The 51476-nt window shown below is 59.9% G+C and carries 50 protein-coding genes (1 of these 50 cut by a window edge); 20 read left to right on the top strand and 30 right to left on the bottom strand.

Features of this window, described 5'->3' with window-relative positions; translation table 11 throughout:
- Positions 1-214: hypothetical protein (locus tag CKO36_RS19375; protein WP_207161363.1), on the top strand; the 214-nt coding region annotated here is incomplete at its 5' end.
- 226 nt (positions 215-440) lie between these two features.
- Here the strand turns inward: CKO36_RS19375 and CKO36_RS02625 are convergent.
- The 3 genes from CKO36_RS02625 to CKO36_RS02615 all read right to left on the bottom strand — a co-directional run bounded on the left by CKO36_RS02625 (position 441) and on the right by CKO36_RS02615 (position 4146).
- On the bottom strand, positions 441-851 hold the full coding sequence (locus CKO36_RS02625; protein WP_200280140.1) for a GFA family protein: 411 nt from the start codon (positions 849-851) through the stop codon (positions 441-443).
- A gap of 683 nt (positions 852-1534) precedes the next feature.
- A complete protein-coding gene (ppsA, locus tag CKO36_RS02620) occupies positions 1535-3895 on the bottom strand; it encodes a phosphoenolpyruvate synthase (RefSeq protein ID WP_200280137.1) in 2361 nt (786 codons plus the stop codon).
- Entirely contained in the window at positions 3892-4146 is a 255-nt protein-coding gene (locus CKO36_RS02615) for a hypothetical protein (protein WP_200280134.1), read from the bottom strand. Before CKO36_RS02615 ends, ppsA begins: the two co-directional genes overlap by 4 nt.
- Between CKO36_RS02615 and CKO36_RS02610 the strand changes: the two genes are divergently transcribed.
- Positions 4136-5497, top strand: a complete 1362-nt coding sequence (locus tag CKO36_RS02610) for a TrpB-like pyridoxal phosphate-dependent enzyme (RefSeq protein ID WP_200280131.1) — start codon at positions 4136-4138, stop codon at positions 5495-5497. The two genes, CKO36_RS02615 and CKO36_RS02610, sit on opposite strands and share 11 nt — an antisense overlap.
- A gap of 68 nt (positions 5498-5565) precedes the next feature.
- Here CKO36_RS02610 and CKO36_RS02605 read toward each other — a convergent pair whose 3' ends face one another.
- Together CKO36_RS02605 and CKO36_RS02600 are read right to left on the bottom strand one after the other, a co-directional pair.
- Positions 5566-6453: a metal ABC transporter permease gene (locus tag CKO36_RS02605; RefSeq protein WP_200280128.1), complete on the bottom strand. Its 888-nt coding sequence runs from the start codon at positions 6451-6453 to the stop codon at positions 5566-5568.
- 14 nt (positions 6454-6467) lie between these two features.
- Positions 6468-7226, bottom strand: a complete 759-nt coding sequence (locus tag CKO36_RS02600) for a metal ABC transporter ATP-binding protein (RefSeq protein WP_200280125.1) — start codon at positions 7224-7226, stop codon at positions 6468-6470.
- Positions 7227-7412: 186 nt separating this feature from the next.
- On the opposite strand from CKO36_RS02600, the gene acnA reads away from it, so the two are divergent.
- On the top strand, positions 7413-10085 hold the full coding sequence (acnA, locus tag CKO36_RS02595; protein WP_200280122.1) for an aconitate hydratase AcnA: 2673 nt from the start codon (positions 7413-7415) through the stop codon (positions 10083-10085).
- Positions 10085-11482 (top strand): adenylosuccinate lyase, encoded by a 1398-nt coding sequence (gene purB, locus CKO36_RS02590; RefSeq protein WP_242469339.1) that lies wholly within the window; start codon positions 10085-10087, stop codon positions 11480-11482. Before acnA ends, purB begins: the two co-directional genes overlap by 1 nt.
- Before the next feature lie 85 nt (positions 11483-11567).
- Here purB and CKO36_RS02585 read toward each other — a convergent pair whose 3' ends face one another.
- Positions 11568-12155: an OmpA family protein gene (locus CKO36_RS02585; protein WP_242469338.1), complete on the bottom strand. Its 588-nt coding sequence runs from the start codon at positions 12153-12155 to the stop codon at positions 11568-11570.
- An 83-nt stretch (positions 12156-12238) separates the two neighbouring features.
- Entirely contained in the window at positions 12239-12841 is a 603-nt protein-coding gene (locus CKO36_RS02580) for an OmpA family protein (protein ID WP_200280119.1), read from the bottom strand.
- 382 nt (positions 12842-13223) lie between these two features.
- Between CKO36_RS02580 and CKO36_RS02575 the strand changes: the two genes are divergently transcribed.
- Positions 13224-14195, top strand: coding sequence for a GNAT family N-acetyltransferase (locus CKO36_RS02575; RefSeq protein ID WP_200280116.1), 972 nt, complete (start codon positions 13224-13226; stop codon positions 14193-14195).
- On the opposite strand, the gene treZ is transcribed toward CKO36_RS02575, so the two are convergent.
- On the bottom strand, positions 14098-16056 hold the full coding sequence (gene treZ / locus CKO36_RS02570) for a malto-oligosyltrehalose trehalohydrolase (protein WP_242469337.1): 1959 nt from the start codon (positions 16054-16056) through the stop codon (positions 14098-14100). The two genes, CKO36_RS02575 and treZ, sit on opposite strands and share 98 nt — an antisense overlap.
- Positions 16057-16070: 14 nt before the next feature.
- A complete protein-coding gene (locus tag CKO36_RS02565) occupies positions 16071-16586 on the bottom strand; it encodes a hypothetical protein (protein ID WP_200280113.1) in 516 nt (171 codons plus the stop codon).
- 172 nt (positions 16587-16758) lie between these two features.
- On the opposite strand from CKO36_RS02565, the gene CKO36_RS02560 reads away from it, so the two are divergent.
- Together CKO36_RS02560 and CKO36_RS02555 are read left to right on the top strand one after the other, a co-directional pair.
- Complete coding sequence (locus tag CKO36_RS02560) at positions 16759-17268, top strand: PH domain-containing protein (RefSeq protein ID WP_200280110.1); 510 nt, start codon at positions 16759-16761, stop codon at positions 17266-17268.
- A gap of 9 nt (positions 17269-17277) precedes the next feature.
- Positions 17278-18165 (top strand): amino acid ABC transporter substrate-binding protein, encoded by an 888-nt coding sequence (locus CKO36_RS02555; protein ID WP_200280106.1) that lies wholly within the window; start codon positions 17278-17280, stop codon positions 18163-18165.
- Positions 18166-18187: 22 nt separating this feature from the next.
- Here CKO36_RS02555 and CKO36_RS02550 read toward each other — a convergent pair whose 3' ends face one another.
- On the bottom strand, positions 18188-18451 hold the full coding sequence (locus CKO36_RS02550; protein ID WP_200280103.1) for an HP1242/YdcH family protein: 264 nt from the start codon (positions 18449-18451) through the stop codon (positions 18188-18190).
- A gap of 81 nt (positions 18452-18532) precedes the next feature.
- Complete coding sequence (locus CKO36_RS02545) at positions 18533-19051, bottom strand: OmpH/Skp family outer membrane protein (protein ID WP_200280100.1); 519 nt, start codon at positions 19049-19051, stop codon at positions 18533-18535.
- Positions 19052-19315: 264 nt separating this feature from the next.
- On the opposite strand from CKO36_RS02545, the gene CKO36_RS02540 reads away from it, so the two are divergent.
- Positions 19316-19684 (top strand): sulfur globule family protein, encoded by a 369-nt coding sequence (locus CKO36_RS02540; protein WP_200280097.1) that lies wholly within the window; start codon positions 19316-19318, stop codon positions 19682-19684.
- 80 nt (positions 19685-19764) lie between these two features.
- On the opposite strand, the gene CKO36_RS02535 is transcribed toward CKO36_RS02540, so the two are convergent.
- Entirely contained in the window at positions 19765-20973 is a 1209-nt protein-coding gene (locus CKO36_RS02535; RefSeq protein ID WP_200280093.1) for a type II secretion system F family protein, read from the bottom strand.
- A 5-nt stretch (positions 20974-20978) separates the two neighbouring features.
- Positions 20979-22712, bottom strand: a complete 1734-nt coding sequence (gene gspE, locus CKO36_RS02530; RefSeq protein WP_200280162.1) for a type II secretion system ATPase GspE — start codon at positions 22710-22712, stop codon at positions 20979-20981.
- 406 nt (positions 22713-23118) lie between these two features.
- On the opposite strand from gspE, the gene CKO36_RS02525 reads away from it, so the two are divergent.
- The gene (locus CKO36_RS02525; RefSeq protein WP_200280090.1) at positions 23119-23355 is read left to right on the top strand and encodes a hypothetical protein; all 237 of its coding nucleotides are present in this window, start codon (positions 23119-23121) and stop codon (positions 23353-23355) included.
- Between the two features lie 57 nt (positions 23356-23412).
- Here CKO36_RS02525 and CKO36_RS02520 read toward each other — a convergent pair whose 3' ends face one another.
- The 6 genes from CKO36_RS02520 to CKO36_RS02495 form a co-directional block, all read right to left on the bottom strand.
- Complete coding sequence (locus CKO36_RS02520; RefSeq protein ID WP_200280159.1) at positions 23413-25209, bottom strand: polysaccharide biosynthesis protein; 1797 nt, start codon at positions 25207-25209, stop codon at positions 23413-23415.
- A gap of 81 nt (positions 25210-25290) precedes the next feature.
- Positions 25291-26427, bottom strand: a complete 1137-nt coding sequence (locus tag CKO36_RS02515) for an MraY family glycosyltransferase (protein WP_338053404.1) — start codon at positions 26425-26427, stop codon at positions 25291-25293.
- A gap of 43 nt (positions 26428-26470) precedes the next feature.
- Positions 26471-27172: a sulfotransferase family 2 domain-containing protein gene (locus CKO36_RS02510; protein WP_200280087.1), complete on the bottom strand. Its 702-nt coding sequence runs from the start codon at positions 27170-27172 to the stop codon at positions 26471-26473.
- 29 nt (positions 27173-27201) lie between these two features.
- Complete coding sequence (locus CKO36_RS02505; protein WP_200280084.1) at positions 27202-27762, bottom strand: DJ-1 family glyoxalase III; 561 nt, start codon at positions 27760-27762, stop codon at positions 27202-27204.
- Between the two features lie 15 nt (positions 27763-27777).
- The gene (locus CKO36_RS02500) at positions 27778-29514 is read right to left on the bottom strand and encodes a S41 family peptidase (RefSeq protein WP_200280081.1); all 1737 of its coding nucleotides are present in this window, start codon (positions 29512-29514) and stop codon (positions 27778-27780) included.
- Between the two features lie 142 nt (positions 29515-29656).
- Positions 29657-30916, bottom strand: a complete 1260-nt coding sequence (locus CKO36_RS02495) for a murein hydrolase activator EnvC family protein (RefSeq protein WP_200280078.1) — start codon at positions 30914-30916, stop codon at positions 29657-29659.
- 110 nt (positions 30917-31026) lie between these two features.
- Here CKO36_RS02495 and CKO36_RS02490 point away from each other — a divergent pair, with 110 nt between their 5' ends.
- The 4 genes from CKO36_RS02490 to CKO36_RS02475 all read left to right on the top strand — a co-directional run bounded on the left by CKO36_RS02490 (position 31027) and on the right by CKO36_RS02475 (position 33469).
- Positions 31027-31353: an ArsR/SmtB family transcription factor gene (locus CKO36_RS02490; RefSeq protein ID WP_338053407.1), complete on the top strand. Its 327-nt coding sequence runs from the start codon at positions 31027-31029 to the stop codon at positions 31351-31353.
- Between the two features lie 126 nt (positions 31354-31479).
- Positions 31480-31908: a rhodanese-like domain-containing protein gene (locus tag CKO36_RS02485; protein WP_200280072.1), complete on the top strand. Its 429-nt coding sequence runs from the start codon at positions 31480-31482 to the stop codon at positions 31906-31908.
- Between the two features lie 13 nt (positions 31909-31921).
- Positions 31922-32419, top strand: coding sequence for a protein-export chaperone SecB (secB, locus tag CKO36_RS02480; RefSeq protein ID WP_200280069.1), 498 nt, complete (start codon positions 31922-31924; stop codon positions 32417-32419).
- A 54-nt stretch (positions 32420-32473) separates the two neighbouring features.
- The gene (locus tag CKO36_RS02475) at positions 32474-33469 is read left to right on the top strand and encodes an NAD(P)H-dependent glycerol-3-phosphate dehydrogenase (protein WP_200280066.1); all 996 of its coding nucleotides are present in this window, start codon (positions 32474-32476) and stop codon (positions 33467-33469) included.
- 108 nt (positions 33470-33577) lie between these two features.
- Here the strand turns inward: CKO36_RS02475 and CKO36_RS02470 are convergent, their stop codons facing one another.
- On the bottom strand, positions 33578-34039 hold the full coding sequence (locus CKO36_RS02470; RefSeq protein WP_200280063.1) for a TrmH family RNA methyltransferase: 462 nt from the start codon (positions 34037-34039) through the stop codon (positions 33578-33580).
- Positions 34040-34114: 75 nt separating this feature from the next.
- Between CKO36_RS02470 and CKO36_RS02465 the strand changes: the two genes are divergently transcribed.
- Positions 34115-34336: a hypothetical protein gene (locus tag CKO36_RS02465; RefSeq protein ID WP_200280060.1), complete on the top strand. Its 222-nt coding sequence runs from the start codon at positions 34115-34117 to the stop codon at positions 34334-34336.
- 46 nt (positions 34337-34382) lie between these two features.
- Here CKO36_RS02465 and CKO36_RS02460 read toward each other — a convergent pair whose 3' ends face one another.
- The 5 genes from CKO36_RS02460 to CKO36_RS02440 all read right to left on the bottom strand — a co-directional run bounded on the left by CKO36_RS02460 (position 34383) and on the right by CKO36_RS02440 (position 40385).
- Positions 34383-34793, bottom strand: a complete 411-nt coding sequence (locus CKO36_RS02460; protein WP_200280057.1) for a hypothetical protein — start codon at positions 34791-34793, stop codon at positions 34383-34385.
- Positions 34794-34855: 62 nt separating this feature from the next.
- Positions 34856-36274 carry a nitrogen regulation protein NR(I) gene (gene ntrC, locus CKO36_RS02455; RefSeq protein WP_200280053.1) on the bottom strand — a complete coding sequence of 473 codons (1419 nt, stop codon included), beginning with the start codon at positions 36272-36274 and terminating at the stop codon, positions 34856-34858.
- Positions 36271-37362 carry a nitrogen regulation protein NR(II) gene (gene glnL / locus CKO36_RS02450; RefSeq protein ID WP_200280050.1) on the bottom strand — a complete coding sequence of 364 codons (1092 nt, stop codon included), beginning with the start codon at positions 37360-37362 and terminating at the stop codon, positions 36271-36273. The genes ntrC and glnL overlap by 4 nt, the downstream gene beginning before the upstream one ends.
- 107 nt (positions 37363-37469) lie before the next feature.
- Positions 37470-38876, bottom strand: a complete 1407-nt coding sequence (gene glnA / locus CKO36_RS02445) for a glutamate--ammonia ligase (RefSeq protein WP_200280047.1) — start codon at positions 38874-38876, stop codon at positions 37470-37472.
- 318 nt (positions 38877-39194) lie between these two features.
- Positions 39195-40385: a cation diffusion facilitator family transporter gene (locus CKO36_RS02440; RefSeq protein WP_200280044.1), complete on the bottom strand. Its 1191-nt coding sequence runs from the start codon at positions 40383-40385 to the stop codon at positions 39195-39197.
- Positions 40386-40574: 189 nt separating this feature from the next.
- Between CKO36_RS02440 and glyQ the strand changes: the two genes are divergently transcribed.
- The 6 genes from glyQ to CKO36_RS02410 are packed head-to-tail and all read left to right on the top strand — an operon-like array spanning position 40575 to position 45562.
- Complete coding sequence (gene glyQ / locus CKO36_RS02435) at positions 40575-41519, top strand: glycine--tRNA ligase subunit alpha (protein ID WP_200280041.1); 945 nt, start codon at positions 40575-40577, stop codon at positions 41517-41519.
- Positions 41516-43588 (top strand): glycine--tRNA ligase subunit beta, encoded by a 2073-nt coding sequence (glyS, locus tag CKO36_RS02430; RefSeq protein ID WP_200280039.1) that lies wholly within the window; start codon positions 41516-41518, stop codon positions 43586-43588. Before glyQ ends, glyS begins: the two co-directional genes overlap by 4 nt.
- A 3-nt stretch (positions 43589-43591) precedes the next feature.
- Positions 43592-43957 (top strand): pyrophosphohydrolase domain-containing protein, encoded by a 366-nt coding sequence (locus CKO36_RS02425; RefSeq protein ID WP_200280037.1) that lies wholly within the window; start codon positions 43592-43594, stop codon positions 43955-43957.
- On the top strand, positions 43954-44502 hold the full coding sequence (gmhB, locus tag CKO36_RS02420) for a D-glycero-beta-D-manno-heptose 1,7-bisphosphate 7-phosphatase (RefSeq protein ID WP_200280035.1): 549 nt from the start codon (positions 43954-43956) through the stop codon (positions 44500-44502). The genes CKO36_RS02425 and gmhB overlap by 4 nt, the downstream gene beginning before the upstream one ends.
- A 4-nt stretch (positions 44503-44506) precedes the next feature.
- On the top strand, positions 44507-45238 hold the full coding sequence (locus tag CKO36_RS02415) for a lysophospholipid acyltransferase family protein (RefSeq protein WP_200280033.1): 732 nt from the start codon (positions 44507-44509) through the stop codon (positions 45236-45238).
- A gap of 18 nt (positions 45239-45256) precedes the next feature.
- On the top strand, positions 45257-45562 hold the full coding sequence (locus CKO36_RS02410; RefSeq protein WP_200280031.1) for a DUF1840 domain-containing protein: 306 nt from the start codon (positions 45257-45259) through the stop codon (positions 45560-45562).
- 35 nt (positions 45563-45597) lie between these two features.
- Here the strand turns inward: CKO36_RS02410 and flgL are convergent, their stop codons facing one another.
- The 5 genes from flgL to CKO36_RS02385 form a co-directional block, all read right to left on the bottom strand.
- Complete coding sequence (flgL, locus tag CKO36_RS02405; protein ID WP_200280029.1) at positions 45598-46842, bottom strand: flagellar hook-associated protein FlgL; 1245 nt, start codon at positions 46840-46842, stop codon at positions 45598-45600.
- Between the two features lie 55 nt (positions 46843-46897).
- The gene (gene flgK, locus CKO36_RS02400) at positions 46898-49066 is read right to left on the bottom strand and encodes a flagellar hook-associated protein FlgK (protein WP_200280027.1); all 2169 of its coding nucleotides are present in this window, start codon (positions 49064-49066) and stop codon (positions 46898-46900) included.
- A 19-nt stretch (positions 49067-49085) separates the two neighbouring features.
- Positions 49086-50036 carry a flagellar assembly peptidoglycan hydrolase FlgJ gene (flgJ, locus tag CKO36_RS02395; RefSeq protein ID WP_420826307.1) on the bottom strand — a complete coding sequence of 317 codons (951 nt, stop codon included), beginning with the start codon at positions 50034-50036 and terminating at the stop codon, positions 49086-49088.
- A gap of 71 nt (positions 50037-50107) precedes the next feature.
- Positions 50108-51274 carry a flagellar basal body P-ring protein FlgI gene (locus tag CKO36_RS02390; RefSeq protein ID WP_200280020.1) on the bottom strand — a complete coding sequence of 389 codons (1167 nt, stop codon included), beginning with the start codon at positions 51272-51274 and terminating at the stop codon, positions 50108-50110.
- Between the two features lie 30 nt (positions 51275-51304).
- A protein-coding gene (locus tag CKO36_RS02385) for a flagellar basal body L-ring protein FlgH (protein WP_242469343.1) crosses the window boundary here: on the bottom strand, positions 51305-51476 show its end. It continues 452 nt past the right edge of the window; the window shows 172 of its 624 coding nt (coding positions 453-624); its start codon lies off the right edge, out of view — the gene reads right to left on this strand; it ends in the stop codon at positions 51305-51307.

The following is a 51476-nucleotide window of genomic DNA, read 5'->3' as shown; positions in this document are numbered from 1 at the left end:
CATCGGCGCTGTCCTTGGGTTGGGTTGCACCTCCAAGACTACGCCTTTCCCGGACTCCTGCCGCCCCATGCCTCGCGCTGATCACCTACTGAAATTGTTGGTTTTGGACCGAGGGATGATCAAGGCCGAGAAAGAAGCTATCACAATTACAAAAAAAGCAATCATAGCATTAAAATCTATAAAAATTCCCAACATATTTCCCTCTTGCAAATAAATATTTTCACATAACGTGAAGCCAAGCCTAAACCGACCCTGGATTGGGTCCTTGCTTGTCAAGAAGTCTTCAACCAATAGTTCGTGAACACCAGCGACTTCTTCGGATGATAGCGTTTGAAGTCCGTTGTAATGCTGTATACGTTCGAGTTATCGTTTTAGCGCCCTAACGCGGAGTTGAGCTGCGCCGTTTTTTGCGTCGGCTGAAATAGCTTTGTTGTGTGGTTTTATGCTGATGATGGCAAAGTCTCTATCATAGGTAATTTATAAAAATCTTTATCCCAATTTGCTTTGCTCGAAATAAAAATGTGAGCGGTAGGTGTGATGTGGATATCACAATCAAGGCTTCCAGCGGGAACTACCAGAAGCTTCTCTTCAAATTGAATATTTGGAAGGGCGGATCCGCAAATTGAGCAAAATGATTTCGTGTGTTGAGTTGAAGGCAAAGTAAAATTTGTGATTTTATTCTGTCCTGATAACCATTTTAACTTTGCAGAAGAAGAAAAAAGATTAGCACCATGAGCCGAGCCAGTATCTTTTCGGCACCAGCTACAATGACAAAGATAGAAATTATCAAAATCGCCTTCTATTTCGAAATTGACTTCACCACATAGGCATGATCCTGACTTAATACTCATATGTGAAATTCCTCTAGATTACGGCTGATAAATCATTTGCACACAACGCCAGCCGTAACCGGCGCGTTTGTAGTGAGCGGAACGAACGAAAATTCGTCCGAGTTTATAGCATTGTGGTACGCCCGGCATGGGCATGAACTGATGGGGTGCAAGTTCCCTGTAGGAGAATCACCGCCTGGTTTCTAATCAGGCGGCAACGACTAGCGACAGGCAAGGGCTGAGCTGCGAGGCGAGGTCTGAAGGAAGCCTGGAGCACATCTGCGAGCCTACGAACAGAAACGTCATCGAAGGCCGGGCCGGGACGCGCTAGCCACAGATAGCGAAGCCCGGTGATCCAACCTGGGTACGGTAAATGGCGAGGTTGTGCAGAGAGCGTTCATGTCGCGGTAGTGCCCCGATCTGCAGGGTGAAATTAAAATAAAACCATTAAAATCAATGTTATTAGCGACGATCGTCCTGCAGGTCAGGGCACTACCAGGATGTGAACAACCATCTGTAGAAGATGGGCCGACTAGACAGAATTGCGGGCTGGTAATTTGTGCAGGTTGTCGATGCTATACAGAATTTTCTGGTAATTGCGAAGGCGCCGCTGCAACACGCAGGGATCGCGAAGAAGGTGAACGGTCATGGTCCGCATCACTCCTTCGCGACCCATCGGCGCTACGCGCTGCAGCAGGCTCAGCTCAGCTTTGTTCAGCCAAATAGAGCCAGGTATCAACCACGGTATCCGGATTCAGCGATACGCTGCTGATGTTCTGTTTGACCAGCCAGTCGGCCAGATCGGGATGATCTGAGGGGCCCTGACCGCAGATGCCGACGTATTTGCCCTGCGCACGGCAGGCGGTGATGGCCATTTCGAGCATTTTCTTCACTGCCGGGTCGCGCTCGTCGAAGGACTCTGCCACCAGGCTGGAGTCACGGTCGAGGCCCAGAGTGAGTTGGGTCATGTCGTTGGAGCCGATGGAGAAACCGTCAAAATACTGCAAAAATTCCTCAGCCAACACGGCGTTGGAGGGAATCTCGCACATCATGATCAGTTTGAGGTCATGCTCCCCGCGCTTGAGCCCTTGCGCCGCCAGGACTTCCGTGACGCCCTTGGCTTGGGCCAGGGTGCGCACGAAGGGGATCATGATCTGCACATTGGTTAGGCCCATGGTTTCGCGCACGATCCGCAAGGCCTCGCATTCCATGGCAAAGCAGTCCTGGAAGTCGGGTGACAGATAGCGCCCGGCGCCACGGAAGCCGATCATGGGGTTTTCTTCGTGCGGCTCGTAGCGCGGCCCGGCGATCAGGTTGGCGTATTCGTTCGATTTGAAATCCGACATGCGCACTATGACCGGATGAGGCGCAAAGGCGGCCGCCAGGGTGGCAATCCCTTCGACCAAGCGCATGACGAAAAACTCACGCGGCCCTGGATAAGCGGCGATGCGCGGGCCGATCTCGGCCTTGAGATCACTGGGCAGGGCCTCGTACTCCAGCAGTGCCTTGGGGTGGATGCCAATCATATTGTTGATGATGAACTCCAGCCGCGCCAGGCCGACTCCAGCGTTGGGCATGGCGGCAAAGGCGAAGGCACGTTCGGGGTTGCCGACGTTCATCATCACCTTGACCGGCACCTCGGGCATTTTCTCCAGTGCCACGGTCTTGTGCTCAAATTCCAGCACCCCCTGATAGACGTAGCCGGTGTCGCCTTCGGCGCAGGACACAGTGACCTCGGCGCCCTCGGCAATGCGGCTGGTGGCGTCGTTGCAGCCGACCACGGCCGGTACGCCCAGCTCGCGCGCGATGATGGCGGCATGGCAGGTGCGCCCGCCGCGGTTGGTGACAATAGCGGCCGCGCGCTTCATCACCGGCTCCCAGTCGGGATCGGTCATGTCGGCAACCAGCACATCTCCAGCTTGCACCTGATCCATCTGCGTCAGCGAAGTCACTACGCGAGCCTTGCCAGCGCCGATGCGGTTGCCAATACTGCGTCCGCTGGCGATCACTGAGCCGCTTTGCAGCAGCCGGTAGCGTTCCAAGACCCCGCCGGTGCGACTTTGCACCGTTTCCGGGCGCGCCTGCACCACATAGAGCTGGCCATCATGGCCGTCCTTGGCCCATTCGATGTCCATCGGGCGGCCATAGTGTTGCTCAATCAGCACCGCCTGGCGGGCGAGTGCCTCGACTTCCTCATCGGTGATACAGAAGCGCTGACAAAGTTCGGCGGGCACATCCTCGGTGCGCACTGGCGACTGGCTGCCGGATTCGGCATAAACCATACGCACAGCTTTGTCACCCACACCGCGCCGCAGCACCGCCGGGCGTCCAGCCGCCAGCGTTGGCTTGTGCACATAGAATTCATCCGGGTTCACGGCGCCCTGCACCACCATTTCGCCCAGGCCGTAGCTGGCGGTGATAAAGACGGCGTCGCGGAAGCCAGATTCGGTATCAAGGGTGAACATGACCCCGCTGGCCGCCAGATCCGAGCGCACCATGCGCTGAACGCCAGCGGACAGCGCCACCTCGGCATGGGTGAAGCCCTGATGCACTCGGTAAGAGATGGCACGGTCGTTGTACAGGGAGGCGAAGACCTCCTTGATGGCATGCTTGATGTTGTCGAGTCCCTGGACGTTCAGGAAGGTCTCCTGTTGGCCGGCAAAGGAGGCATCGGGCAGATCCTCCGCCGTGGCCGAGGAACGCACCGCCCAGGAGGCTTCCGCCGCATCGGCGGTCAGGGTGGCAAAGGCACTGTCAATGGCCGCTTCCAGCGCCGGTGGAAAGGGCTGCGCCATGATCCAGCCGCGAATGCGCGGGCCAGCTTCGCTCAGCGCGCTGATGTCTTCAACATCCAGGCTTTCCAGTTCGGCGGCGATTTTGGCATCCAGCCCATCGACAGCAAGAAAGTCGCGATACGCTTGAGCCGTAGTCGCAAAGCCACCTGGTACCTGCACTCCAACCTTGGTTAGGTGCTGAATCATTTCGCCCAGTGAGGCATTCTTGCCGCCCACGATGGGCACATCATCCATGCCCAAATCGCTCAACCAACGCACAGTTTCGGTCATTTACAGTCACCTCGTGCCCAGCCAAAGCTCCATTGCACTTCGGCCACGCGATAGCGGATCGCATCCTCATTGAGTCGGAATGCGAGCATCAAAATTTCAGCGGCGACCGCAAGCAACAGCGGTATGCCGCTCCCCGGAAACCGCAATATAGCGCAATATGGCAAACTATGACCGCGCTTGCGGCCTCCAAGCCCGCGCGCTTTTTTACTCGCCAAGTCCCACTGGAGACCCAGACCATCGATGAGTGACACTGTCAAATACCTGCTTGATGAAACTCGCCTGCCCAAGGCCTGGTACAACATCAATGCTGACCTGCCTGAGCCGCTGGCGCCGGTCCTGCATCCTGGTACCAAGCAGCCCATTACCCCGGATGATTTGGCGGTGATTTTCCCGCGTGCGGTCATTGAGCAGGAGATGAGCACCGAGCGAGAGATTGAAATCCCTCAGCCGGTACGCGATGTCTACCGCCAATGGCGCCCGTCGCCGCTGTTTCGCGCCCGCCGCCTGGAAAAAGCCCTGGATACCCCGGCACGCATCTACTACAAATACGAAGGCGTCAGTCCCGCCGGCAGCCACAAACCGAACACGGCCATCGCCCAAGCGTTTTACAATCAGCAGGAAGGGGTCAAGCGCATCACCACCGAGACTGGCGCCGGACAATGGGGCTCCTCGCTGGCATTGGCGGGAACTTTCTTCGGGTTGGAGATTGTCGTCTACATGGTGCGCGTCAGCTTCGACCATAAACCCTATCGCCGCGCTTACATGGAAAGCTTTGGTGCTCAGTGCATCGGCAGCCCCAGCAATACTACCGCTGCTGGCCGTGCCATTCTCGCCGAGCACCCGGACAGCACCGGCAGCTTGGGAATCGCCATCAGCGAGGCGGTGGAACTGGCTGCGCAACGGGATGACACCAAATACGCGCTTGGCAGCGTGCTGAATCATGTGTTGCTGCACCAGACGGTGACCGGAATTGAGGCCAAGGAACAGATGGCCATGGCCGATGATTATCCGGATCTGATTATCGGCTGTACTGGTGGTGGCAGTAATTTTGCCGGACTGGCGTTTCCCTTTTTGGAAGAACGACTGCGCCAGGGCCGTGACATTGAGTTCATCGCCGTGGAGCCATCGGCTTGTCCGACCCTGACCAAGGGAGCCTTTGCCTACGACTTCGGCGATACCGCGCAGCTGACGCCGCTGGTCAAAATGTACACACTTGGCTCAGGCTTTGTGCCACCGGGCTTCCATGCTGGCGGCCTGCGCTACCATGGCATGGCGCCGCAAATCAGCCACCTATCCAAGCTAGGGCTGCTCAAACCCCGTTCATATAATCAGCTCGAATGCTTCGCGGCTGGCATCCAGTTTGCCAAGGCCGAGGGCATACTGCCCGCTCCCGAGGCCAATCACGCCGTGCGCGGCGCCATTCACGAAGCTGAAAAGTGTCGCGAAGCTGGCGAATCCAAGGCGATTTTGTTTAATCTTTGTGGCCATGGACACTTCGACATGCAGGCTTACATGGATTATTCAGCTGGCAAGCTGAAAGATCTCGTCTACGATGATTCGGAAGTCGCCATGGCATTGGCTGGCTTACCTTCGGTGGGCTGAGTTGCGCGTATGCACAGCCAAGGCCCGGAGGTCATGATCAATCAGGTTGAGGCGGACCGTCCGGGCTTTCAGTCTGGCTCGTGTGTGCCCGGCCTGAGGTGATCGTTCTGCTGTGCTGCCAGGCTCATGTGACGTTGCCACATCTGCCACAGGCGCTGCGCAACCAGCGCCAAAAAGTAGGTACTGCCCGCCAGTACAATCATGGTCGGACCGGCTGGCCAGTCGGGTGCATAAGACAGCGCCAGGCCGCCACTGGTAAACAGCATTCCCAGCAGCGTGGCTAAGACCATCATCATGGCCAGGGAGCTGGTCCAGAGACCGGCGATGGCGGCTGGCAGCGTCAGCAGGGCAATCACCAGAATCAGTCCGACTACCTGAATCATCAGCACCACGGTGATGGCCACCATCACCAGGAGTGCCAGATACAGCGTGCTTACCGGGACACCGCGCAGGCGGGCGAACTCCTCATCGAAGGCCACGGCAACAAACTGGCGGTAAAACAGCGTCAAGCTTAGCAGCAGGACGGCATCCAGCAGTGCCATGAACAGCAATTCGCGCGCGGGTACCAGCAGAATGTTGCCAAACAGGAAACTCATTAGATCCGAGGCGTAACCCGGGGTCTCGGCGATGAACAGAATTCCGACTGCCATGCCGATAGCCCACAGGGCGCCAATGGTGGTGTCCTCACGCGCTTCAGAATACAGCCGTACCCAACCAATCAGCAGCGCCGCAACAATGGCAGCGATCAAGGCGCCCAGTAAGGGATTAAAGGCAAAATAAACCGCCATACCCATGCCGGCCAGTACCGAATGCGCAATACCACCGGCTAGAAAGGTAATGCGCTTGACCACCACAAAGGGGCCCATCAGGCCACAGCCCACACTAGCCAGCAGACCTGCGATCAACGCTTGCCACAAAAAGCTGTGTTGGGTTAAGGCGCCAAAAAATTCAGCCATTTGCCATTATCTCGTCAGTGATCATGCAGAATCCCACGCACCCGCTCGCCATAGAGTTCAGTGATGACAGTCCCATCGATCCGGTCGGTGGTATGACAGACCAGGGTGCGGTTCAGACAGGCCACTCGGCTGACGTAGCCAGAAATAAATGCAATATCGTGCGAGACCACCAGAATCGTCATGCGAGCGTTTAATTCTGCTAGCAATTCGAAGATTTCCCCCTCAATACGGTGATCGATGTTGGCAGTGGGTTCATCCAGAATCAGGAGCTCCGGCTCGCTCACCAGGGCGCGCGCCAACAGCACCCGTTGCAATTGTCCACCGGAGAGTTTGCCAATGGGGCGGCGGGCGATATCTTCGGCCTCAACTTCATGCAAGGCTTTCTGCACGGCTGCACGATCCGCCGGGCTGTAACGCAGCATAAGCGATCGGGTACCCAGTCGTCCCATGAGCACGGCATCGGCTACCGTAATCGGAAAATCGCGCGCAAAAGCTGGATGTTGCGGGACATAGCCGATGCGGTGTCGGGCTTGTTTGGGGGGTTGTCCGAGGACTTGCAGACGCCCGGCAGTCGGATCGAGCAGCCCGAGGATGAGCTTCAGGAAGGTGCTTTTTCCGCCGGCATTTGGCCCAACCAAGCCGAGAAACTCGCCGCGCAATACCTCAAGTGTGACAGTATCAAGCACGCGCAGAGTGTCGTAAGAAAAACTGACCGCCTCCGCTCGAATCACGGCATCCGGGGAAGGGAGCGGCGGTATCTCCAGGTTGCTCATAGCAGAGACCATAGTACCCCCTCAGGGTGTAAGTGCATGTGCTCAGCCTTGTCATCGGACAGCGGTTGTTGTCTGTTATAGTATAACAGTTGAGTGGCGACCAGCGACGACGCGCGCTTTTCTCCCCGCTTCCAGGCGGCTAAAATCCAACCGTTAACCGCCACCCTAACGCCGGAACCCAAACTCATGCCCAACAGTTTTAACGCCCAAGCCGATCTTGTGGTCGGAGATCGTACCTACGAAATTTTTCGCCTGGCAGCCGTGCCGGGCAGTGAGCGCCTCCCCTTTTCGCTGAAAATTCTGTTGGAGAATCTGCTCCGGCACGAAGATGGCGTGACGGTGCGGCCTGAGGATATTGAGGCGCTCGCCCACTGGAATCCGCAGGCGGAGCCGGCGACGGAGATTCAGTACCGCCCGGCGCGCGTCTTGATGCAGGACTTTACCGGCGTGCCAGCCGTGGTCGATCTGGCCGCGATGCGCGATGCCATGAGTGCCTTGGGCGGCGATCCTAAGCGCATCAACCCACTGCAACCGGCGGAGCTGGTCATCGATCATTCGGTGCAGGTGGACCATTATGGCCATGACAGCGCCTTTGCCCAGAACGCTGAGTTGGAGTTTGCCCGCAATCGCGAGCGCTATGCCTTCCTGAAGTGGGGACAGAAGGCCTTTGATAACTTCCAAGTGGTGCCGCCGGATACCGGCATTGTGCATCAGGTCAATGTGGAACATTTGGCGCGCGTGATTTTCGCGCGCGAGCAGGAGGGCAAGTACCAAGCCTATCCGGATACCCTGGTCGGCACCGACTCGCATACCACCATGATCAATGGCGTGGGGGTACTCGGCTGGGGCGTGGGTGGCATTGAGGCCGAGGCGTCCATGCTCGGCCAGCCGATTTCCATGCTGATCCCACAGGTGGTTGGCATGCGCCTGACCGGTGAGCTGCCCGAGGGCACCACGGCGACCGATCTGGTGCTGACCATTGTTGAGCGTCTGCGCCAGCATGGCGTGGTGGGCAAGTTTGTCGAGTTTTTCGGCCCGGCAGTCGCCGCGCTGCCGATGGGCGAGCGCACCACCATTGCCAACATGGGTCCTGAGTATGGCGCCACCTGCGGGCTGTTCCCCATTGATGAGGAAACCCTGTCGTTCCTGCGCTTGACCGGGCGCGATCCGCATCAGGTAGCGCTGGTCGAGGCTTACGCCAGGGAACAGGGCTTCTTCGCCAGTGCTGACAGCCCCGAGCCGCAGTTCAGCGAGGTGCTGGAACTGGATATCGGCACTGTGGTGCCCTGTCTGGCCGGTCCTAAGCGCCCGCAGGATCGCGTGGCACTGTCCGACATCAAGGGCGCCTTTGCCGAGGCGCTCGCCAAGGGGCAGACTGAGAGCGGTCGCGCGCCCGGCACTCCGGTCAGCACTGAAATCGACGGCCAAAGCTGCGAGCTGCACGATGGCTCAGTGGTCATTGCCGCTATTACCTCCTGTACCAATACCTCCAACCCGAGCGTGATGCTGGCCGCTGGCCTGGTGGCACAAAAGGCGGTGGCGCGCGGCCTGGCTGTGCCGCCTTGGGTGAAGACTTCGCTGGGGCCGGGCTCCATGGTGGTGACCCGCTATCTGGAAGCCTCCGGGCTGCTGACGCCGCTCAAGCAGCTGGGGTTCCATGTGGTCGGCTACGGCTGTACCACCTGTATTGGCAACTCGGGGCCGCTGCGTCCCGAAGTTTCCGCCGCCATCGCCGAGGGGGGGCTGAGTGTGGCTTCGGTGCTGTCCGGCAACCGCAATTTCGAAGGCCGGGTGCATGCTGAGGTACGGATGAATTATCTTGCCTCGCCGCCACTGGTGGTGGCCTATGCGCTGGCCGGGCACATGGCCTTTGATCCGCAGACGGAACCACTGGCGACCGATGCCAGCGGGCAGCCGGTGTATCTGCGCGATCTGTGGCCGACGCAGGCTGAGATCCAGGCAACGATTGCCAGCGCCCTGAACGCCAGTCAGTTCAGCAAGAGCTATGCGGAAGTCTTCGCCGGCGACAGCCGGTGGCAGGAGCTGGCCGCGCCAGCCGGTCAGCGTTACGACTGGGCGGCTGATTCCACCTATATTCAGAACCCGCCGTATTTCGCTGGCATGAGCCTGACACCGGAGCCAGTTGCAGCCATCACGGGCGCGCGCGCGCTGGCGATTTTGGGGGACTCGGTGACCACCGATCACATCTCCCCTGCCGGCGCCATCAAGGCCGACAGCCCGGCGGGCCGCTATCTGATCGAGCAGGGGGTGGCCGAGGCGGAATTTAATTCCTATGGCTCAAGGCGCGGCAACCATCAGGTGATGATGCGCGGCACCTTTGCCAACATTCGCCTGCGCAACAAGATGGCACCGGGGACCGAAGGAGGGGTGACCCTGCATCAGCCCTCGGGTGAGTCCCTGTCCATCTATGAGGCCGCGATGCGCTATCAGGCCGATGGTGTGCCAGCCATTATCATCGCCGGCAAGGAATATGGCTCCGGTTCTTCGCGCGACTGGGCGGCCAAGGGACCGCGCCTGCTGGGCGTGCGCGCGGTGATTGCCGAGAGCTTCGAGCGTATTCACCGCACCAATCTGGTGTGCATGGGAATTTTGCCGCTGCAATTTGCCCCCGGCGACAGCGCGGAAACCCTGGGGCTGACCGGTGCGGAGTCTTTCGCCATCGGTGACATCGCCGACGGCACGGCCAAGGAGGTTCAGGTCACCGCCACCGGCCCCGATGATACAGCGACATCTTTCACCGTCCGGGTGCGTATTGATACGCCGAATGAGGCTGATTACTACCAGCACGGCGGCATTTTGCACTTCGTATTACGGCGCCTGGCGGGGCAGAGCAACTGATGCCTTCTACAGAGCACAGTGACGCCCCGCTGGAGCTGACGCCGCTGACGGCGATCGCTCCCATTGATGGACGCTATGCGCGAGTCACGGCCGGGTTGCGGCCGATCTTCAGTGAATTCGGTCTGATTGAGCGGCGCGTGCGCGTGGAGATCGCCTGGCTCAGGGCGCTGGCTGAACATCCGGACATCGCCGAGGTGCCGCCGCTGTCGGCAGCGGCCCAAGCCCGGCTGGAGGCGATCCTCAGCAACTTTGGTATAGAACAAGGCCTGCGCGTCAAGGCGATCGAGCGCACCACCAATCATGATGTCAAGGCGGTGGAATACTTCCTGAAGGAACAGGTCGCTGATCAGCCCGAGCTGGCGGCAGTGGCGGAGTTTATCCATTTTGCCTGCACCTCCGAGGACATCAACAATCTGGCGCATGGGCTGATGCTGCATGATGCGCGCGAGCAGGTGCTGTTGCCGGCAATGGACCACCTGATCGAAACGCTACGCGCGCTGGCGCATCGCCATGCCGAGCAGCCGATGCTGGCGCGCACCCATGGCCAGCCGGCTTCGCCCACCACCCTGGGCAAGGAGCTGGCCAATGTCGTGCAGCGCCTGAGACAGCAGCGCGACAGCCTAGCCGGCGTGACTCTGCTGGGCAAAATGAATGGCGCCGTGGGCAACTACAACGCCCATCTGGTGAGCTATCCGCAGCTCGACTGGCCGGCGTTCAGCCAGACCTTGGTGGAGTCCCTGGGACTGGGCTTTAATGCCTATACCACCCAGATCGAGCCGCACGACTGCATGGCCGAGCTGTTCGATGCCCTGAGCCGCTTCAATCAGATTGAGCTCGATCTGTGCCGGGATCTGTGGTCTTACATTTCCATCGGCTATTTCCGCCAGAAAACGGTCGCGGGCGAGGTGGGCTCATCGACCATGCCGCACAAGGTCAATCCAATCGACTTTGAGAATGCCGAGGGTAATCTCGGCATTGCCAATGCGTTGCTCAATCATCTGGGGGCCAAATTGGCGGTGTCGCGCTGGCAGCGCGATTTAAGTGACTCAACGGCCCTGCGCAATCTGGGAGTGGGTTTTGCTCACAGCCTGATTGCCATCGCCTCGGTGCAGCGCGGGCTGGGCAAGCTGGAGACTGATGCGGCGCGCATGGCCGCCGATCTGGATCAAAATTGGGAAGTGTTGGCCGAGGCGGTGCAGACGGTGATGCGACGTTATGGAGTGCCGGAGCCTTATGAAAAACTCAAGGCTTTGACGCGCGGTCGGCGTATTGGCGCGCAGGAACTGGCCAGTTTTGTCGAGGCACTCGACATTCCAGACGAGGCCCGCGAGGCACTGCGCCAACTCACACCGGCGCGCTACATCGGCAATGCCGCTGCGCAGGCGCGTGCCATCTGAGCTGTGCTATTTGAGCAAAGAAAAAGCCGGGCGGCCGCTGGGCCGCTCGGCTGTTTTGCTGGTCGGCGCGCGCGCCGACTCAGGATCAATCCACCTGTGAGTGGATGACGACGCGGCGCTGCATGACCGAGGTGGTCGGATATTGTGGCAGCATGTCGAGCTTGCCGCGGCTTTCAGCCGGGGCGATGCGGCTGGTGGGCAGGCCCTGCTGAATCATGTAATCGCGAACCGTGGTGGCGCGACGCATACCCAGACCATAGTTGTAGTTCTGGCTGCCCACGCTGTCGGTGTGGCCGACAACGGTCAGATATTCATCGGCGGGCGTGGCCTTCACATCGGCAATATAGTCATCCAGACGTGCCACTTCATCGCGGTTGACGACATTGGCCATGTGGTACTTGTCGAATTCGAAGTTCAGCCGCAGGGTGAATTCAGCCGGCACGACTGTATTGCAGGGCGGCAGGTTGGTTGGGCCATCGGGATAGGCGCTTTCCCAGCACTCGCCATAGCTGTTGGCCCACAGCTGGCCATCCGGCAGGCTTTGATCGCCTGTGGCATACCAGTAGCTCTCATCGTCGTCCATAGCAGCCGCTGGCAGTGCAGTCAGAGACAAGGCCAAGGCCGCCGAGGTGGCCAGCCCGGCGGCACGGGTCATGGGGTTGGTATGAAGCATCAGTCTTTCCTCTCTTTTCTCGGTGAACAATTTAGGATCCGGTCAAGGTTCGCGCGTGCGGCCTGATGTGTCTGTGTTGGTCGTTATTGAATATCGACCTCAGCCTGACCCATTGATGTATAGACCTGGGTGCGGATCTCAATACGGCGATTGCGCGCACGCCCGGCATCGGTCTCGTTGGTCGCAATGGGCTCAAGCTTGCCGGCGCTGCGAACTCGCATGCGGCTGGCTGGGATGCCCAAGCTGGCGAGGTATTTTTTGGTTGATTCCGCGCGGCGCAGGCCGAGTTCGTAGTTGTATGGTTGACCGCCGACACCGTCGGTGTGGCCGACAATGGTCAGCATCTCGTCACCACGGCTTTCGCGCACGGCGCGCGCCACACCATCAAGTGCAACGGCCATCTCGGGTTTGATGGCGGCGCTGTCAAAATCGAACTCATCGTTGACCAGCTCAATGGTCAAGCTTTCCATGATCTCGATTTCAGGGGCGCAGGGCTGCAGGTTGTTCGGTCCGCTCTGGCTCTGCCAGCATTCACCAGCGGAATTGGTCCAGGCCGTCTCGCCGGGGCCGGACCAGAAGCGCTCCATCACGTCTGCATGCGCGACGGACAGCGTGCCTGTGGCGAGGAGTAATAATGCGGCGCAGGCCGAAGCGGCGGCCGGCTGTGGGTGCGACTCAGAATGCATGGTGCCTCCAGCAGTGGAGTTGATAGTTACAAGGATAGAACATAGGATGCAAAAGCGATGGGTTCGATGTGCTTGGGACTGGCCTAGCTGCGCACCCGGCTATCGGCTTGCCGTGCCCCGGTGCGACGGATAACGGTAATCATTGAGTACGGTGTCGTGCAGAGACTTGTGTTGCTATTGTAGCTGAAGTTGCTGGTGTTGGTGCAAACCAATTTGCCGCACGCAACCATTATGCAACTGAACCTAAATCCTACATAAGAAAGCAAATCCAGTGGGCTGTTTTGCTTGAAGCTTACCATTTTGCAGCAATAATGCGACAGTGTCATTTAGCCATCAGGCCACAGGTTTGTCGTCACACCCTAATTAAGATTGCTGTCCCCTCATGCCTTTAGCCACCCTGCCTGCCTATCGTATTGAAGCGACCGACTGGCGCCGCCACAGCCATGAGTTGCGGGCGCTGCGCGAAGCGGTGTTTATCCACGAACTTGGTGGCGAGGAAACCCAGGAATGGGATCGGGCGGATGCCAAAGCGGTGCATCTGCTCGCGCGCGCGGGAGAGCCGCCTGAGGCTGTTGGCACGCTGCGCTGGCTGCCTACTGGTCAAATCGGGCGCCTGGCGGTGCGTTCCGATTGGCGCGGTCGTGGGATTGGTGGTGCCCTGTTGGCCTGTGCGGTGCGCGAGCTCAAACGCCATACCCGAGCGGCGCCCTGGGTCTATGCTCCGCCATCCAGTGGGGATTTTTTTGCCTCTCTGGGGTTTGTTGCCGAGGACGCGCTGATCGAACAGCACGGCCAGAGTGTGCAACGCATGGTGCTAAGCGACCCGCAGGCTTTGATTGCTGCCGATCTGCGCTCGCGCCGCCTGGGCGAAACCAGCGGGCGCCTGTTCCTGAGCCAGGCCGAACATGTGGCGCTGGCGGTCCAACAGCTTGTGGGTCAGGCGCTGCGCCGCATCGAAGTGCTCAGCGCGGATTTGCAGCCGGAGCTTTATGATCACAGTGCCTTTGTGGAGGCGGTTCGCTACCTGGCGATTGACCTGCGTGGGCGCCTGCCGGTGCGCATGCTGGTGGTTGATCCAGAACCGGCACTGCGGCGCGGGCACCGGCTAATTGAGCTGTCGCGCACCCTCAGCTCGGATTTTCAGCTGCGGGTGGTTCCCAAGGATTGGGCTGAGTATGGCGATCAGTTTCTGCTGTGCGATCAAGAGGGTCTGTGTCTGACTCGCTACCAGGATCCGCGTCGCACGCTGGTGGATTTCAACAGCGGTGCCCAGACCCGGCGTCTGCGGCGTCTGTTTGAGCAGATTTGGCAGCAGAGCGATCTGCATCCCGGTTTACGCCGTCTGCATCTGTGATCCAACAACTGACCCAGTAGGGCGGCCAGTCGTGGCCGGTTTTGGCTGGATGCTGGTAGATCGGGGTGCCGGTGAGCTGATTTGACCAATGGTCTGATGCGCACCGGAGTGGCTGTGACCCCAGGTTGGTGCTCAGATAGAGCTGGCTTCCATCCCGGGTTCGCCAGCGCCAGGATAGCCCGGTGGGGCTGTGTTGCCACCAGTCGCCGCTCTGTGTTAATCGAGGGAGTAGCGGCCTAATGTATTGCGCCCGCACGCGCAACAGCCGCTGATGCAGCGCCCAGCGCTCCTGCCCCGGTGAAGACTCGCGTTGCGTCCAGTCCAGGCTCGTGGCATGGAACGTCTGTGGATCGCCTGGATCCGGTAGCGCGTGCAAGCGTGCCGGGTCAGAAAACGCCGCTTGGCCGGCGAACTCCCGCCGCCGTCCGGCGGCTACCTGAACCATCAGGTCCGGCTCCAGATCGCAGAAAAACACAAAGGGCGTGCTGGCGGCAAACTCCTGCCCCATGAACAGCAAGGGCGGTGCTGGAGCCAGCAGAAATACCGCCAGCGCGGCCTCGAACGCGGGCGCCGGTATCAGATGCTCCAGGCGCTCACCCTGGGCACGGTTGCCGATCTGATCGTGATTCTGCAAAAAATTGACAAAGGCCTGTGGCGGCAGGTCAGCGCTGCTCGTGCCGCGCGGCTGGCCGCCACGAAACGCCGAGGGCTCGCCCTGATAACAGAAGCCTTCGGCCAGCGCGCGCCCCAGTTGTGTCCAGGGGGCTGCGGCATAGTCCTGATAGACGCCTTCTGACTCGCCGGTGAGCGCCGCATGTAGGGCATGATGGGCGTCATCGTTCCATTGGGCGGTAAACTGCCTGGGGCGCCCGCTGCGGTCACGCCGATAGCGCCGCGCGTCATTGTGATCGTTTTCGAGTACCAGATGAATGTGCCGCTCGGCCCCTGGACCCGCCTGTACCCGCGCGGCCAGCGCATCGAGCAGATCAGGCTTGGAGTCATCGAGAATGCGATCCACGGCATCGAAGCGCAGGCCATCGAAGCGGTATTCGGTCAGCCAGTAAAGCGCATTGCAGATGAAAAACTCACGCACCGGCGCGCTGTGCGGCCCATCGAAGTGCAGCGCCGCGCCCCAGGGCGTATGCCGGTCAGGGTGAAAAAACTCCGGGGCGTAGCAATGCAGATAATTGCCTTCCGGGCCGAAGTGGTTGTACACCACATCAAGAAAGACCATCAGCCCACGCTGATGCGCGGCCTGCACCAGGCGCTTGAGATTCTCCGGCTGACCATAGCGGCTGTCGGGTGCAAACAGCAGGGCGCCGTCGTAGCCCCAGTTCCAGCGTCCGGGAAAATCAGCCACCGGCATCAACTCAATGGCGGTGATGCCAAGCGCCTCGAGTGCATCCAGTCGCGCCTCGACACCGGCAAAATCCCCGGTTGGTGAGAAGCTGCCGATATGCAGCTCGTAGATAACCGTTTCATGCCAGGGGCGCCCGCGCCAGCCGGAATCCTGCCAGGCGAAGGACTCCGGATCCACCACCTGGCTGGGTCCATGGACATCAAGCGGCTGAAAGCGCGAGGCCGGATCCGGCACGCAGAGCCCACTGGGAAGCCGAAAGCAGTACCGATCACCGGGCTGGGCGACAGCGGAGGTATACCAATACCAGCCGTCTCCCGCAGATTCCATCGCCACCGTCTCGGTGCCCTGGCCGGATGCTAGCTCTAGCTCCAGCCACAGCTCGCGTACCGCCGGCGCCCACAGCCGGAAGCAGAAGTGTCCTTCGGTATCGCGTTCGCAACCAAAGGGCATCCGCAGGCGATGGCCGGTGGTGCCGCTGTGCTCAGGTGTAGGCGCGTTCAAGCGGTTTGCAGTGCTTAGAGTTCAGCCTTGAGTTTGGGCGTTGCTGACATCTCGTGGGGATGCCCGTCATCGGGCATGGCGACAATGGTTTCTGTTGCAGCCTCTGCTTCTGCTTCAGCCACCGGCGCTTGGCTTGCAGAAGACGGCTTCAGCTGACAGTCGCCACTGATGCAGTCGTTGAACTGGGTGATCACGCAGCCGGTGGCCGGAACATTACCATCGGCGGCTGGATACAGGGTCAGTACTCGCGCGACATATTCGTCATTGGACATTTCGCCACGATAGAGTTCGTGCGTCAGCGTGCGGAACTTGGCATCCTTCTCCAGCAGGGAGCCAAGCGGCTGCTCGCCGATGGAATAGTCCGCGCAGAACCGCTCGATGCGTGCCATCACCCGCTGTTCCGAGACACCGCTAAAGTGCGCGCCCGGTGCGGCCTCGAACAGGCTGAACCCGCCGGATGCACATCCGGTTAGACTGAGCGGCAGTGTCATGACTGTCGCGACCAAAAATCGGTAGGGAAGACTGCGCATCACTGCTCCTGCTTAAACGGTTGGGTAGCGGCGGCCGTCGCGGAATCGGTTCAGCGCCGCCGGTTTGAAGCGAGTTTAACGGCTCGACCGGATTCCGTCACGGACCATGCATGGCCATCACCGATATACTAATGCGACCCCTGTGCCTGCTCGGTGCCTTTAGGAGGGCAAGATGTCTGAAATTCTCTACCAAGCCAACCCTTCGATGTGGCGGATGCGTCCGATGGGCACGCTGATGGCCTGGCTGTTGGTCGCCGGTGGCCTTTATGTTGGGGTGACCGGCCAGCTGCCTTATGTCAAACAGTTGTTCATGGAGATTCCAGTCCTGGCGAATTTGAGCGTCCAGCCGGGCACTCTGATCACTTACGCGGGCTATGTTGTTGCCGCGCTCAGCGCCTTTAACCTGCTGCGCTGGTGGCTGGCCTGTCTGGTGGATCGTCTGGAGATCCGCCCCAACGAAATTCTCTGGACTCATGGGCTGCTGGCGAAAAACTATACCGAAATCAATATGGGCTCAGTGCGTACTGTGCGGGTGCGTCAATCCCTGTTGCAGCGCATGCTCGGCGCGGGCGATCTGGTGATTTTTACCACCGGTGATGAACCTGAACTGGCCGTACGCGGGCTACCGCGTCCTAATGAGATTCGCGATCATATCCGCCAGAGTCCGACGATCAGTGTCTAAAGCAGCGCCATGATTGATCCGGTCCGGCTCTGTTGCCAACGTCTGTTGCGGGTTCTGGTCTGGTTAAGCCTGGCCATGCTCCTGCTGCCCGGAGCCGCAGACAGCGACAGTGGCGTACTCTCGCGCATTGCCGTCAGTCAGAAAATTCGCGTCGCCTATCCACCCAATGCCTATCCTATCGCCTTCAAGGATGAGGACGGCCTGCCGAGCGGCTATTCGGTTGATCTGTGCCGGCGCATTGTGGCGAGTATTCAGCGCGATCTGGGGCTCGATGGCATTGCCATTTCCTGGATCGAAGGCAACACTCCCAGGCGACTGGCGGCCGTGGCCAATGGTGAAGCGGAACTTGATTGTGGCACCACGGCCATGACGCTGGCACGTCAGCGCCAGGTGGACTTTTCTTATCCGGTCTTTGTTGAATCCGCCGGGATTCTGGTGCTGAAAAAATCCGGCCTCAAGGGCCTGGAAGATCTTGGCGGCACAAGCATCGGAGTTATTCCGCAAACCACCACCGAGCAGCGTCTGCGCCCGATACTGGCCGAGCGCATGCTCGATGCCGAACTCAAGCCCATCAAGGATGCCAAGGACGGGCGCGAACAGCTCCAGGCGGGCGCCATTGATGCCTATGCCGATGATCGGCTGGTATTGATCGGGCAGGTGGCAGCCAGTGGCGCGACCAATGCCTTTCGGGTCATTGATGCCGATTTCTCGGTAGATCCCTATGCCTTTGCACTGGCGCGTGACGATGCTGATTTTCGCCTGGCGGTCAACCGGGGCCTGGCACAGATCTATGCCTCGGAAGAGATCGACCGTATTTTTGCACAATGGTTTGGCGCCGACGCACAGCCGACGCCGCTGCTTGATTCAATCTACTTTATTTTTGCGCTGCAGGATTGAATGTCGAGCCGCAGATCCAACATCAGGCGCTGGCGGCGCTCACCCCGGCCTCGGACCTCAAGCGGTTGTATAGGCGGTCTTTCAGCAGCAAACGCTCCTTCTTAAGATCCTCAATGGTTTCATCGGCAACCGGTGTGCCCAGTTCTTCGAGTTTACGAATACGCGCATCCAAGGCGTCGTAGCGGTCCATGTCGGCGGCGAAGTCAGTATCGGATACCCGCAGGGTATCGATTTTGCCAACGAGTTCGGGAAACTCGTGAATAAGATCGTGTATTTCTCCAAGCATCAGCGTGTGTTCTCCACTGGTTAAGACTTAAGCGACTGTTGTCAATCGCATTATACGGCAGCCCAACGACAGGTCGGGCGCTCAGTTGTTTTTGTCCATGTACTGAATCACGGCATCGGTGAGGTCTGTCTCGGGATCCATGTACAGAATCCCCGACTGACTGGCCTCAAATACCGCTGAGAGCTTTTTCTTCTTGGCAATCGCCTGCAGTGCCTCATCCGCCGGTTTCAGAATCTTGGCACCCTCCTCCTGCTGAGCCTGCATCAGTTCGCGCTGCACGGAGGAGAAATCCTTCTCGAATGCCTGAATCTTTTCTTTCAGCTCAGTCTCCTGTTTTTCCACCTGGGCTTCGCTCATCAAGGGCTTGTCGCGTTGCAGCTTCTGCTGCAGCTGGCGGATGGACTGCTCGCGCTCGGCAAAGGGTTCGGTCTTTTTGCCAAAGCGCTCTTCGAGTCGTGCTTCGGCATCGCGACCCAGCTGGCTTTCCTTCAGCACCCGCTGCATATTGACATAGCCAAAATCAGCTGCCTGCGCGCTTGCCACGCCAAGCAGCGCCAGGCACAACAGGCCTCCAAGGGCAAAGGGGGTCAGTCGTCTCATTTGTTTTCTCCGTCTCTCTAAGGTAAGGCCAGGCTCTTAAGGCTAGGGGGCACCGGAACCGCAGTACGGCCGATCCGGGGCAAAAGGTGGCGAGTTTAAGCGCAACCACAGTTTTTCGCATCCTTGGTGCGCCCGGCCGGCTCCTCAGCGCTCCTTGGCCTGGCAAAATTCCCGCTTGACATATTAGTAATCGCTAATATAATGAATATCACTGTCGCCCTGAGGCGTCAGTTCACAATCAAAAATATGAACGGAGACTTGACAATGAAAAAGCTTGCTACCGCAGCGGCCGTGGCCGCACTGTTGGGCGTATCCGCGACCGCGAGTGCCTGGGGTCCGGGCTATGGTTATGGTCCCGGCTACAATGATGGCTATGGCGATTTCTGGAACGACATGTTTGGCGATGGCTATGGCAGCTTCAACATGAGCTTCAGTGGTGGCGGCAACGGTCGTGGCTATGGTCGCGGTTACGGTCGTGGCTATGGCTATGACGCCCCTTACTACTATGGCGGTCCCTACGGCTCTCCCTATGCCCACCCCTATGGCGCCGCAGCTCCTTATGCCGCACCGCCGGTTCCCTTTGGTGCGGCTCCTCAACCACAGCAGCCGCAACAGCCCCAGCAGGGTCAGTAATTCGGCTGTCGTTCGATTTGATATGCCCCCGCAAGCTTGGCCCCGCCAGGCTGCGGGGGCTGCCGCCAATGTAGCCAGTCCTAAAACACCAGATCGTTCGCTCCCAAAATCGCCATCAGGATCGAGATAATAATCCCGGCCACAATGATCCCCAGACCAATGATCAATAAGGGCTCCAGCAGCGTCAGCAGGCGTTGCACCGAGGTGCGGGTCTCGCGGTCGAAAATATCCGCCACCTTGGCCAGCATCGCATCCAGAGTGCCGGATTCCTCGCCAACACGGATCATTTGCTGAGCCAGTTGTGGCAGCACCTCATGCTGTTGCAGGGGGCCGGCGATGCCGCGACCGTGCTTGAGATCTTCCCCAACCTGGTCCAATCCTTCGCCAATTTTGCGATTGCTGATCACTTGCTTGGCCAGATTCAGGCCACTGAGCAGCGGCAGGCCGTTTTTTAGCAGCGTCGAGAGGGTGTGGCAGAAGCGTGCGGTTTCCATCTTCCAGATCAGATCGCCAAACAGCGGCAGCGACATGACTCGAAAGTCGAAGCGGCGGCGATTATCCGGATCCAGCAGCCAGCGTTCGATCAACACGGCTGCCAAGGCGATCACCACCAGCAGTGCCCACCAGTAGGAGCGAAACAAATCGCCGGTTCCCACTACAATCTGGGTCGGCAATGGCAGCGCCGCCCCCATATCCTCAAACAGCACAGTAAACTGCGGCACCACAAACACCAGCAGCAAGATCACCGAGAGCCCGGCGACAAACAGCAGAATCATCGGGTACACCAACGCCGAGCTGACGGTACCGCGCAACTCAGCGCTACGCTCCAGATAATCGGCCAAACGGGTTAGCACCTCATCAAGGGCACCACTGGCCTCGCCAGCGCGCACCATATTCACATAGAGCTTGGGAAACTGACCGCCCTGGGCTTCCAATGCAGCGGAGAAGGTGGCGCCACCACGCACCCGATCCTGCAAATCCGCCAGCACCCGAATCACCACCTCATCGGTGCCCAAATCGCTCAACACCTGCAGGGAGCGGTCCAGCGTTAGCCCGGATTCCAGCAGGGTAGCCAGCTGGCGGGTCAGCACCTCGATATCCTTGGTGCTGAGTTCCTTGCGTCGCCGTCGCGCCAGACGCGCACGCAGCCCGCCAGCCGGGCGGGTGACCAGCGGGATCAAGCCCTCGCCTTGCAGCCGGGCAATCAGCGCCGCTTCATCAACGGCCTCCTGTTCGCCTTCGATTTCCTCGCCGTCGAGCTTAACGGCCTTGTACATGAAACGCGCCATGGCGCTTAGTTCTCCTCGGCCACGCGCAGCACTTCCTCAATGGTGGTGCGTCCATCCAGCGCCTTGCGCAAGCCGTCCTGATACATGGTCATCATGCCCTCTTCGCGGGCGATACGACCGATTTCCGTCGCGGTTTCGTGGCTAAGCACGGCTTTGCGCACCCGATCCGTCATCACCAGCACCTCGGCAATCACCAGCCGACCGCGATAACCGCTGCCATTGCACGCCTTGCAGCCCCCGGGACGATAGAGCCGCAACGGTTGACCCTCCTCGGGTGCCACCTGGGGAGCTTCGGGCCGCTGAAAGCGCGCCGCCAGCTCTGGTCGCGCCTCATAGGGCTCACGGCATTCCGGGCACAGGCGCCGCACCAGCCGCTGAGCCAGGATGCCGTTGATGGTAGAGGTAAGCAGATATTCCTCGACGCCCATATCCAGCAAGCGGGTCACGCCGCTGGGCGCATCATTGGTATGCAGGGTGGAGAGTACCACGTGGCCGGTCAGCGCCGACTGCACAGCAATGCGCGCGGTTTCCAGATCGCGCATCTCACCGACCATGATGATGTCCGGGTCCTGGCGCACAATGGCGCGCAGCGCGCCGGCGAAAGTCATGCCAATGGAGGCCTTGACCGGGATCTGGTTAATGCCGGCCACCTGATACTCAACCGGATCCTCGACGGTGATGATCTTGCGGTCTTCGGTGTTCAGGCGGCTTAGCGCGGTGTAGAGGGTGGTACTCTTGCCGCTGCCGGTCGGCCCGGTGACCAGCAGGATGCCAAAAGGTTGTTCCAGCACCTTGATCAGGCGCTCGCGCGGTGGCCCGTCGAAGCCCAGGGCATCAAAGTCAAAGCTGACACTTTCCTTATCCAGCAGACGCATCACCACGCTCTCACCAAACATGGTCGGCACCGTAGACACACGCAAATCCATCTCGCGGCCCTGGATGCGCAGCGGGATACGCCCATCCTGGGGCAGACGGCGCTCGGCGATATTGAGCTTGGCCATGATCTTAATGCGCGAGATCACCGCAGCGGTGGAGCGCACCGGCGGGGATTCTGACTCCTTGAGGATGCCATCAATGCGGTAGCGCACCTTGAGCTGATCGGCGAAGGGCTCGATATGCACATCTGAAGCGCGCGACTCCACCGCACGCTGGAGAATTTGATTCACCAACCGAATCACCGGCGCCTCACTGGCCAGATCGCGCAGATGCTCGATGTCCTCCTCGCTGAAGTTGCCCAATTCAGCGTCCAGATCAGCCTCGGCGGCTTCATCGCTGGGCTGCTCATACAGGCGTTCAATGGCCGCCTCAATCTCGGTTGGCAAACCGACGCGCAACTGCACCGCGCGCCCGGTGGCCATGGCAACGGCCTGGGCGATAAAGTGATCGACCGGATCGGCCACGGCAATTTCCAGCTCCCCGCCCTGCTCGCGCAACGGCAGCACGCGGGAATCCTTCATGAAACGCAGACTCAGCTGGCCCTCAAGGATGGGATCTTCCGGATAATCCTCCGCCACCGCCCGCTCCAGGCCCAGCACCTCGCTATAGGCTGCCGCCATGTCGCGGTCCGACACCAGCCCCAGGCGCACCAGCATGCCGCGTAACGGATCAGCGCTGTCGTCGGCCAGCTTGCGCGCGCGCGCCAGATCGCCTGCCGGCAGCTTGCCCTGCTGTTGCAAGTGCGCAATCACCCGCGCCTCATCGGCCAGCGTCTGCTCAACACCCGAGAGCGGCGCCTCCATTTTGGGCGGTGCTTCCAGTGGCCGCGCCTCCAGTGGTGCCGCTGGCTCGCCATCCGGGGCAAGCGCCGCAGTCGCTGACACGGCATCAGCCTGAGTGGTTGCTGGATCCGCCAGCGCCTGCTCGGCAGCCGCCAACTCCAAGTGCGGCTCACGGCGCCGCCCCGGCCATTGCAACGCCCGCCGCCAGCGCGACAGCCGCCGTGGACCAGGCAAGGTGCGTTTGGAATGCTCAGAAAGCGTCTCGAAAGCCATGGGATGTCCTTACTCACTGCGGAGATTGCGGCATTGTAGCCTGATTCAGCGCGCGCCCGTTCGTCAGTGCCACCATGAGCTGATCACATCCAAATCGCGGCACCGTAAGGGAAACGCCTCAGGCCGACTGCTGCTGGACGTGCGGACTTGGCCCGTGGTATCAACACCAGATCCCAGCGTCTGCCAAAGTTCCGGTCCCATGGGCGGTCTGCGCCCGAACATCATGCCGCAGATCAAATTGGCTGCCGCCGGCGCCGAGCCACAGATGCGGCCCTATCTCGGCAACACCTCCATGGAGTCCTATGGGCGTTCCAACTGTACCGGTTGCCATAAAGCGGCAGCAGTTACACCCGCCGACACCAGTTTCAGCACTGACTCCATCAGCGACTGACGCACTCATTGGGCGCCGCATCGAGCAATTTCGCCACCGAGGTGGCCTGAGCCTGAGTTACTGATCTGAGCACTGTTCAGCCACAGCCGACCATCCGGGAACCAGCGCGCTGAGCGCCTGGCGCTGGCGTGGCTCATCACCAGCCGCCGCAATCAGCTCATCGACTGCGGCGGCCAAGTTGTGTGGCACCCTGGCATCTGCGGTGCGACGTGCGGCGCGAATCTTCGGATGCGCGGTGGGCAGGGTGTCTTCATTGGTGTAAAACAGCTCCTCAAAGCGCTTCTCGCCCGGTCGCAGCCCGATGTAACGAATGGGAATCTCAGTGCCCGGCTCACGTCCGGAGAGGCGAATCATCTGCTCGGCAAGAAAGCGGATCTTGACCGGCTCGCCCATGTCGAGCACAAACACCTCGCCGCCTTGACCAATCACTGCCGCCTGCATAATCAACTGACATGCCTCGGGAATGGTCATAAAAAAGCGCTCAATGTCCGGATCCGTGACCGTCACCGGCCCGCCGCGCGCGATCTGGCGCTTGAACAAGGGCACCACACTGCCGGCGGAACCCAGCACATTGCCAAAGCGCACCAGCATAAAGCGCGTGGCTGAACGGCTCGCCAGCTCCAGACACAGCTGTTCGGCCACCCGTTTGGTTGCGCCCATCACATTGGCGGGATTGACCGCCTTGTCGGTCGAGATCAGCACAAAGCGCTCGCAGCCGGCCTGCGCTGCGGCGTTCGCCACCACCCGGGTGCCCAGCACATTGTTGCGCACCGCTGCGCGTACCTGATTCTCCAGTAAGGGCACATGCTTATAAGCGGCGGCATGAAAGACGATCTGTGGTGATTCCAACCGAAACAAAGTTTCCAGGGCCTCGGCATCGGTTACATCCAGCAGATACCGCGCCAGAACCGCTGGCGGGTGTGACTCCAGCAGCTCCAGCTCAATGCGATACAGGTTCAACTCACAGGCATCGACCAAAATCAAGCGTCTGGCCCCAGCAGCCATCAACTGCCGGCACAGCTCGGAACCAATCGAACCGCCGGCGCCAGTAACCAGAATGCAGCGCCCGGCCAATCCGGCGCCAATCCCGTCCCAGTCCAGACGCACTGGATGGCGTCCGAGCAAGTCCTCAATACACACCTCGCGCAGCTGATTGATGCTCACCTCACCCGCCATCAGATGCTGCAACTGGGGCACGGTGCGAAATGGCTTGCCGGTCTGCTCGCAACAGGTCACCAGTTGCTGCATCTGCGTGGCCGAAGCGCTGGGCACGGCGAGTAAAATTAAGTCGATACCAAGCCGTTCGACCAGCGCCGGCACATCCCCCAACACGCCCTTGATTGGCACCCCATGAATGCTGCCGCCATGATGGCGCGGGCGATCATCGACAAAGGCAATGGGCTGATAGCTGTGCGCTGGATCGCGCAACATATCGCGCACCAGCATCTCTCCGGCGCGACCGGCGCCCACAATTAGCACCCGCTGCCCATCCTCAAAGCTGATGCGCCGATCCTTCGCCCAGCGGTACAGCAGCCGCGGCCCGGCCAGCAGCACCAGTTGAAACAGCAAAAACAGCACCGGCACCGAGCGCGGAATTTCCGCCATGCGGTTGAAGGCAAAAAGTATCGCTAGCGTAGCGGCTGTCGCTGTCAGGGCCGCTTTCAGGATGCGTGTCAGATCCGGCAGCGAGGCAAAGCGCCACACGCCACGATAGAGACCAAAGAGCCAGTAAACCACGACACAGAGCGGCAGAACCAGCAGCAGCGCACGCCAAGCGCTGTTCAGAAACGGCGGCGGGATTGACTCGAAATTAAAGCGCGTCCAGAACGCCAGCAGCCAGGCTGCTGGCACCATGAGCGCATCATGCACAAAGGCCGCCGTGCGTGAGCGCAGGCGGTTGTAGAGCGTCAAGACCACAGGCTGCGTCCCTTCGTTTTAGTCGCCATCAGCCCGGTCAGACCCTATTGATTGTGGCCCGGTGTTCCGTTGCCCGGCTAGCCGTTCCACCAAGCCCACACGCCAGTGAATCAGCGCATAAATGCCCGCCCAGCCCAACAGCAGGGTCCACTGATCGCTTGGCGCCAGCCGTGGCGCCGCCACCGCACAGACCGCCGCCGCCGCCATTACCAGGCTCGCGCGCACCAGCGTCTGGCGATGACTCCAGCCGGCCAATACCAGACGCTGATAATGATGCGAACGATGCGCCTCCCACACCCGCTCGCCCTGAAACGCACGGCGCAGCAACGTCCAGGTCGCATCCAGAATAAAAGGCGAGAACGCCAGCCAGGCCACCCACAGCGGAAACAGCCCCTGTTCCGCGCCCCAGAGACTCAGCCCCGCCGCCAACACCCCCAGCACCGAGGAGCCCAGATCACCCATAAATAGACGCGCCGGCGGAAAATTAACGCGCAAAAAACCCAGCGCGGCAGCTACCACCAGCCCATTGAGCGCGGCAAATAGCATCGCCCCGTGCAGCGCTCCCAGACCGGCCAGCGCGCCAAAGCCAAACACCGCCATGCTGGCTGCCAAACCATCCATGCCATCCATGAAGTTGTACAGATTGATCATCCACACGATCAGCATCACACTCAGCGGCCAGGCTAGCAGCGGCGGCCACGACCACAGTAGCCCCGGCAGCTCCAAGCGCTCCCAGCCCATGCCCGCACCGATCAGTATCGCGGCCGCCAGCAGATGCGCCAACAGACGATCACGCGGCGACAGATCACGCCAGTCATCCAGAAAGGACACCCCACCGACTAAGAGCACCGCCAGCATCAGCGCCGTCAGCCGCCGGCCATCCCCCGCCGCCAGCGGCCACGCCCCCATCAGCAGCCACTCAGTCAGCACCCACAGCAGCCACCCGGCTCCCAAACCCACCACCAGCGCCACACCGCCGGTACGAGGGATCGGCTGCTGATGCAGGGAGCGCGCGTTGGGATGATCCAGCAGCCGCAGCATCGCCGGTGCCTGCCGCTCGGCGCCTCCCGCCAACCAGGTACTGAGCCAAGCACTGAGCCAGGCACTCAGTACCAGCGCCGGCAGCCAACTCAGACCCGTCAGTGGCAGATTCACTCGGTGATATCCTGCAACTTAGCGATTAGCCGTTGGAGCTCAATCATCTTACATCCTGAACACCCAGGACCCGCTGACAGAGTAATCGGTTGCGCACACAAGCTTGCTCATATAGGCGCACATCTATCGCATTAACCCGCTGCAAATACGCTCGCAATCGGTCCGGTAATGCATAGCCCTGTGAAAGATCCCGCTGTGGATTAGTATTGTCAGCCGGGATTTGATCGACCTCGACAGCTAACAAAGTGCTGAACAGTCGCATGCTGCGCGCGTAATCTTCGGTGATACCAACAAAGTCAAACTGATCAAGATCACTGCCCCACAAAAACTTTGCGTAGCTGTTGTGAAACAGAGGAATACGTGCGAAATCCTCCAATGACAGGTCGGTTGTTTTGATATAGCGTCTGAACTGGGGCGTATCATGCACCCCGTTTGCCACATCTCGTTTAAAATGATAGTAACGGGATGCTAGACGATCCACGGGATCTCGCAGCCAGATAGCACGTTGCGCCGGTTGCACCCAGCGGTATTTGAGCGGAAGAAAATGCCCATGAACACAAGCGTAGCCGGCCAGCCGGCGGGCTGAACCTGGCATCGCGCGCACGGCCTGCCAGCGGCGCGATAAGGCACCGCGAGCCATCGGATGATCTTCATAGTCAAACAACAAAGATTCACCAAAGTGACGCATGAGAACGCTGCGAAAGCTGGCGCCCCCAGTCTTGGGAATGTGCACCGAAATCAACATGCGCCGGCGCCCTGTTGTCCGCAAACCACTCAGGCCGGCCGCACCAGGGCTGCCGCCACTTTGTCGCGGGTTTCCGCATCGGTCAGCCAGGCGATGAGTTCCAGGGCAAAATCCATCGCGGTGCCGGGGCCGCGCGAGGTCGCCACCTGACCATCCATCACCACCGGCATGGCGGTGAACTGCACGCGTGGATAATCGGGCGGGTTCACTGCCCCAGGATAGCAGGTAGCCTGATGACCATCGAGCAAGCCCGCGCTGGCCAGCACCTTGGGCGCCGCGCAGATCGCCCCCACCCGGCGCCCCGACTCAGCCTGACGCCGCAACAGACCGAGCAGACGTGCATCCTGCTGCAAATGATCCGCACCCGGCAGGCCACCCGGTAGCACAATCAGATCAAAGGTCTGCTCCAGCACTGCATCAAGCGCGGTATCCGGAATCAGCACCACGCCGCGACTCGCCCGCACCGGCCCTTCCTCAAGACCGGCAGTCACGACTTCGATGTCAGCGCGGCGCAACAGATCAATAATGGTTACAGCTTCGAGTTCTTCGCACCCCGGTGCCAGAGGCACCAATACGCGTGGACTAGTCATATCCGTTTACAGCTCCTAATGAATGGCAGTGGTGCTGGTGGCTGCGTCCGGTGTCGGACGCTGGTGCAGCTCGGAGGGCTCAGTGGCACGTACCCCGGCCAGACTCAGCGCCTTGAGCACATTCAGCGCCTCACCGAGCTGATAATCCCGTGCCGCCAGCGGCTGCTGGGCCTTCTGATCCGCCGGTGTGGACTCATCTGGCGCTTCCTCCTCCAGATGCCGCACCAGATTAGCCTCCTTCAGCGGTGCCACCGTCGGCTTGTCGGCCAGGGTCAGGCTCGCACGCTCCAAGCGAATATCGGGCACAATGCCGTGGGCCTGAATCGAGCGACCGGCGGGGGTGTAATAGCGCGCCGTGGTGAGCTTAAGCGCCGTGCTGCCATCGACCGGCACAATGGTCTGCACCGAGCCCTTGCCGAAGGAATCCCGGCCCATAACAATGGCACGGCCCTGATCCTGCAAGGCGCCGGCGACGATTTCCGAGGCCGAGGCACTGCCACCATTGATCAGGACCACCATGGGCGCGCCGTCAATGATGTCATCCGGCCCGGCCTTGAACTCCATGTGCGCATCATTGACCCGTCCCTGGGTATAGACGATCAGGCCGCCACGCAGGAAGGCATCGCTGACGCCAACTGCGCTGTTGAGCACCCCACCCGGGTTGTCGCGCAGATCGAGAATCAGCCCCTTGATAGGCATGGGGGTGGCGGGTGGCGCGGAGGCTGCGGCCTCGGATGCTGTCAGATTGGATGCGGCGCTGTCCTCTGCGGCTTGCTCTTCTGAAGCCCGATCTTCCGTGGCCTGATCCTCGGGGGCCTCATCCTTGGTGGCCACGGCTTCTTCATCCTGCTGCGACTGCAAGCGCAGTTCTTCGATTTTGAAGCGCATATCCTCAGTGGTGCGCGACTGGAAATTGGCAATCCGGACATACAGATAACCCGGCTCCAACCAACGTGCCTTGACGCTGGCCACCTGAATAATGTCGCGTTCAATGGCGATTTTTAACGGCTTATCCTCGCCATCGCGCATGATGGTTAGTTCAATGCCAGTCCCCGGCTCGCCGCGCATCAGCTTCACCGCATCGCCCAGCGACATCCCCTTCACTGGCTGATCATCAATGCGCACGATCAGGTCCCCCGTCTGCACACCTGCACGCGCAGCGGGCGTGTCGTCGATGGGAGCAATGACCTTCACGAAACCGTTTTCCATGCCGACTTCAATCCCTAAGCCGCCAAATTCGCCTTTGGTGCCAACTTGCAGATCCTCGTACTCCTGCGCATCCAAATAGGTGGAATGCGGATCCAGCCCTGACAGCATGCCGCGAATGGCGGCAGCCAGCAGCGCCTTGTCGTCTACCTGCTCAACATAGTCGTGCTTGATCCGCGCGAACACCTCGGCAAATGACCTCAGTTCAGTCAGGGGCAGCCCGGACTCCCGCTGTTCGCTGGTTTGATCTGTGTCGGTTTGGTCTGCGTCGGTTTGCTCTGTATCCGGCGACGCTGCATCGGTCTGGCCTGCATCTGGCGGCTCTGCGTCGGGTTGCTTCGCTTCCGGCTGGACCTCAACGGCGGGAGGCGCCGGCTCAACCGACTTAGCCGGTTCAACCGGCGTGGGAGACTCGGCGCTGATCGGTGCAGCAAGCAGCGTCAGCAGCAGGGCATTGGCGATCAAAAAAGCCGCTGGCGCCGGGGCTGCAAGCGCGCGCCAGCGGTGCTGATGGGAACCGGAGTTCAGCTCAGTCAATTCAAACATAGGGTTAAACTTCTCTGTGATTAAAAATTCGTTCCTGCATGCATTGTGACCATTTGGCAGCGCTTGGCAAGCCACCGCCGCGCGCCCAGTCAGGCCTTGCGCCACAGCAGTGAACCACACAACTGAACCACATAAGGGACCATTAGCGCATAAACTTCCGGCACCACAGGCGTGGGTCCAGCGGATCCCCCCGGTAGCGCAATGCAAAATACAATCCATCGTGGACACCGCCGCCGCTCACGCCGGCTAGAGCGATGGTCTCGCCGGTGCTCACCCACTCACCGGGTTCCTTCAGCAGGCTTTGATTATGCCCGTACAGGCTCATGTAGCCATCGTGATGATCAATAACCAGCAGCAGGCCAAAGCCGCGCAGCCAATCGGCATAGGCCACCTGCCCGCCATGCACCGCATGCACCTCAGCTCCCGGCGTGGCGGCCAGTAACACCCCATCGCCATGCAGATCGCCGGTGGCGCGGGGGCGAAAATTGCTGAGCACCCAGGTCTCGCGCAAGGGCCAGCTGAGTTCACCGCGTCGGGTGGCCAGGCTTTGCTGATCGAGATTCAACACATCGCTGATCTCGCTGTGCCGACTAAGTTCCCCGGCAAGTTCCCGTAGCCGCGCGGCATTCTGGCGCAGCGTCTCCATCCGGTCACGACCGGCGGCAATGGTGCGCTCCAGATTGGCGACAATCTGCTCGCGTTCCTTACGCAACGCCGTCAGGCGCTGGCGCGTATCCTCCTGCCGACGCGCCAGCTCTGCCAAGCGCTCCGTCTCAGCCACCGCGCGCTGACTTAGCCCCAGCAGGCGCTTGGCCTGCTGGTCAACCAGCGCAATCTGGCGTGCGCGCCGCTGTCCCAGGGCACGATAGTAGCCAAACAAACGCCCGCTGCGGGTCACATCCTCCTGGTTCAGCAGCATGCGCAGCCGATCTCCACGCCCCATGGCATAGGCCGAGCGCAACAGCTCTGCCAGCACCGCGCGCGCTTCGGCCAGTTCACCGCGCACCGTCTCAAGCTGCCTGCGCAATTGCACCAGCGCTTCGCGTTGCTCGACCACCATCGCATTCAGCTGCCGTCCCCCGCGCGCCAGCGCCGCAATATCGCGCTCGCTTTGCTCCAATTCGGCATAGATTTCATCACGGCGCGTCTCACGCTCACGCAGATTGTGTTCCAGAACCTCAACCTGCTTCTCAATTGAGGACAGACTTTGCGATGGATCCAGCTCCGCCGCAACCTCCGACTCCGCCCGCGCCACCGCCTCCGGGTCCGCCAATCCACCAAGGCCCAACACGGCACTCAGCACCAGTGCCCGCCGCATCGCAGCACGCGCGCCACCCAAGCCATGCGCACAGGTGCCAGTTGCACGCGCAACATTCCCGATGGAAGTCACTTGTCGTGGCATTTTGGTTGCCAAATGTTGGAAATAGCTTATCATCCCGTGATCAAATCAAAAGCCAAGCGGCTAAAACGGTCATTCGTGTCATCTGGACCCGTATGGAGAACACCATCTTGATCGACGACGCGTTACTCACCGATGATGAATTACTCACCGACGATGGCGATATCGAACAAGCCTCGCGCTCGCTCAAAGCCATGTCCCACCCGCTGCGGCTCAAGATTCTGTGCATCCTCGGTGATGAGGAAGTCAGCGTCCAGGACATTGTTGAGCATGTCGGCACCTCGCAGAGCAACATCTCCCAGCATCTGGCCATTTTGCGCGACAAAAGCATCCTCGCCTCACGCAAGGACGCCAACCGGGTATTCTATCGCGTCAGCGACTCTCGCACCCTGCAACTCATCCGCCTGATGCGCGAAGTCTTTTGCCACCACGGCCACTGACGCACCGCCGCCAGCCCAGCGCACATCCAGTCCAGGCCACATCCAGCCCAGGGTGACGCAGCGCCCGGCTGTCCTTATACTGCGCCCTTTCCCTTGTAACCGAACCGACCTGTGCATGTAATCGCGATGCTTGCCCAATTAACTGAATTCATCGGCAACCACTGGATTTTATTCCTGGCTCTGGCCATCATCTCAGCCCTGCTGATCTATAACCTCATCCAGGGCGACAAGGGCTCCACCGACCCGCTCGGCGCCACTGATCTGATCAACCGCCGTGATGCCACGGTCATTGATGTGCGCCCGAGCGCAGATTTCGACAAGGGACACATCATTCACGCGATTAACATTCCCATGAATGGCTTTCGCAACCAACTCGGAACCCTCGGCAAGTATCGGGACAAGCCCTTGGTGGTTTCCTGTCGCTCCGGTTCCCAATCGCAAATGGCCTGCGGCATCCTGCGCAAGCAAGGGTTCGCGGAGGTCTACAATCTGCGCGGCGGCGTCATGGCCTGGCAAAATGCCAACCTGCCCCTGACGCGCAAGAAGAACACATAGGAACACACACTGTATGGCCGAACAAGAACAACCCCAGGGCGACGCCCACCAAGTCCTGCTGCGCACCATTTACACCAAGGATCTGTCCTACGAGGCGCCCAACGCCCCGGAAATCTTCCGCGAGGATTGGAAACCCGAGGTGGCGCTGCAATTCGACATCAAGGTCAATCCTCTGGCTGACGACACCTTCGAGATCGTGCTTACCCTGACTGTGACGGTCAAGGTCGGCGACAAGACTGCCTATCTGGTTGAAGTCCACCAGGCCGGCATCCTGAGCATCAAAGGCTTCCAGCAACACGAACTGCCACCCCTGTTTTATGTCTATGCCCCGAGCGTGCTCTTTCCCTATGCACGTCAGACCGTCACCGATCTGGTGGCCAAGGGCGGCTTCCCGCACCTGGTGTTGCAGCATATTCACTTCGATCAGGTCTATGCGCAGAAGATCGCCGAGCAACAGGCCGCTGAGTCCGGCCCCTCAGCCACCGATGCTGATGCTTCCAAGCCACATTAAGACGATCCTGCAAAGCACCCAGGGGCGTAACTGGAGACCTACCTGGAGACGCATATGGCCGTAGTTGCGATTATCGGTGCCGGCTCCTGGGGCACCGCCCTGGCCCTGCAACTGTGCCGTAACGGCCATCGGGTGCGCCTATGGGGACACGAACCCGCCCTCATCCAGGCCATGGCGCAGGCGCGCGAAAACCAAGCCTTTCTGCCCGGTTTTCCCCTGCCGGCATCTCTCGAACCAGTCAGCGATCTCGGCACCGCCGTGGCCGGGGCCGAAGCGGTGCTGGTTGCGGTGCCGAGCCAGTTCTTCGCCCAGGTGGTCAGCGACCTGCTGCCCCGACTGCCGGCCCGTCTGGGACTGAGCTGGGCCACCAAGGGCTTCGACCCCGCGCGCGGGCGGCTGCTGCATGAGGTGGTGCGCGGGCTGGCCCCGGAGCGCGCGCTGGGCGTGCTCTCCGGGCCGAGCTTTGCTGGTGAGGTGGCCCGCGGCCTGCCCACCGCCGTCACCATCGCCGCCAGCCAGGACGCCTATGCTCACCAGCTGGCGGCGCTGTTTCACGGCGAGCGCTTCCGCGCTTACCGCCACGATGACCTGATCGGCGTGCAGGTCGGCGGTGCGGCTAAAAACGTGCTGGCCATCGCCACCGGCATCGCCGACGGCCTCGGCTTTGGCGCCAACACCCGCTCGGCGCTCATCACCCGCGGCCTGACCGAACTCATCCGCCTGGGCAGCGCCCTGGGCGCGCGGCGCGAGACCTTCATGGGCCTGGCCGGCCTCGGCGACCTGGTGCTGACCTGCACCGACAACCAATCGCGCAACCGCCGCCTCGGCCTCGCCCTGGCCGCCGGCACCCCTCTGGCCGACGCCCTGCACAGCATCGGCCAGGAAGTCGAAGGCGTCATCACCGCCACCGCCGTGCACAAACTTGCCGCCACCCACCAGATCGAAATGCCTATCTGTGAGCAAGTGCACGCCGTACTCTATCAGGGCCTCACACCACAGGACGCCACCACCCGTCTGCTCGAACGCGCCGGCAAGCCGGAGATGGATTAGATTCGTCCATATTCAGCGGCACCTGTAGCATCCAACAGTCCATTTCAGTTCGCCATCTTCACAGGGCCAGAGAATCTTCAACCATCCAGCAACTACCGGCTTTTCAGCTCAGTACCCGCCTGCAAACCCGGCTTGGCGCCAGGCTTCAAAGGCCACCACCGCAACGGCGTTAGACAGGTTCAGGCTGCGGTTGTCCGGCTGCATGGGGATGCGCAGACGCTGGTCGGGCGGTAGCGAGTCCAGCACCTCGACTGGCAGGCCACGGGTTTCGGGGCCAAACAAGAGCGCATCGGTGAGGCAAAAGGTCACATCGGCATAGCAACGCCCGCTCCGGGTGCTGAGCGCCAGCAGTCGCGTTGGCTGCACCACCTCCAGACAGGCCGCCAGCGATTCATGGGTGCGCACCTGCGCCCAGTCGCGATAATCCAGCCCGGCACGGCGCAGCCGCCGTTCTTCCAGGGTAAATCCCAGCGGCTCAATCAGATGCAGACGCGCGCCAATATTGGCGCACAGACGCATAATATTGCCGGTATTGGGCGGGATTTCAGGTTCGTAGAGTAGGATGTCCACGCTTGACCCATTACTTGAGAGCTGTGCTATAGTATTGCGTCGAAATTACCCTTCCCTTTATTCAGGAGTGCAACCATGACCGACGTCGCCGCCTTGAAACAGGAAAAGCAGGATTTGATCGAAAAAATGCTGGGCATGCAACAGCAGTTCATCAACCACGAACACGAAAATGGTGTCTCGGGCAAGGATTACTGGGCCTCCAGCGAGGGACTGCTGGCTGACTACCGTCAGAGCTATCAGGATATGGCCAACCGAGTGGTCGATCTCGCCCACCAGATTGTCGGCTCTCATCGCTGAACCGACCGCGCCGCCGGCCGGGCGCCAAGGGCACAATTACAAGGCCCTAACCCGGCCGCAAATGCTCGATATACTTCGGCGTATCGCGCAGCTGCAATTCAATGGTTTCACCCCTGACCACCAGCGGCTGCCGGCCATCACGCAGATGCAGTTCCAAGCGAATGTTTCCGCGACTGAGCAGTGGGATCGGAATCATGTTCCGATAGGTGTATTCATTGTCATCAATATCACCACGCTCGCAGATCGCGCCCTGAAGGTCGTCCAGACCCTCCGCCGATGGTTCCTCCTCCAACCCGCCAATCACCAACTCCCCAGCCTGCCACCACAGGGTTTGCTCCACTGAGCCGGTCATGGTGGTGACGATGAGCGCGCGGGCGAGTTGCACGCGCACCTGCCCCTCGGCCCAGGTGGCGCCGGCTAACTCGGTGCCGGCAATCTGGATACTGCTTGCGTCCACGAAAGAATCCTCGCAAATGGCTGAATGACAGCCTTTGCACATCAGGCCGGCAGCGGGCTTTATCAAGCCTTGCCGCTGTGGCGAGCTTCCAGACCCAGTTCCTTGAGTTTGCGCGTGAGGGTGTTGCGGCCCCAGCCGAGCAGGCGGGCGGCTTCCTGGCGGCGGCCGCCGGTATGTTCGAGTGCTACATCAAGCATGACACGCTCAAAGGCTGGCAGGGCGGCGTTGAGCAGGTTGTCCTGGCCGCTGCGCAGCATGCGCTTGGCCCAGGTGCGCAAGGCGTTTTCCCAGGGGCCATCACGCGCCGGGGCGTTGGGCTGGGCAATGCCGAGGTCCGGGGGGAGATCCTCGACGTGGATTTCCTTGGTAGAAGCCATCACGGTCAGCCAGCGTGCGGTGTTTTCCAATTGGCGCACATTGCCGGGCCAGTCAAGATGCTCCAGGCTCTCGGTGGCATCCTGGGCCAGTACCTTGGGCTCGCAATTCAGCTCCCGTGCCGCCTGGGCCAAGAAGGCACGCATCAGCAGCGGGATGTCCTCGCGGCGCTCGCGCAAGGCAGGCAGATGGATGCGAATGACATTTAGGCGATGGAATAAGTCCTCGCGAAAACTGCCGCAACGCACCAAGTCATGCAGGTTCTGATGGGTAGCGGCGATGATACGCACATCGACCTTGATCGGTGCCAGGCCGCCGACGCGATAGAACTCACCATCGGCCAGTACCCGCAGCAGTCGGGTTTGCAGCTCGGCGGGCATGTCGCCGATTTCATCAAGAAACAGCGTGCCGCCGTCGGCCTGTTCAAAGCGGCCCTCGCGGCGGGTCTGGGCGCCGGTGAAAGCGCCGCGTTCATGGCCAAACAGCTCCGATTCCATCAGATCGCGTGGAATGGCGGCCATGTTCAGTGCAATAAAGGGCGCGCCTGAGCGCGGGCTGTGGCGATGCAGGGCGCGGGCGACCAGTTCCTTGCCCGTGCCGGATTCGCCATTGATGAGCACAGTGATGTTGGATTTGGCCAGGCGACCGATGGCACGAAATACCTCCTGCATGGAGGCCGCCTCGCCGATGATTTCGGGGCTGTGGTCAAGGGCGACGGCGGCGGCCTCGGTATCATCGCGATGGCGGCAAGCGCGGCGCACCTGATCAATGGCATCGTCAATATCAAAGGGCTTGGGCAGGTACTCGAAGGCGCCACTGTCGAAGGAAGACACCGCGCTGTCGAGGTCGGAGTGCGCGGTCATGATGATGACTGGCAAGCCGGGATGCTTGACGTTGATCTGGCGCAGCAGCTCCAGCCCGTCGATGCCCGGCATGCGAATATCCGACAAGATGACATCGGGGCGTTCGCGCTCCAGGTTATCCATCACCCCCACACCGTTGGAAAAACTGGTCACATCCATGTGCTCCTGGCGCAGCGCACGTTCGAGTACCCAGCGAATGGAACGGTCGTCATCAATGACCCAAATTCGAGGCGGCCTGTTCATGGGCTAACTTCAGAAGCATCTTTTAGTGGTAAATACACAAAAAACTGAGTTTTCTGCGGCCGGCTTTCACATTCGATCAGGCCGCCGTGCTGATTGATCAACTCCTGTGCAATTGGCAGGCCAAGTCCGGTGCCGCCAGCACGCCCGGAGACCATGGGAAAAAAGATGCGATCCTGCAAGCTGTCGGGGATGCCGGGGCCGTTGTCCTCGATCTCGATGCTCAGCACTAGGCGATAGCGCAGATTGCTAATGGTGAACTGGCGCAGTACCCGGGTACGCAGACTGAGCTGCCCTGACTCGCCGGCGGCAGCGGCTCCATTGCGGGCGATATTCAGCAGCGCCTGGATCAGACGTTCAGAATCGGCCTCAAAGTCGGGGATGCTGGGGTCATAATCGCGCACCAGGCGCGGGCCTTGGGGAAATTCGGCGCGGATCAGGCCGCGCACATGCTCGAGAATATGGTGAATGTTCACCCGGCTGAGCTGTGGCAACTGGTTGGGGCCGAGCATGCGGTTGAGCAGCTTTTGCAGCCGGTCGGCCTCGTCGATGATGATGCGGGTGTACTCGCGCAGCTCGGGATTGGGCAGTTCGCGCTCCAGAAGTTGCGCCGCACCACGCAGTCCGCCGAGTGGGTTTTTGATTTCATGGGCCAGCCCGCGCAACAGCGCCTGACTGGCCTGGTGCTGGGCGAGCAGGTGTTCCTCGCGGGTGATGCGAATCTGGCGATCAACCTGATGGAGTTCCATCAGCAATTCCCCACCGCGCGTGTCATGGTGCATGGGCAGCACGGTACAGTTGACCCGAATCATCTGCCCATCAGGGCGCGTCAGCTCCACTTCCCGCTCGGTGTAGGGATGGCGGGTCTTGAGCGTATGGCGCAGGCGCTGCTCGACCGATTCCGACGGGCAAGGCACCAGATCACCGGCCGGAACCCCTAGTACGGCATTGGCACTGACGGAGAGCAGGGTTTCGCCGGCGGGGTTGATGTAGCACAGGCACAGGTTGCGATCAAACAGCAACACAGAGGCGTTCATGTTGTCGAGCACCCGCTCAGTCACGCGCGGGTCAGTTGGGGCTAGCTTCTTCATGCTGGGAAGGAGAGTCCCTCAGTAGGGGTGCACGGCATCCAAAAAAAAGCCCGCCGCCATCGGGGCGTGCGGGCTTGCGGGAAGCAGCTCCCCGTGCGGGCGCTGCTTTACAGACTGTAGTAAAGGTCGAACTCCACCGGATGCGTGGTCATACGCAGCAGGGTTACTTCCTGCATCTTGAGCGCGATATAGCCGTCGATCACGTCATCGGTGAAGACGCCACCCACGGTGAGGAAGTCGCGATCCTGATCCAGGGCCTCAAGCGCCTGATCCAGGGCGTAGCACACCTGCGGAATGGCTTTTTCCTCTTCCGGCGGCAGGTCGTAGAGATCCTTGTCCATGGGCTCGCCGGGGTGGATCTTGTTCTGGATGCCGTCGAGACCGGCCAGCATCATGGCGGCGAAGGACAGATAGGGGTTGCCGGTGCTGTCCGGGAAACGCACCTCAATGCGTGCCGCCTTGGGGTTGGCGTCATGAGGAATACGCACTGAAGCTGAGCGGTTGCGGGCCGAATAAGCCAGCATGACCGGCGCCTCGAAGCCTGGCACCAAGCGCTTGTAGGAGTTGGTGGAGGCGTTGGTGAAGGCGTTCAGCGCGCGGGCGTGCTTGATGATACCGCCGATGTAGTAGAGCGCGTTTTCCGACAGGCCGGCGTATTTGTCGCCGGTGAAGATGTTCTTGCCGTCCTTGCCGAGCGATTGGTGCACATGCATGCCGTTGCCGTTGTCACCCACCAGAGGTTTGGGCATAAAGGTGGCGGTCTTGCCATAGGCATGGGCCACATTCTGCACGCAGTATTTGAGGATTTGGTTCATGTCCGCGCGCTGCACTAAAGTGGCGAACTCGGTGCCGATTTCGCACTGACCAGCGGTGGCTACTTCGTGATGGTGCACCTCAACGGTCAGGCCCATTTCTTCCATGGCCAGACACATGGCGCCGCGCAGATCGTGCAATGAATCAACCGGTGGCACTGGGAAATAGCCGCCCTTGACGCCGGGGCGATGACCCATGTTGCCATCTTCAAACACGCGCTCGGAGTTCCACTGGGCTTCTTCGGAGTCAACCTTATAGAAGGCGCCGCCGATGTTGGCGCCCCAGCGCACGTCATCGAGCACGAAGAATTCAGGCTCGGGGCCAAAGAATGCCGTATCGGCAATGCCGGTGGACTTCAGGTAGGCCTCGGCGCGCTTGGCCACCGAACGCGGATCGCGCTCGTAGCCCTGCATAGTGGCTGGCTCGAGGATGTCGCAGCGGATGTTCAGGGTCTTTTCGTCAGTGAAGGGGTCAAGCACGGCGGTGTCGGCCTCGGGCATCAGCACCATGTCGGAGGCTTCAATGCCTTTCCAGCCAGCGATGGAAGAGCCGTCGAACATCTTGCCGTCCTGAAACAGGCCCTCATCAACCTTGGTGGCCGGCAGCGAGACGTGCTGCTCCTTACCGCGAGTGTCGGTAAAGCGCAGGTCGACGAACTTTACGTCCTCGTCTTTAATCAGTTTCAACACCTTTGCGGACATCTACTATTCTCCAAATTCGGTTCTGCGAGTGCAGGTTCAGTGGATGATGGGGATCTGAGTTGTTGCAATAACAGTGTCGCGACCAGACGCCAGGCGCCCACCGCCGCTAACCGCTGGCTGGAGCGAAAGCAGAGATCGTGCCATCCGCTCATCGTCTGCGCATACTTCGCGTCTGCTAAGGCCGCTATGGGTCGTCAACGCCACCTCAGTCCCCTGTCGGGCGTCAACCCCGCACCAATAGTATGCACCCCAGCCAGGCTGCGCACCACTAAAGTGCAAGCGAATGCACCACGGCGGTCCAACTCAGCCCAGAGCCCGTCAGCCAAAATACACTCGCACCTGGCGAAACACCGGATCCCGCGTCACCGCATGGCGAATATGGCTGGCGAGCTTCTCGGCATCCGTGCCCGCGCGCCTAGTCAACTCTACGGGCAGCAAAATCTCCACTTCCAGGGCGCCGTGCAGATAATGCAGCAGCACGCGCCGCCGCGCAGCAAATTCCGGAATCTCGGCACAAAGCTGCTGAAGGGTGCGCAGCGCATCGGCGCGCAACGGCAGGTTGGCGCCCACCGGGCGCTCTTCGTCGTCTTCCGGGTCAATATGCACAATGACTTCACTGATTTCATCAAAGCCCGCTTTCAGGCGCCGTTCGACCAGTACGCTGATCATGTGCCCTTCGGAGACGCTGATATAGGGATCGACCAGTACGTGCACATCAGCGCTGGCCTGGCCACCGTAGGTGCGGGTGCGTAGCATGTGCAGATCCCGTACATCGGCCAGGCTGGTGATGGTGCGACGGATGTCCTCGATCCGCGCCGGCTCCAGCCCGGCATCAACCAGCTCGCCCACTGCACCCTGCCCCAGATCCCAGGCGATTTTGGCGATCATTACCGCCACCAGTACCGAGGCGACAGCGTCCAGATAGCTCAGGCCCGCCAGGGTACCGGCCACGCCGATCAGCACCACGATAGAGGAGATAGCATCGGAGCGATGATGCCAGGCATTGGCTCGCAGCAGATCCGAGCGCACCCGCCGGGCATAGCCGAGGGTGTACCAAAACAGTCCTTCATTGACCAGAATGGAGCCCAGCGCTGCGGTCAGCGCCAGCCACCCCGGCTGCAAGAGTTGCTCAGGCGCAAACAGCCGCTCGACCCCATCCCAGGCAATCCCCAGCGCCACCGCTGCAAGGAACAACCCCAAAACCAGTGTTGCAACTGTTTCAAAGCGCTGATGTCCATAAGGATGCCTGTCATCCGGCGCCTCGCCAGCATGGCGCCCGGCGATATACACCAGCAAATCAGAGGCTAGATCCGACACCGAATGCACACCATCAGCAATCAGTGCATGGGAATTGCCCAACCAACCGGCGAGAATTTTGATGATCGCCAGCGCGGTATTGCACAGCGCCGAGACTAGGCTGGTGCGGGCGATGGCCTGAACGCGACCGAGACCGGACTCAGGCGCAGACCAGGCCGATGCGGATTGGTTATTTTGCGACAGGCTACCCATGGGCTTTCGACTCGTTCAAGGTCACAATAGCGGCATCATCGCCGCAAAGGAGGGCTCAGTGCTATCGCCACAGACCAAAGGCGCATCAGGTAGATGCCACCCGCAACAACCAAGGCTGGTTGCAACATCGCGCACGAGCCATACGAAGGCATTATACTGCGCAGATTTCCTTGTTCGTGGGAGGTTGCCGTGCCAAGTGCACCTGTGGTGGTTCCTCAGTTCCTGGATTTTCAGGATCTGATTCTCAGGCTTCAGCAATTCTGGGCCGAACGTGGCTGTCTGATTGTGCAGCCGCATGACATGGAAGTGGGGGCGGGGACCTTCCATCCGGCCACTTTTCTGCGCGCCATCGGCCCTGAGCCCTGGCGCGCGGCCTATGTGCAGCCGAGTCGCCGCCCGACCGATGGACGCTATGGCGAGAATCCCAACCGTTTGCAGCATTATTATCAGTATCAGGTGCTGCTGAAGCCTTCGCCGGCGAACATCCAGCAGCTGTATCTCGACTCGCTGCAAACCCTGGGCATTGATCCGCTGGTGCACGACATTCGCTTTGTTGAGGACAACTGGGAGTCTCCCACCCTCGGGGCCTGGGGGCTGGGCTGGGAGGTGTGGCTCAATGGCATGGAAGTGACCCAGTTCACCTATTTCCAGCAGGTGGGGGGCCTGGAATGTCGCCCGGTCAGCGGCGAGATTACCTATGGCTTGGAGCGCATCGCCATGTACCTGCAAGGGGTTGAAAATGTGTTCGATCTGCTGTGGAAGCAGACGCCCGAGGCGCGTGTGACCTATGGTGATGTTTACCATCAGAACGAAGTCGAGCAGTCGGCCTACAACTTCGAGCACGCCGAGGTTCCGGCTCTGTTCGAGCAGTTTGATGTCGCCGAGCGCCAGAGCCACCACCTCGCTGAGCTGGGCCTACCACTGCCAGCCTATGAGCAGGTGCTGAAGGCCTCGCATTTGTTTAATTTACTTGATGCGCGCGGGGCGATTTCGGTGACGGAACGCCAGCGTTTTATCTTAAGAGTGCGCACCCTGGCCCGTGCGGTGGCCGCTGGTTACTATCAGGCACGCGAGGCACTGGGCTTTCCGATGCTGGACGCCGCGCAACAGCCACCCGAGCGGAGGGCCGCATGAGTACAACCGCCGATCTGCTGATTGAAATCGGCACCGAAGAACTGCCCCCGGTCGCTCTGCCGCGTCTGGCCGAGGCGTTCCACCGCGAACTGCTCAAGCGCATTGATGAGCAGCAACTTGCCCATGGCGCGTCTGAACGCTTTGCCACTCCGCGGCGCTTGGCGGTGCGCATTGCCGACCTCGCGCTGGCCACGCCTGATCAGCATCACAGCCGCCGGGGTCCGGCGCTGACAGCGGCCTTCGATGCCGAAGGACAGCCGACGCCGGCGGCACTGGGCTTTGCGCGTTCCTGCGGGGTTGAGCTGGAGGCGCTGGGCCGGCTGGAAACCGACAAGGGTGCCTGGTTAGTGCACGAACAGGTGATTCCAGGACGCGCGGCGGCCGACTGGCTGCCGGAACTCACCGAGCAGGCACTGGCGGCGTTGCCAATTCCCAAACGCATGCGCTGGGGCAGCGGCGAGGCGAGCTTTGTACGCCCGGTGCACTGGATCTGTGCCCTGCTGGGTGATCAGCCGTTGCAAGGCGAGGTCTTGGGCATTGCCATGGGCCAGCACACCCACGGCCATCGCTTCCATGCGCCGGCTCCCATCGCCATTGAGCATCCGCGCGATTATGACCGTCTGCTGCGCGACTCGGGCTGGGTGGAGCCGGATTTCGCGGCCCGGCGCGCGCGCATTCTGGAGCAAATCCATGCGCTGGCGGCCAGTGCCGAGGGTCAGGTACAGCCCAGCGAGGCGTTGCTGGATGAAGTCACCGCACTATGCGAATGGCCAGTGGCCTTACTCGGGCACTTCGATGCAGCCTATCTCGAAGTGCCGCCCGAGGTGCTGATCGAGACCATGCAGAAGCATCAGAAATATTTTCCAGTCTTAGGCACCGACGGCACGCTACGGCCTTGCTTTATCACCATCGCCAACATCGACAGCCGCGAGCCGGATCTGGTGCGCGCTGGCAACGAGCGGGTGATTACCCCGCGCTTTGCCGATGCGCGTTTTTTCTGGGAACAGGATCTCAAGGAACCACTCGCCCAGCGCATTCCCAAGCTGGCTGAGGTGGTGTTTCAGGACCAGCTTGGCTCCCTGGCCGAGCGGGCCGGGCGGGTTGCTCGCCTGCTGGGCACCATGGCTGATGCCCTGGACATCGACCCCGCCGAAGCCGAGCGCGCCGCCCAGTTGGCCAAGTGTGATCTGGTCACTCTGATGGTGGGTGAGTTTGGCAGCCTGCAGGGTGTCATCGGGCGCTACTATGCTGAACGTAGCGGTGAGTCGGCCGCCATTGCTGCTGCCATGGCGGAACAGTATCTGCCACGCCAGGCCGGCGACCAGCTGCCGGCGACGCCGCTGGGGCAGGCGCTGGCACTGGCGGATCGGCTCGATTCGCTGGTCGGCGTCTTTGCCATTGGTGAGCGACCCACCGGGGTGAAGGATCCCTATGGTCTACGCCGCGCCGCCATTGGCGTGTTGCGCCTGCTGATTGAAATCCCTCTGAAGCTGGATCTGAAACACCTGCTGCAACAGAGCGCGGCAACCTTTCCGGCAACCATTCAAGCGCCGGCAGTGGTCGATGAGGTGCTGGGCTATTGCCTGGAGCGGCTCAGCGCCTACTATCAGGATCAGGGCATTGCCAGTGATCGGGTCGCGGCGGTGCTCAGTCTCGGGCTCAGTGCGCCGGCTGACATTGACCGGCGGGTGCGCGCGGTTGAAGCCTTCAGCCATCTGCCCGAGTCCGCTGCGTTGGCTGCTGCCAACAAGCGCATCGCCAATATTCTCAAAAAAGCGCCGGCCAGTGCCCGTCAGCTGAACCGGGATGCACTGCAAGCTGCCGAGGAACAACAGCTGGCCGAGTCCATAGCCACCGTCGAGGCCGAACTCCAGCCGCGGCTGGCCAGCGGCGACTACCGGGGCGCCTTGGTGGCTCTGGCCAGTTTGCGCGCACCGGTCGATGCCTTCTTCGATGCCATCATGGTGATGGCCGAGGATGCGCAGGTGCGCGACAATCGTCTCGCCCTGCTCGAACACCTCCAGCAGCTGTTCCTGCGCATTGCCAATATCGCAACCTTGCAGCACTAAGCCATGGCTGAGAAGACAGTAAATCCGGACTCCTACGACGCCATGCTGGCGGCGGTCCAGGCCTTTCATGACAAACACCACTTGCGCGAAACCGGCGGCGAGGATCTGGTCTACCGTATTGCGCTGATGGCCGAGGAACTCGGGGAAATCTCCGCCAGCGTCACCAAGGGCCGGCCCTATGCGCTGTTGGCCGAGGAAATAGCCGATCTGACGATTTTGCTGCTCGGCACCGCCATTGCTGCCGATGTGGATCTGAAAACCGCTTTCTGGCAAAAAATGGCCAAGCTTGACTCACGCAAAGCGCGCATGGTCAATGGCCGCATCCGCGTCTCAGCGTTTGAGGATGATCCAGACCCCGAGGCCCCATGAGCGTCAGGCTTGTTATCCTCGACCGCGATGGGGTGATCAATCGTGACTCGGATGCCTACATTAAGTCACCCGATGAATGGGCGCCCATTTCCGGCAGTCCGCAGGCCATCGCGCGACTCAATAACGCCGGCTGGACGGTGACAGTCGCCACCAATCAGTCTGGCATCGGTCGCGGCCTGTTCGATCATGACCAGCTGGCGCTTATCCATCAAAAGATGAGTCAGGAACTGGCCACCGCTGGCGCGCGTATTGAAGCCATCGCCTATTGCCCGCATCGCCCCAACAAGGGCTGCACCTGCCGCAAGCCGCGCACCGGTCTGCTGGAGTCCCTGGCGCGGCGTTTTGGGGTGTCGCTGGTGGATGTGCCGGTCATTGGTGATGCGCTGCGCGACGTGCAGGCGGCACTGGCCGTAGGCGCGCGTCCAATCCTGGTCAAAACCGGCAAAGGCGAGCGCACACTGGATACCCATAGTGTTGAGCTGCACAACATTGAGCAGTTCCCGGATCTTTTCACAGCCGTTGATGCTCTGTTAAGCGAGCGCTAAAACCATGTTGTATCTTCGTTCTGCCCTGTTCATGCTGCTGTTCAGCAGCCTGACCATCCTCTACAGCCTCAGTATCCTGGTCGCTGCCCCACTGGTGTCAGAATGTACATTGGGTCGATTGGGGAATGCCTGGTCGCGCACGTCGCTTGGATTACTGCGCGTGGTCTGTGGACTTGATTTCACCGTGACCGGCCGCGAGCATCTGCCGACGCAGCCAGTGGTGATTCTGTGCAAGCATCAGTCGGCCTGGGAAACCATTGCGCTGCGCACCATCTTCCCCTGCCTGCAAGCCTGGGTGCTGAAGCGCGAACTGCTGGCCATCCCCTTCTTTGGCTGGGCCTTGCGCCGCTATCATCCCATCGCCATCGACCGCAGCTCGCCACGTCAGGCGCTCAAACAGGTGCTGACTCAGGGTGAAGCCAGCCTGAAGGCCGGACGCTGGGTGGTGCTCTTTCCCGAGGGCACCCGCGTGGCCCCGGGGCAGCGCGGCCACTACAACATCAGCGGCGCCAAACTCGCGGAGCGCACTGGTGCTGCGGTGCTGCCTATTGCACATAACTCTGGAGCGTTTTGGGGACGTCGCGCGTTTAAAAAGAAACCCGGCTGCATTCAGCTGGTGATTGGAGAACCGATCTCAAGCCAGGGGCGCAGCGCCGCTGAGATTAACCGCGCTGCTGCGGATTGGATCGAGCGCACCGTCGCCGACTTGCCCGCCCCAGTTGACCGCCGCCGCTGAACAGTCGTCACCATCATCATGCTGGTTAAATTTCAAAGCCCCGCGCATGCCAATATTCTGATGTTCGGCGATGTGGCCATCACCTTGCTGCGCCTGATGGGGAACAGTGGCAAGATTCCTGGTGCCCTGATGCCCGAGGACATCCCTGAAGCGCTCGATAACCTGAAAGCCGCTGTGGCAGCCAATCCTGAGCGCCCCCTGAACCCCAAGGACGTCAGTCGGGACAGAGAACAACCCAGCATTACCCTGGCGCACCGCGCTCTACCACTGATTGGTTTGCTTGAAACCGCCCTGGCACGCGATGCGCATGTAATCTGGGAATGAGGCTGAAACTGTGACTGTGAGACTACAGCACAGCATCAGAGGAAATTAAACAGCGACAACCTGTTGGTCTGCACATAGGTCTGCTGTGCCGCTTGCAGTGCCACCTCGCGAAGTGTGTAGCGGCTAATGGCCTCAGCGTAATCGAGATCCTCAAGCTCCGAGAGGGTTTCGCGCAAATCCAGCTTATGGTTTTCGTTTAGGTTGGTCTGTTTCTCAATCGACTGCAAGCGGGTGCCGATCGTTGCGCGCACCGTGCTGAAATGATCCATGCTGGCATCAATATCTGCAATACCGCGATTAACAGCATTGGTCAGATCAGCCCGGCTGCTTGAGCCGCCAACCGGGGTCTCGAAAGCGGTGGCAATCGCATCGAGCGTTTGGAACAGCGAAACATTCTGGGCCGGACGAGAGGTGACGGTATCGCCGATATTTGGCGTACCACTCAGCAGCACGCTGCGACCGGCAAATTCAACTGGGCTGCCAGCAGAATAGTCAGTCAAAGGCGTCTCATTCGTTCCCTGAGTGATGTTATCCACTCTATATTGCAATGTTCCGGAGGAGTTGTCGAAACTGATCTCGAACTCATCCGTTGCATTGGTGCCAAGCAGCAAAACACCCAAGTCACTTACTTCGGTCTTCTCTATCACCAGAGAGCCACGCGGCGGCGCCCCTGCTCGCGTGACATCAGCCGATACTCGCCCGTCATTTTCGGGAATATCCATAAAAACATCAGCGCCACTGTTTCCAATAGCGATTGTGCTAATCGGTGTAATGGCCACTTCTCGCACTGAGCCCTCGCCGACGGCACCGACGTAATTTACCACGCCATTGCTGTCAATCTGAAAAGGCGTGTCGAGTGACTTGGTGCCGCCAAACAGATACTCATTGTTCGGATCCTTGGTGTTCGCAATATCAAACAGGGAGTCGCGCATCTCACGAATCTCTTTAGCCATGAACTCGCGAGTTTCGGTGCTCTGGGTATCATTGGCGCCGTAAATCAGCAGTTCACGCACACGCTGAAGTTGATCAGTTATGCCAGCAAGGGCCGATTCTTCCTGCTGCAACCGTGGCTGGGCCAGATCCATATTACGCTGGTATTGGTTGATGGAGCGTATAATGTCGCGATGCTGAGCAGCTTGGGTTGTAGCTGCTGGATCGTCTGATGGTGTCAGGATGCGCTTGCCGGTCGAAAGCTGCAAACCAGCGCGATTCTGCTCCGACTGGGCTCGTTGCATGGCATCGACACCGGAACGGAACATCTCTTGAGTCGAAATACGCATTTTAACTTCCTCTCATCCCTATTCTTATGGTTAACCTAAAGCCGCCGCACTTAGGCTATCTGAAGAGGGCGAACAGAGAATCGAAAGTCGAGTTACCGACAGAAATCGCCTGGGCCGCTGCCTGATATGCCTGTTGGTATTTAAGTAAACTAGCGGCCTCTTCGTCTAGATTAACACCCGAAATGGAGTCTCGTTGTGTTTGAACGTTATTACGCAACGTCACACTTGAGTCACGTGCAACCTGCGCCTGGCGCGTTCGAGTACCAATTTCACCAAGGGTTTGGTTATAGCTGTCAGCAAAAGTTGCAGAATTTTCGACAAAGCGACCTTCAGACAAGTCAGCCATCGCCAGCATGTTGCGATTATCACCAGGTCGATCCTTGCTCATATCGACGCTGAAGAAGTCGTCATCTGCGGGTTCGTTGTAGAGTTTCAGCTCCCAACCGTTATGAGTAACATCGGTTGTTCCATGTTCAAGGCCGGGATCGTCGGGATCAACATAGGTTCCCGCTACAGCAGATGTCACTGCAAAATTATCCCCATTATTTGGGGTACCGCTAACAACCATCTCCCACCCATTGCCAGTAATGGTTGTAGTACCACTAGCATCAAGCGGTACACCGTTCAGTGTATTGTCAGCTGCGTTATACGTCACGGGAACATTCATGCCAGAAACGATCAAACTAGGATCAGTAACTTTGAATGACTCGATTGTAGCGTCACCAGTAACATTATCGTAGGTTGGGCTGACCGCAATAAAATCTCCACTTGCCTTGTCGTAGACAACCCCCGCAGGCACCTGATAATTGGTATCAGCGTCATTAATCGCCGAAACTGACAGCATCAGAGCATCGCCTTCATTATTCGGCCCGGCCAGCGCACCAGAAGCGACAGCCACTTTCGAGGGGTCAGTTATCAGGGTATCCAAATTACCGGCGGCAAATCGTGTTGGCTGTATGAGCCAGTTGTCGCCTGAAGCAGGCGCCATTCCAGTGACATCGACTTTAATACCATCAACTACGAATGCATTTGCTGTAGAATCAAACGCATCAGGGTCACTCTGCTTGAAGACCTTATTGTCCTGAAGTCGAGTTAAACTAAAATCTGTACCATTGTGACTCAACCTGTAATCACTGGCTGTTAAGCTAAACACATCTGGCAAATACTCTACAGCTGGATCAACCGTTGATGTATTTGATTTGTCAGCACCAACAAACATGGTCTGTGGAAATGTAAAAAGATCTTCACCGGGAGTGCCGTCTAAATCTAGGCCCAAGCGGTTCTGATAGTTCACCATGCCACTCATGGCCAAAGCTAATTGACCAATACCATTTTGGGCTTTGTCCAAAATCTCGCTGCGGCTGGTTAGGAGGCCGCCAAGCTCGCCGCCGCTTATGAGGTGCGTAATATCGACTGGGTTATTGCTTACCCCGTTGGAGAAGCCAATGTCCCAGTTTCGAGGGTCACCTCCGAATGACTCCGCGACTAGCGTGTTAGAGGAAGCCCCCATCACCAATGGCTGCCCATTTCCAACAAAAACGCTGACCGAACGATCATTCTGCTCGACAATGTTTATATCTACCTTTTCCGCGAGTTGCTTGAGTAGGTCTCCACGTTCATCAAGTAAGTCGTTGGGCTCGCCACCGACACCGCCGTCACTTAAGCCATAAGCCGCGACAATCCGCTGATTGACATCAGCCAAACTCTCACTCAGTGAATTAATTTCGTCTACGGTGACTTTGATTTGATCGTTGACGAGCTCACGCTGATCGTTGATGCGTTGGTTCAGCTCATTGAAGCGGCCAACCATGGATTCAGACTCGGAGAGAAAAACCTGACGCGGAACTATTGAGCTCGGGTCGCTGGCAACGTCATTTGCGGCATTAAAGAAGGCTCCAAGCGCAGGCGCCAAACCAGTATTAGCATCACCAAGCAGACGATCGATACGCTCAGCATATTGCGCACGCACCTCATCATTGCTGGCGATTGATGTGTACTCTCGAAGCTGAGCGTCTACAAATTCATCCTGAATGCGGCGAATATCAGAAACATGTGCACCTTGCCCAAGAAAATTCCCACTTAAAAACTGAGGTGTATTCGTTCCTATCTCGACTCGTTGACGACTATAACCGTCTTTGTCGGCGTTGACGATATTATGCGAGGTGGTTGCGAGCGCACGCTGAAATGCCAGCAGGCCAGAAACGCCTGTATTTATGATGCTCATATTTGTACTCGCTTATGCATTAGCTACTTTTGGATGTAACGGTTGCAGACGCCATTTCTTGAGCTGCATTTGGAATTGAGCCTCGAGCCATCATGGCGTTCAGTCGGTCATGGATGGCGAGGATTTTGTTGGCATAGTTCGGGTCGGTTGCATAGCCGGCACGCTGCAAGCCGCGTACGAACTCGCGGCTGTTGGGGCTGGCCAGGGCGTCTCGGTAACGCGGGTTGCGATGCAGGAAGTCAACATAGTCCACAAAAGATTCAGCCGGACTCGGGTAGGCACGGAAGCGTGCCTGCTCGCGCTGTGCCACACCATTGCGGAATTCGAGGGTTCCAACCTTAACCTGCTCACCACTCCAACCACCGTGAGCTTTGATGCCAAACAGATTGAAACTGCTGCGCCCATCGGCGTGACGCGGCATGCGGCGTCCCCAGCCGGTCTCCAGCGCGCTTTGCGCGAGCAACACATTGGGATCGAACCCGAGCTTGGCGGCCGCTGCTTTGGCCTGGGGCCGGAGCTGGCGCAGAAAGTCTTCCGGCGAGGCCGGAGGCCAGTGATCAGTGTTAAAGGGTGGGGCTGCAACAGCGCCTGCTGCATCATTCTCCGCTGGCTGGAGCAGACGCATCGGGTGCAGATGGGGATTACGCTGCGGCATCAGCAACTCGGATGGATCGGCGGCCTGCGCCGGGTTGGCACTGCGGCGCCCAAGTTGTTGCATGATAAGCTGGCGAAAACCCAGCCCTGGCCCCTCGCTGACCGCGCGGGCAATTTCCTGATCGTGGAGGTCTCGATAGAGTTTGCTTTGGGAGGAGTCGAGCAGCCCGTCGCCAAAAGAGGTGGCACGCATTTGCTTGAGCATTTGCCCGACCAGCAGTGCCTCAAAAGCACGCGCGGTGGCCTCCTGTCCCTTGCTGTCACCCGCCTGGGCCTGACGACGCAAATCTTGCAGACCAGCGGGATCGGCCGCCATCGCGCTGGAGGCCCGTTGTGCCGCCAGTGCCGAGACGCCTGAATTTAATTCGCGCATGACGGGTTCCTGAATTAGATCACAACCAGTTCGGCACGCAGCGCGCCGACCTCGCGCAGCGCCTGGAGGATGGAGATCAGATCGCTGGGCGGTGCACCGACTTGGTTCACAGCACGAACGATTTCATTCAGCGAGGTGCCGGGATTGAACAGGAACATGGGATTGTCCTCCTGAGTGACGCCGATATTGGTCTGCGGTGTCACCACGGTCTGTCCCCCGGCAAAAGCTCCGGGCTGGTTGACCTGCGGATCCTCAGTAATCGTGACCGTGAGATTGCCGTGCGAGACGGCGGCCGGCAACACCCGCACGTTGGCGCCAATCACAACGGTGCCGGTACGGGCGTTAATCACCACCCTGGCCGGTGGCGTACCCGGCTCTACGGGGAGATTCTCCAGCACCGAGACAAAGGCGACTCGATCACTCGGGCTGGTGGGTGCGCGCACCCTGACTGAAGCCCCGTCAATGGCTCGCGCGACCTGACCACCAAAGGTATCGTTGATCACATTCATCATACGATTGGCGGTGGAAAAATCCGGGCGATGCAAATTCAGCACCAGAGAACCGCCCTGTGCAAAGGCACTTGGCACCTCGCGTTCGACCGTCGCCCCGCGCGGAATGCGCCCAACCGTTGGCACACCCTGGGTCACGCTGCTGCCATCATCGCCGCCGACACCAAAACCGCCAACCACCAGATTACCCTGGGCTACAGCATACACTTGTCCATCGGCACCGCGCAGGGGCGTCATCACCAGGGTGCCACCACGCAAATCCTGAGCATTACCCAGTGAGGAGATAGTTACATCAAAACGCTGACCGGCTTTGGCAAAGGGAATCAGATCCGCTGTGACCATCACTGCCGCTACATTCTTCAGCTGTGGGTTAACCCCCTGCGGCAGGGTCACCCCAAGCTGTCCAAGCATGTTTTTCAGGCTTTGCACCGTAAAAGGTGTTTGAGTGGTACGGTCACCCGAACCGTCAAGACCAACCACCAGACCATAGCCGACCAGCTGATTGTCGCGCACACCGGCAAAGGCAGCGATGTCTTTGATGCGCTCCTGCCCTGGAGCGGCCTTGGAGAAGATATTACCGGAATAGAGTGGCAGGCTGACCAGGAGGCCAATAACGGCCACCAGCCAGGCGGCGAGAGTCGTGATGCGAGTGGGGGTGCGGCAATGCTTCATGATCGATCCCGTTGAACTGTCAGAAGGTCATCAGAAGGGCATGAGCGCACTGACAAAGAAGCGCATAGCCCAGCCCATGATGTTACTGTCTGCTACAGCACCGGTGCCGCCATAGTAAATCTGCACATCACCCACCTGAGTCGAGAGCACGGTGTTGTTGGCTGAGATATCAATGGGTCGCACAATCCCGCGCAGACGGACA

It is taken from the genome of Rhabdochromatium marinum, from assembly GCF_016583795.1.
Taxonomy (GTDB): Bacteria; Pseudomonadota; Gammaproteobacteria; order Chromatiales; family Chromatiaceae; genus Rhabdochromatium; species Rhabdochromatium marinum.
This window is presented reverse-complemented; position numbering and strand designations above follow the sequence as displayed.

Bases quoted from the DNA above. Each gene is read 5' to 3' on its own strand.
- CKO36_RS02625 (WP_200280140.1), bottom strand. From the start codon at position 851: ATGAGTATTAAGTCAGGATCATGCCTATGTGGTGAAGTCAATTTCGAA.
- ppsA (WP_200280137.1), bottom strand. From the start codon at position 3,895: ATGACCGAAACTGTGCGTTGGTTGAGCGATTTGGGCATGGATGATGTG.
- CKO36_RS02610 (WP_200280131.1), top strand. From the start codon at position 4,136: ATGAGTGACACTGTCAAATACCTGCTTGATGAAACTCGCCTGCCCAAG.
- CKO36_RS02605 (WP_200280128.1), bottom strand. From the start codon at position 6,453: ATGGCTGAATTTTTTGGCGCCTTAACCCAACACAGCTTTTTGTGGCAA.
- CKO36_RS02600 (WP_200280125.1), bottom strand. From the start codon at position 7,226: ATGAGCAACCTGGAGATACCGCCGCTCCCTTCCCCGGATGCCGTGATT.
- acnA (WP_200280122.1), top strand. From the start codon at position 7,413: ATGCCCAACAGTTTTAACGCCCAAGCCGATCTTGTGGTCGGAGATCGT.
- purB (WP_242469339.1), top strand. From the start codon at position 10,085: ATGCCTTCTACAGAGCACAGTGACGCCCCGCTGGAGCTGACGCCGCTG.
- CKO36_RS02585 (WP_242469338.1), bottom strand. From the start codon at position 12,155: ATGCTTCATACCAACCCCATGACCCGTGCCGCCGGGCTGGCCACCTCG.
- CKO36_RS02580 (WP_200280119.1), bottom strand. From the start codon at position 12,841: ATGCATTCTGAGTCGCACCCACAGCCGGCCGCCGCTTCGGCCTGCGCC.
- CKO36_RS02575 (WP_200280116.1), top strand. From the start codon at position 13,224: ATGCCTTTAGCCACCCTGCCTGCCTATCGTATTGAAGCGACCGACTGG.
- CKO36_RS02565 (WP_200280113.1), bottom strand. From the start codon at position 16,586: ATGCGCAGTCTTCCCTACCGATTTTTGGTCGCGACAGTCATGACACTG.
- CKO36_RS02560 (WP_200280110.1), top strand. From the start codon at position 16,759: ATGTCTGAAATTCTCTACCAAGCCAACCCTTCGATGTGGCGGATGCGT.
- CKO36_RS02555 (WP_200280106.1), top strand. From the start codon at position 17,278: ATGATTGATCCGGTCCGGCTCTGTTGCCAACGTCTGTTGCGGGTTCTG.
- CKO36_RS02550 (WP_200280103.1), bottom strand. From the start codon at position 18,451: ATGCTTGGAGAAATACACGATCTTATTCACGAGTTTCCCGAACTCGTT.
- CKO36_RS02545 (WP_200280100.1), bottom strand. From the start codon at position 19,051: ATGAGACGACTGACCCCCTTTGCCCTTGGAGGCCTGTTGTGCCTGGCG.
- CKO36_RS02540 (WP_200280097.1), top strand. From the start codon at position 19,316: ATGAAAAAGCTTGCTACCGCAGCGGCCGTGGCCGCACTGTTGGGCGTA.
- CKO36_RS02535 (WP_200280093.1), bottom strand. From the start codon at position 20,973: ATGGCGCGTTTCATGTACAAGGCCGTTAAGCTCGACGGCGAGGAAATC.
- gspE (WP_200280162.1), bottom strand. From the start codon at position 22,712: ATGGAGGCGCCGCTCTCGGGTGTTGAGCAGACGCTGGCCGATGAGGCG.
- CKO36_RS02520 (WP_200280159.1), bottom strand. From the start codon at position 25,209: ATGGTGCCAGCAGCCTGGCTGCTGGCGTTCTGGACGCGCTTTAATTTC.
- CKO36_RS02510 (WP_200280087.1), bottom strand. From the start codon at position 27,172: ATGTTGATTTCGGTGCACATTCCCAAGACTGGGGGCGCCAGCTTTCGC.
- CKO36_RS02505 (WP_200280084.1), bottom strand. From the start codon at position 27,762: ATGACTAGTCCACGCGTATTGGTGCCTCTGGCACCGGGGTGCGAAGAA.
- CKO36_RS02500 (WP_200280081.1), bottom strand. From the start codon at position 29,514: ATGTTTGAATTGACTGAGCTGAACTCCGGTTCCCATCAGCACCGCTGG.
- CKO36_RS02495 (WP_200280078.1), bottom strand. From the start codon at position 30,916: ATGCCACGACAAGTGACTTCCATCGGGAATGTTGCGCGTGCAACTGGC.
- CKO36_RS02485 (WP_200280072.1), top strand. From the start codon at position 31,480: ATGCTTGCCCAATTAACTGAATTCATCGGCAACCACTGGATTTTATTC.
- secB (WP_200280069.1), top strand. From the start codon at position 31,922: ATGGCCGAACAAGAACAACCCCAGGGCGACGCCCACCAAGTCCTGCTG.
- CKO36_RS02475 (WP_200280066.1), top strand. From the start codon at position 32,474: ATGGCCGTAGTTGCGATTATCGGTGCCGGCTCCTGGGGCACCGCCCTG.
- CKO36_RS02465 (WP_200280060.1), top strand. From the start codon at position 34,115: ATGACCGACGTCGCCGCCTTGAAACAGGAAAAGCAGGATTTGATCGAA.
- ntrC (WP_200280053.1), bottom strand. From the start codon at position 36,274: ATGAACAGGCCGCCTCGAATTTGGGTCATTGATGACGACCGTTCCATT.
- glnL (WP_200280050.1), bottom strand. From the start codon at position 37,362: ATGAAGAAGCTAGCCCCAACTGACCCGCGCGTGACTGAGCGGGTGCTC.
- glnA (WP_200280047.1), bottom strand. From the start codon at position 38,876: ATGTCCGCAAAGGTGTTGAAACTGATTAAAGACGAGGACGTAAAGTTC.
- CKO36_RS02440 (WP_200280044.1), bottom strand. From the start codon at position 40,385: ATGGGTAGCCTGTCGCAAAATAACCAATCCGCATCGGCCTGGTCTGCG.
- glyS (WP_200280039.1), top strand. From the start codon at position 41,516: ATGAGTACAACCGCCGATCTGCTGATTGAAATCGGCACCGAAGAACTG.
- CKO36_RS02425 (WP_200280037.1), top strand. From the start codon at position 43,592: ATGGCTGAGAAGACAGTAAATCCGGACTCCTACGACGCCATGCTGGCG.
- gmhB (WP_200280035.1), top strand. From the start codon at position 43,954: ATGAGCGTCAGGCTTGTTATCCTCGACCGCGATGGGGTGATCAATCGT.
- CKO36_RS02415 (WP_200280033.1), top strand. From the start codon at position 44,507: ATGTTGTATCTTCGTTCTGCCCTGTTCATGCTGCTGTTCAGCAGCCTG.
- CKO36_RS02410 (WP_200280031.1), top strand. From the start codon at position 45,257: ATGCTGGTTAAATTTCAAAGCCCCGCGCATGCCAATATTCTGATGTTC.
- flgL (WP_200280029.1), bottom strand. From the start codon at position 46,842: ATGCGTATTTCGACTCAAGAGATGTTCCGTTCCGGTGTCGATGCCATG.
- flgK (WP_200280027.1), bottom strand. From the start codon at position 49,066: ATGAGCATCATAAATACAGGCGTTTCTGGCCTGCTGGCATTTCAGCGT.
- flgJ (WP_420826307.1), bottom strand. From the start codon at position 50,036: ATGGCGGCCGATCCCGCTGGTCTGCAAGATTTGCGTCGTCAGGCCCAG.
- CKO36_RS02390 (WP_200280020.1), bottom strand. From the start codon at position 51,274: ATGAAGCATTGCCGCACCCCCACTCGCATCACGACTCTCGCCGCCTGG.